The organism is Paenarthrobacter sp. YJN-5, assembly GCF_015040095.1.
Lineage (GTDB): Bacteria > Actinomycetota > Actinomycetes > Actinomycetales > Micrococcaceae > Arthrobacter > Arthrobacter ureafaciens.
The window spans coordinates 1-57671 of record NZ_CP053547.1 but is presented as its reverse complement, the minus strand read 5'-3'; the positions used below and the strand labels follow the sequence as shown (position 1 = coordinate 57671).

Annotated in this window: 47 protein-coding genes and 1 pseudogene; 21 read left to right on the top strand and 27 right to left on the bottom strand. The window is 59.6% G+C overall.

Features of this window, described 5'->3' with window-relative positions:
- Positions 1–1322 precede the first annotated feature (1322 nt).
- Both HMI59_RS25235 and HMI59_RS25230 read left to right on the top strand, forming a co-directional pair.
- Positions 1323–2672 (top strand): MFS transporter, encoded by a 1350-nt coding sequence (locus HMI59_RS25235; RefSeq protein ID WP_227471756.1) that lies wholly within the window; start codon positions 1323–1325, stop codon positions 2670–2672.
- A 17-nt stretch (positions 2673–2689) separates the two neighbouring features.
- Entirely contained in the window at positions 2690–3493 is an 804-nt protein-coding gene (locus HMI59_RS25230) for an aspartate/glutamate racemase family protein (protein WP_193594599.1), read from the top strand.
- Between the two features lie 191 nt (positions 3494–3684).
- Here the strand turns inward: HMI59_RS25230 and HMI59_RS25225 are convergent, their stop codons facing one another.
- From HMI59_RS25225 to HMI59_RS25215, 3 genes are read right to left on the bottom strand one after another with little or no spacing between them, the layout of a single operon-like run.
- A complete protein-coding gene (locus HMI59_RS25225; RefSeq protein ID WP_227471755.1) occupies positions 3685–5151 on the bottom strand; it encodes a CdaR family transcriptional regulator in 1467 nt (488 codons plus the stop codon).
- Positions 5152–5203: 52 nt separating this feature from the next.
- Positions 5204–6289 carry a DUF917 domain-containing protein gene (locus HMI59_RS25220; protein WP_193594597.1) on the bottom strand — a complete coding sequence of 362 codons (1086 nt, stop codon included), beginning with the start codon at positions 6287–6289 and terminating at the stop codon, positions 5204–5206.
- On the bottom strand, positions 6286–7602 hold the full coding sequence (locus HMI59_RS25215; RefSeq protein ID WP_193594596.1) for a hydantoinase/oxoprolinase N-terminal domain-containing protein: 1317 nt from the start codon (positions 7600–7602) through the stop codon (positions 6286–6288). The genes HMI59_RS25220 and HMI59_RS25215 overlap by 4 nt, the downstream gene beginning before the upstream one ends.
- Positions 7603–7951: 349 nt before the next feature.
- Here HMI59_RS25215 and HMI59_RS25210 point away from each other — a divergent pair, with 349 nt between their 5' ends.
- Positions 7952–8791 carry a polysaccharide deacetylase gene (locus tag HMI59_RS25210; RefSeq protein WP_193594614.1) on the top strand — a complete coding sequence of 280 codons (840 nt, stop codon included), beginning with the start codon at positions 7952–7954 and terminating at the stop codon, positions 8789–8791.
- Positions 8792–9092: 301 nt separating this feature from the next.
- Here HMI59_RS25210 and HMI59_RS25205 read toward each other — a convergent pair.
- Positions 9093–9527, bottom strand: a pseudogene (locus tag HMI59_RS25205) (solute carrier family 23 protein); the annotation flags it as partial.
- 294 nt (positions 9528–9821) lie between these two features.
- Here HMI59_RS25205 and HMI59_RS25200 point away from each other — a divergent pair.
- Positions 9822–9962, top strand: coding sequence for a hypothetical protein (locus HMI59_RS25200; RefSeq protein ID WP_193594595.1), 141 nt, complete (start codon positions 9822–9824; stop codon positions 9960–9962).
- 138 nt (positions 9963–10100) lie between these two features.
- Here HMI59_RS25200 and HMI59_RS25195 read toward each other — a convergent pair whose 3' ends face one another.
- The 7 genes from HMI59_RS25195 to HMI59_RS25165 all read right to left on the bottom strand — a co-directional run bounded on the left by HMI59_RS25195 (position 10101) and on the right by HMI59_RS25165 (position 17767).
- Entirely contained in the window at positions 10101–11780 is a 1680-nt protein-coding gene (locus HMI59_RS25195; RefSeq protein WP_193594594.1) for an amidohydrolase, read from the bottom strand.
- Positions 11777–13186: a cytosine permease gene (locus HMI59_RS25190; protein WP_193594593.1), complete on the bottom strand. Its 1410-nt coding sequence runs from the start codon at positions 13184–13186 to the stop codon at positions 11777–11779. Before HMI59_RS25190 ends, HMI59_RS25195 begins: the two co-directional genes overlap by 4 nt.
- Positions 13187–13578: 392 nt before the next feature.
- On the bottom strand, positions 13579–14196 hold the full coding sequence (locus HMI59_RS25185; protein WP_193594592.1) for a recombinase family protein: 618 nt from the start codon (positions 14194–14196) through the stop codon (positions 13579–13581).
- A 129-nt stretch (positions 14197–14325) separates the two neighbouring features.
- Positions 14326–15138, bottom strand: coding sequence for an AAA family ATPase (locus HMI59_RS25180; protein ID WP_193594591.1), 813 nt, complete (start codon positions 15136–15138; stop codon positions 14326–14328).
- The gene (locus HMI59_RS25175; RefSeq protein WP_193594590.1) at positions 15135–16562 is read right to left on the bottom strand and encodes a Mu transposase C-terminal domain-containing protein; all 1428 of its coding nucleotides are present in this window, start codon (positions 16560–16562) and stop codon (positions 15135–15137) included. Before HMI59_RS25175 ends, HMI59_RS25180 begins: the two co-directional genes overlap by 4 nt.
- 41 nt (positions 16563–16603) lie before the next feature.
- Positions 16604–17209, bottom strand: a complete 606-nt coding sequence (locus HMI59_RS25170) for a recombinase family protein (protein ID WP_193594589.1) — start codon at positions 17207–17209, stop codon at positions 16604–16606.
- Positions 17210–17413: 204 nt separating this feature from the next.
- A complete protein-coding gene (locus tag HMI59_RS25165) occupies positions 17414–17767 on the bottom strand; it encodes a hypothetical protein (protein WP_193594588.1) in 354 nt (117 codons plus the stop codon).
- Between the two features lie 317 nt (positions 17768–18084).
- Between HMI59_RS25165 and HMI59_RS25160 the strand changes: the two genes are divergently transcribed.
- Positions 18085–19167 carry a hypothetical protein gene (locus tag HMI59_RS25160; protein WP_227471754.1) on the top strand — a complete coding sequence of 361 codons (1083 nt, stop codon included), beginning with the start codon at positions 18085–18087 and terminating at the stop codon, positions 19165–19167.
- Positions 19168–19261: 94 nt separating this feature from the next.
- Here the strand turns inward: HMI59_RS25160 and HMI59_RS25155 are convergent, their stop codons facing one another.
- The 5 genes from HMI59_RS25155 to HMI59_RS25135 form a co-directional block, all read right to left on the bottom strand.
- Entirely contained in the window at positions 19262–24277 is a 5016-nt protein-coding gene (locus HMI59_RS25155; RefSeq protein ID WP_193594587.1) for a helicase-related protein, read from the bottom strand.
- Between the two features lie 41 nt (positions 24278–24318).
- Positions 24319–24663 (bottom strand): TnpV protein, encoded by a 345-nt coding sequence (locus HMI59_RS25150; RefSeq protein WP_193594586.1) that lies wholly within the window; start codon positions 24661–24663, stop codon positions 24319–24321.
- 573 nt (positions 24664–25236) lie between these two features.
- Positions 25237–26007 carry a ParA family protein gene (locus HMI59_RS25145; protein WP_193594585.1) on the bottom strand — a complete coding sequence of 257 codons (771 nt, stop codon included), beginning with the start codon at positions 26005–26007 and terminating at the stop codon, positions 25237–25239.
- A gap of 1174 nt (positions 26008–27181) precedes the next feature.
- Complete coding sequence (locus HMI59_RS25140; protein ID WP_370583607.1) at positions 27182–29089, bottom strand: MarR family transcriptional regulator; 1908 nt, start codon at positions 29087–29089, stop codon at positions 27182–27184.
- A gap of 128 nt (positions 29090–29217) precedes the next feature.
- Positions 29218–29451 (bottom strand): hypothetical protein, encoded by a 234-nt coding sequence (locus HMI59_RS25135; protein WP_018779737.1) that lies wholly within the window; start codon positions 29449–29451, stop codon positions 29218–29220.
- Between the two features lie 624 nt (positions 29452–30075).
- On the opposite strand from HMI59_RS25135, the gene HMI59_RS25130 reads away from it, so the two are divergent.
- From HMI59_RS25130 to HMI59_RS25120, 3 genes are read left to right on the top strand one after another with little or no spacing between them, the layout of a single operon-like run.
- Positions 30076–30525 (top strand): hypothetical protein, encoded by a 450-nt coding sequence (locus HMI59_RS25130; protein ID WP_193594584.1) that lies wholly within the window; start codon positions 30076–30078, stop codon positions 30523–30525.
- The gene (locus HMI59_RS25125) at positions 30522–30968 is read left to right on the top strand and encodes a hypothetical protein (RefSeq protein ID WP_193594583.1); all 447 of its coding nucleotides are present in this window, start codon (positions 30522–30524) and stop codon (positions 30966–30968) included. The genes HMI59_RS25130 and HMI59_RS25125 overlap by 4 nt, the downstream gene beginning before the upstream one ends.
- Before the next feature lie 6 nt (positions 30969–30974).
- Positions 30975–31889 (top strand): hypothetical protein, encoded by a 915-nt coding sequence (locus HMI59_RS25120; RefSeq protein WP_227471753.1) that lies wholly within the window; start codon positions 30975–30977, stop codon positions 31887–31889.
- On the opposite strand, the gene HMI59_RS25115 is transcribed toward HMI59_RS25120, so the two are convergent.
- Both HMI59_RS25115 and HMI59_RS25110 read right to left on the bottom strand, forming a co-directional pair.
- On the bottom strand, positions 31886–33037 hold the full coding sequence (locus HMI59_RS25115; RefSeq protein WP_193594582.1) for a S9 family peptidase: 1152 nt from the start codon (positions 33035–33037) through the stop codon (positions 31886–31888). The genes HMI59_RS25120 and HMI59_RS25115 overlap by 4 nt on opposite strands.
- A 350-nt stretch (positions 33038–33387) precedes the next feature.
- The gene (locus HMI59_RS25110; protein ID WP_193594581.1) at positions 33388–33711 is read right to left on the bottom strand and encodes a helix-turn-helix transcriptional regulator; all 324 of its coding nucleotides are present in this window, start codon (positions 33709–33711) and stop codon (positions 33388–33390) included.
- A 351-nt stretch (positions 33712–34062) separates the two neighbouring features.
- On the opposite strand from HMI59_RS25110, the gene HMI59_RS25105 reads away from it, so the two are divergent.
- The 12 genes from HMI59_RS25105 to HMI59_RS25050 all read left to right on the top strand — a co-directional run bounded on the left by HMI59_RS25105 (position 34063) and on the right by HMI59_RS25050 (position 46695).
- On the top strand, positions 34063–35136 hold the full coding sequence (locus tag HMI59_RS25105; RefSeq protein WP_193594610.1) for a CHAP domain-containing protein: 1074 nt from the start codon (positions 34063–34065) through the stop codon (positions 35134–35136).
- Positions 35133–35645, top strand: a complete 513-nt coding sequence (locus HMI59_RS25100) for a hypothetical protein (RefSeq protein ID WP_193594580.1) — start codon at positions 35133–35135, stop codon at positions 35643–35645. Before HMI59_RS25105 ends, HMI59_RS25100 begins: the two co-directional genes overlap by 4 nt.
- Positions 35646–35692: 47 nt before the next feature.
- Positions 35693–37216 carry a chromosome partitioning protein ParA gene (locus HMI59_RS25095; protein ID WP_193594579.1) on the top strand — a complete coding sequence of 508 codons (1524 nt, stop codon included), beginning with the start codon at positions 35693–35695 and terminating at the stop codon, positions 37214–37216.
- 33 nt (positions 37217–37249) lie between these two features.
- Positions 37250–37858, top strand: coding sequence for a DUF6668 family protein (locus HMI59_RS25090; protein WP_193594578.1), 609 nt, complete (start codon positions 37250–37252; stop codon positions 37856–37858).
- A gap of 13 nt (positions 37859–37871) precedes the next feature.
- Positions 37872–38141: a hypothetical protein gene (locus HMI59_RS25085; protein WP_011777317.1), complete on the top strand. Its 270-nt coding sequence runs from the start codon at positions 37872–37874 to the stop codon at positions 38139–38141.
- 27 nt (positions 38142–38168) lie between these two features.
- A complete protein-coding gene (locus HMI59_RS25080; protein WP_193594577.1) occupies positions 38169–38903 on the top strand; it encodes a hypothetical protein in 735 nt (244 codons plus the stop codon).
- The gene (locus HMI59_RS25075) at positions 38900–40198 is read left to right on the top strand and encodes a hypothetical protein (RefSeq protein ID WP_193594576.1); all 1299 of its coding nucleotides are present in this window, start codon (positions 38900–38902) and stop codon (positions 40196–40198) included. Before HMI59_RS25080 ends, HMI59_RS25075 begins: the two co-directional genes overlap by 4 nt.
- Positions 40185–41693, top strand: coding sequence for an SCO6880 family protein (locus tag HMI59_RS25070; protein WP_193594575.1), 1509 nt, complete (start codon positions 40185–40187; stop codon positions 41691–41693). The genes HMI59_RS25075 and HMI59_RS25070 overlap by 14 nt, the downstream gene beginning before the upstream one ends.
- Positions 41693–43288 carry an ATP-binding protein gene (locus tag HMI59_RS25065; RefSeq protein WP_227471752.1) on the top strand — a complete coding sequence of 532 codons (1596 nt, stop codon included), beginning with the start codon at positions 41693–41695 and terminating at the stop codon, positions 43286–43288. The genes HMI59_RS25070 and HMI59_RS25065 overlap by 1 nt, the downstream gene beginning before the upstream one ends.
- On the top strand, positions 43285–45054 hold the full coding sequence (locus HMI59_RS25060; RefSeq protein WP_193594574.1) for a type IV secretory system conjugative DNA transfer family protein: 1770 nt from the start codon (positions 43285–43287) through the stop codon (positions 45052–45054). The genes HMI59_RS25065 and HMI59_RS25060 overlap by 4 nt, the downstream gene beginning before the upstream one ends.
- Before the next feature lie 19 nt (positions 45055–45073).
- Positions 45074–45496, top strand: coding sequence for a DUF4913 domain-containing protein (locus HMI59_RS25055; protein WP_193594573.1), 423 nt, complete (start codon positions 45074–45076; stop codon positions 45494–45496).
- A 152-nt stretch (positions 45497–45648) separates the two neighbouring features.
- Positions 45649–46695 (top strand): YhcG family protein, encoded by a 1047-nt coding sequence (locus HMI59_RS25050; protein ID WP_193594572.1) that lies wholly within the window; start codon positions 45649–45651, stop codon positions 46693–46695.
- Positions 46696–46936: 241 nt separating this feature from the next.
- Here the strand turns inward: HMI59_RS25050 and HMI59_RS25045 are convergent, their stop codons facing one another.
- From HMI59_RS25045 to HMI59_RS25005, 9 genes are all read right to left on the bottom strand, one after another.
- The gene (locus tag HMI59_RS25045; protein WP_227471751.1) at positions 46937–47731 is read right to left on the bottom strand and encodes an aspartate/glutamate racemase family protein; all 795 of its coding nucleotides are present in this window, start codon (positions 47729–47731) and stop codon (positions 46937–46939) included.
- A 90-nt stretch (positions 47732–47821) separates the two neighbouring features.
- Positions 47822–48808, bottom strand: coding sequence for an ABC transporter permease (locus HMI59_RS25040; RefSeq protein ID WP_193594571.1), 987 nt, complete (start codon positions 48806–48808; stop codon positions 47822–47824).
- Entirely contained in the window at positions 48805–50337 is a 1533-nt protein-coding gene (locus tag HMI59_RS25035) for a sugar ABC transporter ATP-binding protein (protein WP_193594570.1), read from the bottom strand. Before HMI59_RS25035 ends, HMI59_RS25040 begins: the two co-directional genes overlap by 4 nt.
- Positions 50338–50343: 6 nt before the next feature.
- Positions 50344–51363, bottom strand: a complete 1020-nt coding sequence (locus tag HMI59_RS25030) for a sugar ABC transporter substrate-binding protein (protein WP_193594569.1) — start codon at positions 51361–51363, stop codon at positions 50344–50346.
- Between the two features lie 143 nt (positions 51364–51506).
- Complete coding sequence (locus HMI59_RS25025) at positions 51507–53090, bottom strand: CdaR family transcriptional regulator (protein WP_193594568.1); 1584 nt, start codon at positions 53088–53090, stop codon at positions 51507–51509.
- A 14-nt stretch (positions 53091–53104) separates the two neighbouring features.
- Complete coding sequence (locus tag HMI59_RS25020; RefSeq protein WP_193594567.1) at positions 53105–54100, bottom strand: dipeptidase; 996 nt, start codon at positions 54098–54100, stop codon at positions 53105–53107.
- Complete coding sequence (locus HMI59_RS25015; RefSeq protein WP_193594566.1) at positions 54100–54492, bottom strand: nuclear transport factor 2 family protein; 393 nt, start codon at positions 54490–54492, stop codon at positions 54100–54102. The genes HMI59_RS25020 and HMI59_RS25015 overlap by 1 nt, the downstream gene beginning before the upstream one ends.
- Complete coding sequence (locus HMI59_RS25010) at positions 54489–56042, bottom strand: hydantoinase/oxoprolinase N-terminal domain-containing protein (protein WP_193594565.1); 1554 nt, start codon at positions 56040–56042, stop codon at positions 54489–54491. The genes HMI59_RS25015 and HMI59_RS25010 overlap by 4 nt, the downstream gene beginning before the upstream one ends.
- Complete coding sequence (locus tag HMI59_RS25005; RefSeq protein ID WP_193594564.1) at positions 56039–57115, bottom strand: DUF917 domain-containing protein; 1077 nt, start codon at positions 57113–57115, stop codon at positions 56039–56041. Before HMI59_RS25005 ends, HMI59_RS25010 begins: the two co-directional genes overlap by 4 nt.
- A 90-nt stretch (positions 57116–57205) precedes the next feature.
- Between HMI59_RS25005 and HMI59_RS26180 the strand changes: the two genes are divergently transcribed.
- Positions 57206–57619 (top strand): FAD-dependent oxidoreductase, encoded by a 414-nt coding sequence (locus HMI59_RS26180; protein WP_370583606.1) that lies wholly within the window; start codon positions 57206–57208, stop codon positions 57617–57619.
- The last annotated feature ends 52 nt before the right edge of the window (positions 57620–57671 follow it).

Below are 57671 nucleotides of genomic sequence, written 5' to 3'. Positions count from 1 at the left end.
AGACCAAGTCCACCCACTTGGCCACTTCAAAGAGGGCGGAGAGTTAGAAGCGAAGGGGCCTGAACAGCAGCGACAGCCGAAGCTTCCCGGCGAAAGTGCATTCCATGAAAAATGACAGGTCCAAGATGTGCTGGATGAACAGCCCCTTGCCCGCCTGGTTTGTAGTCTGAGATCAATTCCCGCCGCGAAGCGTTCCTAACAACTCGGCCGCCTTGTCCAAAGAAGGGCGGCAAGCTTCAGAGGATTGAAGGGGGATGGGTGTCTCTCAAGGTTGGACGCCGAAGGAATAGGAAGGAGAGTCCAATGAAGGCAATATCATCCGTCCGAGCGACGCAACCCGGCTACGGCCTCAAGGAATTGGTGTCCGCAGCGGGAATCCGCGCCCGAACTGGCTGGCGGGTTCCAAACAACGATGCAGCGATTCCAATACAAGTCCTCAGTGAGAGCTTGATGGCTCGGATGAAGAATCACCAGATCGAGTGGAACGAAGCCGTCCAGCCGGAGCCCGTCTCGGAGCTTGGTCCACCACTGTCGATTAGATGAGTAGACCGTGTTGAGACTGCAGCCAGTGCAACTGCTGAGCGGCTTGAAATCTGACTCGAACGGTGAGTGCTTCCCGCAGAAAGTTCCATCCATAAGCCAGCGCGGTCATCAACCCCGATCAATCGGCAAAGACTTGCACTTGGGAGAAACGTGCTTGGCATTGTAGGCCGCGACTCCGGATCGATATGTCGTCACCCGATCAGCTTCTCAGGAGCGTTTAGGGCGGCATCGGAGTCTTCAATGCGGGTGGAACCTAGGCGCAGGGAAAAGGTACCGAGGCTCGGCCCTTTAGTGCTGCTGATACCCGCCAGCGCTGCAATTGCAGCTAATCCTGTGAGACCAACCTCTAACTTTCGGATCCTCCCGTGCCAGCAAGCACGGTTCCGGGGGATGCCGGGTGATCGAACTCGGGGGGCGGGGTAGGCGCTCCCCGCCCCTATCAGGGGTGAAACTTAGGTCTCAACAACCAGAGCTTGACTCTTCCGCAGCGCTGCAGCCTCATTACAGAAAGAAAGCGTGACAAGTTTTAAAAATGTCATCGAGGCTCTGAACAGCCGAAACTCTAGTACCGTCCGCATCAAAAGTGCATTTTGATGAAATTTGGGCGTGAAAACCGCCAATGTGAACAGCGACCAACTGCCCATGTTTGTATTGTGAAGTCAGTCACTCACAGAAGTGTTGTAAGCGCAGCTGCTAGCACTTGCCTTGAACGCCAACTTTTCTAGCTCTCAACAGCAATCGGGACTCCTTATCCTGTCCATAACATCGGAGGCCAAGACATGTCTAATATTGACCCTCAACTATCAAAATCAGCGGGAACCGCCAGCCCCCCTGGCCGTATGGCCGTCGGACATGCCTTCCGCGACATGCCCTTCGGGTCCATCCACGTCAAAATCGGAGCTATCCTCTTCATCGCCTGGGCTATCGAAGCTTGGGAAATGCTTATCCTCACGTACGTTGCCGGTGATCTCGCAACCAGTCTCCAGATCGGCCCAACACAGGTAGGCATTGCCATCTCGGCACTCTTCCTAGGCATGATTCCTGGATCCCTCTTATGGGGACCGATCGCCGACCGCATCGGCAGAAAAGCCACGTGCGCCTGGAGCTTCGCTGGCTACGGCGTCATCACCCTCCTCAGCAGCTTCGCCCCCAATTTCGAGACGCTCACCGTAGCGCGCTTCCTCTCAGGCCTCGTATTCTCAGGCCTATTCACCATCACGTTCCCGTACTTCGAAGAATTGCTCCCCGTCAAAAGCCGCGGAAAAGCATCCGTCTATCTCGCCGCCGGATGGCCGATCGGCATCTTGGCCGCCCTCGGTACCAGCGCGCTGGTCGGAGGGCACGGCTGGCGCTGGGTTATCGCTGCCAGTGCCCTCGCAAGCCTTTGGGGCATCGTCCTGTACAAAGTTGTTCCGGAATCCCCATACTGGCTTGCCCGGAAAGGCCGGAACGAGGCCGCACACCAGGTGCTCCAACGGCTGGGAGCCCGAGGGATCTCACGAGACACCATCTTTACATCTGCTGAGGGCAAGACGGGATCCATCTGGAGTCTTTTCAAGGGCAAGCTTGGCATCATTACTGTTATTCAGATTTTGATTAACTTCACCTTCTCCTGGGGCTATTGGGGCCTTCAAACCTGGATGCCGACATTGCTCCAGGATCGCGGACTGAGCGCCTCGTCGAGTCTCTCTTTCATCGCCCTGAGTGCAGTCATGATGATACCCGGATACATCACCGCCTCGTACCTGACCGGACGCTTCGGCCGCAAGTGGATCTTCAATATCTACGTCCTGGCAGCTGGTGGCGGCGGTGCCTACTTCGCGACGGCCTCAACAGAGACCGAAATGTACATCGGGATGTTTGTTTTGGCCTTCTTTAGCCTGGGGGCCTGGGGTGTCTGGGACACTTGGATGGGGGAGTTGTACCCCTCCGCCACCCGAGGCTCGGGCTTCGGGCTTGGCATCTTCGGCCAGCGGGTTGCAAACACAATAGCGCCCAGCCTCGTCGGCTTCCTCTTGGCCTCCACTACGGGAGCCACGTCGACGATTCTTTTTATCAATATGTTCTTGTTTATAACCGTCATCCTCGGCCTATTCCTGCCGGAAACAGAAGGACGTGAACTGGAGTGACAACTACACTCGCGAACATGGATGCAGTCTCGGAGAGTACCCGCATCCTATGGATCAACCCCCTCTACACTGATGCCTACAACCGTCCGATGGCGGATTCCTTCCGCCAGATAGTCCGTCCCGGGACCGAAGTTGACGTCGTCTCCCTTGTCGGAGAGGGTCCCTCCCATGTCGAATACAACGCTTTCGAGGCACTCATGCTTCCGCAACTGCTGCGCACGGTGCGGTGGGCCGAAGAAGAAGGCTACGATGCCACCGTCATCGGTTGTTTTTACGACCCCGCGCTGCGGGCGGCACGCGAAATCACCGAGCGCATGGTGGTTGTAGGCCCGGCGCAATCGGCATTGAGCATTGCCGGCAGTTTGGGAGAACGGTTCTCCATCCTTGTCGGACGGAAGAAGTGGATTCCCGAAATGGCCGAGAACGTCCACCGTTGCGGCGCATCTGAACGAGTGGTCTCCTGGCGGGTGCTCGAGATGGGCGTCGACGACTTTCAACAGGACACGGCTGTGACGGAAGATCGGATCATGGGCGAAGCCCGCAGAGCGGTGGAGCAGGACGGCGCAGATGTGATCATACTCGGCTGCACGGCAGAGTTCGGTTTTTTCCAAAACGTTCAAGACGAGCTGGGCGTACCTGTGATAGACGCGACGGTAGCGCCTCTCAAGCACGCCGAACATCTCGTTGACTCAGTCCGTCGATTCGGGTGGGCTCATAGCAAGCGGGTGGGATATGACGGACCCTCGGTCGAGGAACGGCAACGCTATTTCCCTGCGCTTGAGCCAAAAAACATAGTTTCGGCGAAATCGGTACTCGCTTAATAGCTGCCATGCTCTTTCGGCTTATGCTGAAACGCCCGTGAGGCCCTTTACCTTGCCAAGGAAAACGTTGAGGTGAAGGGCCTCAGTGCTATTAGCAGGATAATAGCTGAGATAGATCGCAACGCGGCCACCTGAACATCGAAGCATGATGCTGATTGCCGCATTGGCGAAGGTGACCCTGCTAACAGGGATCACATAGATTCTTCCTTCTCAAGAAGACTCTGACTACCCGGCAGATCCTGCCAAGACCGCCGAAGGACGTTAAGGATCAGGTGAACGGAAAGCAACTCGGAGGGCATGTCGAGCGGGACACCGAGTTCCCTAGCGCGGTGGAGCCTTGCCTGAAGGGTGTTCCGATGTACGTTCAAAGACTTAGCAGCGAGGCTGACGGAGCCATGATGGTCAAGGAACGCTGCCACAGCCGCAATAATCACGTCCCTTTCGTCGCAGGCCATCAGTCGCGGCAGAGTCAATTCTGCTACAAGGGCGATAGCTTTAGCATCAACGAAGGTTGCGGCGGCCGATACTCCCAGCCTGGCAAAGCCCAGCACTTTGCCAGGCGAAGCGGCTGCAGCAGCCAACCGTGCCTCATGCACGATCAAAGGCAATGACGTGGGCTCCTCCCGCCACCGCGAGAGCCCCGCGGTCAGATTCAGCGCAAACAACGCTGCGCCAAGCCGTACCTCAATTCTATTTTCAAGCTGGTCCCCAACCTCAAGACGGCCAGCAGGAACGATGGCCAGCCAGCCGTCCTGGACCTCGGCAAGCGGACTGCGGACAGCTACTTTGCGCCAAAGCAGACGCAGGACTGCTGTTAACTCAGGCCCGCATCCCTCAGCCCGACGGCTGGAAAAAAAGACAGCAACATAGGGTTCGTCCAAACGCCATCCCAGTTCCGCCAGCAGTCGGCCCTGGGTTTCCAACAGCTCTGCTCCAGATGCAACAAAATCTTGCGCCAGAAAACCAAACGCGGCAGTGGGAACAGCCCTGTCAGCGCTAACCAGATCCTCGAACAGTAGGGCAGCCTTCACCGCGGGGACTGCCACCTCCAAAATCGAGCGCACCATCAGGGGATTGCTGCGGCCGGAACTAGGCATGTGCGCCATTAGTGCGAAGTTAAAGGAGGAGCTACTAGCGGTACCTACTTCCACGCTGATAACGTCCACTGCTGTACGTTGGGACGTTCCCGCCGACGCTACGACTATATCCCCGTATTCAAGTGAAATTCCGATTCCGTCTAGTTCGCGGGAAACCGTCTTAACAACTTCCCCAACGCTCGTTTCCTTTGCCACTGCCTGGGCAACCCTGGCCAGTTTGGCATCAACCACGGAAAGAGCAGCGCCGATCTCAGCCGAAAGTGCCAGGGCAAGGCCCGCCGGATCACCATGCGTAGCTAGTAGGGTGATATCCAACCGCTCTGCCAGCACGACTACACCACTTGCATAAGTGCTGCCCGCCACGATGACAGCGCTAGCACGCCGCTCCCACGCATGTCGAAGGGCCGCAGAAGCCAGCCATCCCCCTGCTCCCATTTCTGCGGATAAAACGACAACTGTATTGGGCCGCACTCGCTGGATATCCTCAAGCTGCGAAACGAGAACCACGCTCTCAATCAAGGCGCGGGCGCCAGTGAGATAGAGCGGCGTGGTGCCGCTCAATGACCCGTGCGCTAAGAGACTGTCAACGTATAGTTGGGATTCGTTTTTAGATCTAGCCATGACGTCGCCTTGGGTGCTCGAGCGGGATCCCAAACGCCCTGGGCTCTGCTAAATCAAATCCCGCGGAGGTATACCACTGCGGCGCGGCCCTCAATTTAAGGATATCCAACACGTTCCCCACGCGGATGTCATCAACGTTAACGACTGTGCCCTGCTCGGAGTTGAGCAGTGTGATCATGTCAGGGACCGCGGCCGTTACAGCGCCATCCACAAGCACTAACAGGATCTCGTTTTGAATTTCAGCACGGATGATATGTCCTGTGCTTTCATCTTGGAGGGTTACACTGGACGGCTGCGCCGGCAGGCCTGGCCCCGTGGGCCGCGAAAGGCTCTCGATATGGCTCACTCGGGCACGGGCAATTCGTGTCGAGTCTAAGAGCTCTGAAAGCAAAAGGATCTTTTTCTCGACCGACGTCGTACGGGCGTTAAGGATCTGCCCGATTTGAATCATTCTTGTGACGGATCCGTGGACTCCATGCTCCTTTAATTGCTTCGCGGAGCACGGATACATAGCGGTGGCTGCCCATCCGCCGAGTTCTGTTACGAGAGCACGTACTAAAGTCTCCGCCCGCTGTGGGTCATCAGCTTCTACAAGAGCCCGCTCCCCGGTGACTCCCATAAGGGTGACGGGGCTGATCCCGACCCCGCCCATGGCAAGTGTAGTCTGGCTTATCAGAGGAAGAACGCGACCCATGGGATCGGAATCGATCACCGGAAGGGCGGACTGCAGGCCAACCATCAGAGGGATGATCCCATTGTAGTTAGCAGCAGCCAGTGAATAAACGGCCTTGACCTCTCGCCCGAGACGGACTTCCATGTCACTGATACAGGCCAAGAATTCATCGCCTACTGGGGGCATATCGGCTATGGAGAGGCCCTGCGTGACCATCCCGACTGCCACCACCAGATCATCCGCTGAAAGTTCGTCAACGGTGACAAGTTCCACGGGTTGGTCTTCCATGGCACGCGTGATCATTTGTTCGTAAAGGTAAATAGTGGTGGGATCTATGGTGCAAGCTAAAAAGTGGGCGCCGGTTCTAATGTTGCTGACATCATCAGCTGTAAGTAAAGTCCTCATGAGGCCTCTCTCCGCCGATGCAAGGGCAGTACCTTTTCGGTGTTAGTAGACCTGTCCCCTGCCGCTTGCACTCGGACTCGAACGATTCCCGGGTTGCCATAAGGCAAAGCAAAAACATTTGATTCAATGATTTGGGCTTGCTCGGGGCTTACGCCCAACTGCACCGCTGCCGATCGGGCATCCTCTTCAGCCTGGTTCTGCACGCGCTGAAGGTCAGCGGGTCCGTTGAAAGTTTCCAGCCTGTCGATCCAAGCAGTTAGCGGCGCCACCGCAGACCCCACCAGAGCTATGTGTTTCTCGCGTAGGGTTGCCACTAGGCCGAACGGCATCGGGTCTTGCTGTATCCCGCGGAGGTCGACAATCACGGAAGGTATACCAACAGGAATCGCATGCTGGACAGTGAAGGGTTCCAAAATGGCGGAGTTGCTCGCAAGACCGGCCTCGAAACCTTGGCTGATGAGGCTCCTAGTAACGGGTAGACCCTTTCGCGTCCGGCCCACGCCCACCCCCGCGTCAGTCGACAGAATCACTTCCCCTTCAGGGACTCCCGCCAAAGTGGCAGCACCGAGAAGTCCCATCGCTGTCTCGGCACGCAGTCCGTGTACTGGCACGGCGGTCAGCCAGGGGAGGGGGGATCGGCCACCGTCGTTCTTTGCAAAAGACAGGAGAGCTTGCGGAAAATACCGGCGACTCGCAGTTTCAAGCATAGCCACCAGCTCTTCTCCGCTCTCCATCAAAGAACTATTGAGGATGGCCGTATAGTCGCGGTCCCTAAAAACGCTGGAAAAGAAGTCACTGGAAATACTGATGCGCATCTCACTGTCGAGGCTTAAAATAGCGTCGGCGATACGGGTTTCATGGTCCTTTGAAGCAGTTGAACCTACTGATGTAATGGCGACATTTCGCACATCCGAGGCGAGCAAGGCTGGGAGGTCGGCCAAGAACCCCTCCAAGTCCAACCGAGCGAGGGGCCGTCCACGCAGATCATGTCCACCGGTGACGTGCACAACCTGGGTTAGGGCAGGTTCTACTTGAGCCGGCAGTACGGTCGCATGGAAAGCATCAGCGGGGGGACGGGGTGAGATACGGACCGCGAGGACCTTCCCTAACTGCCGCTGCTCTAGAACTCGTCCAACATCAGCAGTGATCTCCTCAATATCTGATCCAAACTCCCGGCGAAGCGCGGAAAAGGACGAATCCAGAGCATCCGAAAGGCGGGCAGCTTCCACCTCCCTAGCGGCAGCCAGCACAGTCCTTCCTTCTAGCACAACCGTCCGGCAGCCAGTTTCCCGTAGTTGCAACCCGACTCTCATTGATCAGCTTCTTGCTGTCTGGGCCAATTGTTGCTTACCACCAACGCCTCCAGACGTTTCCGTGAACGCGCCTCACTATCCGTCAACCCTCTACTAGCCGGTTCCAAGTGGCCGATGACTGGCATCACCGACCGGTTCAACATTCTGAGAAATCATTCGTCTACGCTATAGCCCCTATACGCTCGGGCTTGAAGCTACACCTAGGCAACGCTCCGGGTTTGACTATAACCTAAGGCAGAACCGGAAGACGGGCGCAGCGACAACCTTTATGGACCGCAGGCGCCGGGCCGACCGGTACGCCGCATGGCCGTCGCACATCCTGATTAACAGTTAAGGAGAATTGAACATCATGGCAACTATCTGCCTCACTTTCGATTTCGACGCTATCTCCGCGTGGGCGGGCACCTTCGGCCTTACCACGCCGCAATATGTGTCTCGTGGCGAATACGGCGCGAACGTCGCAACGCCTCGCATCCTCGACCTTCTTGAAAGAGAAGGTGTGAAGAGTACTTGGTATATCCCTGGCATGGACGTGGATACCTATCCTGAGGTGTGTCGACGTATCCGGGACGCCGGTCACGAGATCGGGCATCATGGCTACGCTCATGAAGGCCCGACCGCCCTTTCGGAGCAGGCCGAACGCGATGTGCTGGAACGGGGGCTCGATGCGCTGGACCGGGTCCTCGGCGTGAAGCCCTACGGCTACCGCTCACCAGCGTTTGACCTCTCACCCAATTCCACGCGGCTTCTCCATGAATACGGTTTCGCTTATGACTCAAGCATGATGGCCAATGATTTCGAGCTGTACAAGTGCCGCACCGGTGACATTATCCACACTGACAAAGCCGTCGAATTCGGACCGACGCTAGACCTCGTGGAGGTCCCCGTAACGTGGACCCTGGCCGACTTCCCATTCACGGAGTTCGTTCTGGCTCCCGGGATGCTCGTGCCCGGATCGACCGACGTCGAAGCAATGGCCCAGCGCTGGATGGCGGACCTGGACTTCATGATCGAGGAACACCCCACCGGCGTCTTCACACAGACATTCCACCCCCAGTCAATCGGCAGGGGAAGCCGTCTGCGTATCCTCGAGAGAATTATCCGAAGGGCAAAGGAACACGGAGCCGAATTCTCAACGGTGAACGACGCCGTGGTGAAGTGGGGAGCCCGGCAGGGCACGCTGCGCTGACCCAAAATGGTCCTAGTCAGTTGGTTGGACGGATGACTGCATTCCGCTAAACTCGCAGCAGCAACGCATGAAGGACCTCCGGCAACGGACCGTATGAACTGCCCCCCGAGAGTCGGCTTTTGAACGTCACTCCGTCTCTCGGGGAGCAGTCGGCGAAGAAACGGCGGACGTTAGGACCGTGTCCTCACATCTGTTCTACTACCACCGAGGGCCATAACCGAAGCGATAACCAAGGAAGGGCCGGCGACGGACCGACGGGTGCCGAACCAAGTGCATCCTTTAGGTGCGGTGATACTCCCCGCTAGGAGTGCTCCACTTGGGAAGTGTTGGTCAATGCGTGGCTGCGCTTCGTGCCGACGACGTTGAACTGCAGATTCAACACGATGGCACCGACACATGCTAGAACGATGCTGTTGTCGACGACGATTTGCAGCCCTGAAGGAAATTCTCCGAAGATGCCGGGCTTGCTGACAGGGATCATGGCCAAGCCCAGGCTGACACTGACGATGAGAAGATTTCCTGACTTGTGTAGATCGGCTTGACCCAAGATTCCAATCCCCACTGCGGCGACGCGGCCGAAGAGAACCATGGCGGCTCCGCCAAGGACAGGCATGGGAATGACCGCCTCAACTGCCGGCACCTTTGGAAATAGCAGAACGCCAGCTGCGGCGATGGCCCATCGGCTTTTTACACCTGAGAGGCAAGCCGTGCCGGCGGAAGTCCTTGATGCTGCTCTGGGGTTGGCGCCGGCGGAAAGCTATGGGGATAAGCCGCTGTCCTTTTGGCGTCTCGGCGATCTTGCCTTTGCGAGCGTTGTCGCGAGCACACATCCGTTGGCTTCCAAACCGGCCCGATCGAACTTTCGCTCCTGAATCAGTACCGGCAACTGGTGTTTGGACCACATCGCAGTCATCTCCCCACCAATGAATACCGGCTGACGCCCTCGAGCTGGATCATGCATAGCTACGCCCAGGTTCTCCCGCCATTGCGAAAGGGGCTTGGGCTGGGCAATCATGCCGAAACACCTCTGGTGCAGGAAGGGATTGACTCGGGTGAGCTGGTTGAACTCGTGCTGGCCCCTTACCCGATGACCGATTGGACAGTTGGCGTTGACCTCATCTGGTCGGCCGAAGACATTCACGGCGCAGGAAGCCTGTGGCTGCGCGGCTAACTTTCAAGTCATCCCTCAAACGTGCTAACGAATACCGAAGTTGGTCGCCGGCGGTTGGCTGCATCACAGAAGAGTTCCCATCCGCCGGCATAACCCTCCCCGCGCGGGCCGTTGGCACCAGAACGAGGGGGGTCGCTGTCATCGCCCGCTGCGGCCGGGTACCTCGGCTCTGTGTGCTGTCTGGGATCTCTGGTATGCCGTCTCCCCTCCGAGTATGGTCCGTGCCACCCTCACCTGATCGAAGCTTTCGGAATTCGCGATCGGCCCTGTGAGAACCACCAGATCCGCCAGCTTCCCAACCTGAAGACTGCCGGTCTCCTTGGCGATGCCCGAGGCCTCGGCCGACCCGAGCGTGTACGCACGGATCGCGTCGTCGATGCTCAGCCGCTCCTCCGGCTGCGCGGGTGTGCGCGATTCAGCGTTGAAGGCGTGATGGTCCGCAGCTGGGGCTGTGCGGGTACACGCGGTGTGCAGTCCCCACAAGGGGTCCGGGCTGGTTACGGGCCAATCGCTGCCCATCGCGAGGTGCGCTCCGGCGTTTCGGAGGGCGCCGAAAGGAAAGTGATGGCGCGCCCGGCTGTCCCCGATAAGCGGGAACTTCCGCTCGAGAACTTCCTGGTCATTCCTCGCCCATAGCGGTTGCAAATTGGCCGTAACCTCCAACTCGGCAAATCTACCGATGTCGGCGGGATCGACGACGTCGAGGTGAGCTATCTGGTGTCGTTGCCCCGGGCCGTTGCGGCGCCGGGCGTGGGCGACCGCATCCAGGCACTCTCGGACAGCACGATCTCCAACGCCATGGAAGTGGATGCTCAGTCCCGCCGCATCAAGTTCCGCAGTGATGTCCGCGAGATGCCGGGGGCTGATGACTGAATCACCCCGGACTTCGGGGTGCACTCCTGTGTAGGGCTCGATGAGTGCGGCGGTGCAGTTCTCGCAGATGCCGTCCTGCATGATCTTCACGCTGCGAATCTTGAAGCCCGCCTCAGCGGCGGCCTGAATCTTTTCGAGTATCTCCGGGACACAGTCGGGTCCGGCCGCCGGCGGCCACCACATGGAACCCGTCACCCGGGCCCGCAGCGAACCCTCTGTGATTGTCTCGATATACGCCGGAAGGGAGTCCGGCAGAGTTAAGTAGGCGCCGAGGAGCGCATCATGCCACGCCGTGATGCCAAGGGAGAGCAGGTGCTGCTGGGCCGTCAGCAGCCCCCGGCGGAGATCCTCGGGTCGATGCGGAGGGATGAGCCGGGAAACCAGCTCGCCGGCGGCGTCCATGAGGACGCCAGTCGGCTCTCCCTGCTCGCCACGGACGATCCGGCCTGCCGCCGGATCAGCTGTTTCCCGGGTGATGCCAGCTCGGCGGAGAGCCTCCGTATTGGCCCAAACTCCGTGCGCGTCATGGCTCGTGAAGACAGCAGGCCGATCCGGCACGAGTTCATCGAGTAACTGCCGCGTGGGCAGCCCGCCTGTAAATACGTCGCCGAACCAACCGGACCCCACAACCCATTCTGAGTCATTCGTCAGGGCGAAATTTCGAATGATCCCGGCATATCCCTCGAGTGAATGTGCAGCGTCCAGATTGCAACCGAGAAGCGCCAGACCACCGGCTGTGGCGTGAATGTGTCCGTCGTGGAAACCAGGCAATACAGCAGCCCCCGCCGCTTGTATGTGTTCGGTCTCCGCAACTGCAAGCGCGAGGATCTCCTCATCGCTGCCGACGGCGGTGACAACCCCGTTCGTGACGGCCAACGCTGTGGCGCAGCTGCGCTCAGGAGACCACAGCTGAGCACCCGTGATGAGCAGGTTTGGAGCGCTCATGCCACCAGGACCTTGGCGATCGCAAAGCGCTTCCACAAGCCGTAAGTTATCGCCGGCACCACGAACCCAACCATCCAAGCAACGTCGACGAAACCAAGTGGCTCCGCCAAAGGACCGGTGTACATTGTGGTCACCATAAACGGGACCTGCGCGAGGATACCTACGAGGTAGCTCACCAACCCGATCCGGTCCCAACGACCGTACATTCCGCCGTCGCGGCGGAACATGTCATCCACTTCGTAGTGGCCTCTGCGCAGGATGAAATAGTCGACCAGGTTGATCGCCGACCAGGGAATAAGAACGTACAGCAAGATGGTGACGAAGTTGCCGAAGATGACGAGGAAGTCGTCCTTGCCTAACAACGCTCCGAGCATGGCGAGAAGAGCGTATATGACTGTCATGACGACCCTTTTGACTGTGTCAACACGAATCTTCGACGAGAGGGTCTCGAAAACGGTGAGAGAGCACATGACGCCGGAGTAGATGTTGGACGAGTTCATCACTGCTGAGGCGATTCCAAATGCGAAGAGCACGACTGGACCAAATCCGCCCAGTAGTCCTCCGAGCGCAGCCATGGCGTCACCGTCAGTGGTGGTGAGGCCTACAAAGGCTCCCAGGATCATGACGAGTACGGTCCCGGCGACTAGGCCGAGGTAGGTTGCCCAGAACGCCTGCTTCGCGCCGCCCTCGCGCGGCAGGTACCGCGAGTAGTCGGAGACGTACGGTGCGTAGGCTAGCTGCCAGGTGACGCCGATGGCGAGCATGCCGAAGAAGCCCGCCACGCTGAAGCCGAGGTCACTATGTCCTTCGAACGTCGAAGGGTTTGACGCTGCGATGAAGATGGAGATCACGACGAGTACCCCGATAACGATCGAGAACACACCCATGAGTTTGCGCACGAGGTCGTATCCAAAGATCGCCACCCCGAGCGCGATTACCGCACAGACGATGATGCCCGGGTTGATCAAGTCACTCTGAAACGCGGCTGAAAAGCTCTGGGCGGCAACGACGAGGTTCGAAGCGAAGAAGCCGAGGAACATAATGAGTGCTATGAGCGCCAGTATGCTCCCGCCGAAATAGCCAAACTGCCCGCGGGCTTGCAGCATCTGAGGAATTCCGAGCTGTGGTCCCTGGGCAGCGTGCAAAGCGGCGCCGAATCCACCGATGACATTACCGATCACTACTGCAGCAATCGTCCAGCCGAGTGACAGGCCAAACAGTGTAGGTCCGAGCGCGCCGGTGACAACCGTAAGCGGGAGCATATTGATTCCGAGCCATACGAAGAAGAGCCCACGACTGGTTCCGTGGCGTTCGTTGAGCGGAATTGGGCGGATATGGCGGCGTTCGAACCTAACAAGCTTCGTGCTTCCGTTCGAATCTCTAACGATATCGGTTTTCTCTGGCATGGGCACTCCTAAGTGCGGGGTAGCGGACACTGAAGTTGTCCGATTCGCCAGGATCTGCGAACGGATGGGCGTTCGCAGACTCCTCTATTCTTGTGGGTACTGACTTCACCCGAAAGCTTAAGCCCGTGAGTTGCATCACATAAACCATTGAATTGCGATTCGAGTCATCTGCAAATCAGATGACCATGACGCTTTGCTCTCGACTGCTACATCGGGGAACCGACAGCCTTCGGGTGAGAGGGCCTAGTTCTGTTGTTTCGTGGTGCTTGCCGGTCGAGCGGGTATTCCGGGGGAGCCACTACGCGCCCGGAACCACCCAGATCCAAGTCCTTGGCAGACGGAGCGTTCCACCACAGTGCGGGGCAGTACCCCATGTCCAGCGGTGGCGGAGCTCAGTTCCCGTGGGTTAGGAGTTTCTGGCCGTCGGTGCGCAGCTCTCCGGTCGGTGATACATGGCGGTAGAGAGTTTGGCGGGTGATGCCGAGTTCAGTGCAAAGGTCGCTGACTTTTGTTTCTGGTTTGCCCATGGATGCCATGGCGAGGCGAAGTTTTGCGGGAGTCATTTTGTACGGACGTCCGCCGTTGCGGCCGCGGGCGCGGGCGGCGGCGAGGCCGGCGAGGGTGCGTTCGGAGATCAGTTCGCGTTCGAATTCGGCGAGGGCGGCGAAGATTCCAAAGACCAGTTTGCCGGAGGCGGTGGTGGTGTCGATGGCCGCGCCTTGGCCGGTGAGGACTTTGAGTCCGATGCCGCGTTCAGTGAGGGTGTGGACGATGTTGACCAGGTGGCGCAGGTCCCGGCCCAGTCGGTCGAGTTTCCAGACGACCAGGGTATCCCCGTGGCGTAGCGCTTTGAGGCAGGAGGCCAGCTGGGGACGGTCGTCTTTCTTGCCGGACGCACGGTCTTCGTAGAGTGAGTCTGCGCCGATGCCGGCGGCAAGGAGTGTGTCGCGCTGCAGGTCGGTTGTTTGGGAGCCGTCGGCTTTCGAGACGCGCATGTAGCCGACGAACACGATTGACTCCTGTCATTTATACGTTCGTTAAAGTGACAATCGGATCGCGAATCTCGGCGAATCCAGAGTTCGTCACATATGTGACTGTTAGTTCGGAATGGCGGCTTTTCTGCAGGTCGGTTTGGCGGTTTAGGTGATTCCGATGACGAGTGTTGAGCGTGCAGCTTCGATGACGTCGTCGGTGATGGTGTTGAGCTCGTTGATTTTCATGACGCGCTCGACCTGTATGAAGAGCCGGTCGATGAGGCGGAAGTTTCCCCTGGTTATGCGGGCGACGGCGGCAATGGCCTGGGCGTCAGTGAAGTCGTCAGGGTCCAAGGCTTGCCCTAGCTTGTGCCAGCGGCGCTGCAGGACGAAATGCAGTTCTTCCTGTTCGAGGGGCCGGTATTCGTGGGCGAATCCGACACGGCTGTAGAGCTGGGGGTAGCGGCTGAACCATTTTTCGATCCCGGGCATGCCGATGAGGATCAGGGCTACGTTGTCGCGGTCGTAGCGGTCGCGCAACAGTTCAAGGGCTGTGGCGTTGAGGCGTTCTGATTCGTCAATAATGAGCAGCTCGACATATTTATTGACGCGGGTGTGGGGCCCTGTCCCCTTGCCGATGTCTGACAGGTGTTGGTCCACGCAGATCGACACGCGTGTGCTGGTGTGCTCGATGTCCGCGTGTATCTGTTTGGGGGTGGTGAGCACGGCGGGGGTGTAGAAGACGGTGCGGGAGCGGGAGAGTGCGGCGTAGACCTGGTGATCGGATTCTTCCCGGGGTCCCCACTCCTCCAGTAGCTTCTGTGCCTTGTGCCAGTTGGCATAGCGTCTGGCGGAGAGGGTCTTTCCGATTCCGGCCTGCCCGTAGCAGATGCCGATCGTGTGCTGGCGGCGCACCGCGTCCGCGAACTCCACAAACCGGCGGTGCTCTTTGGTGGCGATGAAGCTTTGCGTGGTCACAGGTCATCCTCCAGGTATGTGCGTAGCTTTGGGCGCTTCGTGGGTTGCTCGACAGAGGGCGGCGCCGAAGCTGGCTTCGGTGACGCTAAATCCGGTAAGTGCCGGGCCACGACGGCGATGCGCTGGTTTATTTGTCCGCGCAGTTCGCGGCGTCTGGCCGAGCGTGCGGCCTGGATGTCCTTGAGGGTGAGGGTTGAGGTTTCGTGGTCGGGGTCTACGGCTTTGCAAATGAACTGGTTCTTGTGGAAGATGCGGATCTCTGTGATGTCCCGGGGGTCGTAGCGGACAATGACGGGTTCGCGGACGTAGGCGGCCAGCAGTGGGGAGACGTACCTGAGTCCTTGGAAGTGCACGCCGTCGCGGTGGACGATCCGCGGTTTGGCAACGGTCAACAGGAGCAGGTTCAGTTCGTCCATGGTTGCCGGGAGCCGGGGCAGCCAGCCGTCCCCTACCCAGGCTTGGTGCGGGGTCGCCTTGATCTCTGGATGCTTCCGCTGGTGATAGTCCTCGATGATGAAGCGGCCGATGGCGGCATCCAGCTCTTTGAGGGTCAGCACCGGCGCGGGCGGCGTGTAGCCGCGGGTCAGGTGTCCGGGCAGTTCGGCCAGCAGCTCCGTATTGACGGTGCCGAAGAAGCGTTCAATTTTTCCGCGTCCCTGGGGTCTGGCGACTGTTGAGTAGGTGATTTCGAAGTGGAGGTCCTTCGCCGTCTGGGTGAGGTGGTTGCTGGTGAAGTCTGAGCCGTGGTCAACGTAGAGAACGTCGGGGATCCCGCACATCGGCCACCCTGTGCCGGCTTTGGGCCAGATGGCCTGCCGCAGTGCCAATGCGGTGTTCAGGGCCGATGGCGCCCCGAGGAAGATGGTGTAGCCGCAAATCGCTCGGGAGTAATCGTCCACGATGGTGGTGAGCCAAGGGCGCGCCGGTTTCATGTTCGCGTTCAGCACGAGGATGTCCAGTTCGGTGTGGTCGGCCTGCCAGATCGCGTTCGGCCCCTCGGCCCGGTGCCGCCATGCCAATTCATAGGTGTCACGGTAAGCGGCCGTTCCCAGCTGGGCGAGTGTCTTCATGCCGGGGTCAACGCCCGCAATGATGGAGCGGACGGTGCTGTAGGAGAGGGGTGGCCAGCCGTGGTCGGCGGCGACGCGGTTGGCTTTGCGGGCGATGGCAGCCACAGATAGGGGCGGGTTCACCAAAGCCAGCCCTTCGACGAGTGCGACCAGCTCGGAGGTGCTCCTGCGTCGGGTGGTCCCTCGGTTTGCACTAGCCAGTCCGGCGATGCCGTTGCGTTTGTGGGCCGCGTGCCAGCGCTGCAGTGTCCGAAGTCCGATGCCTTCGTGCTCAGCAAGGGCAGTAAGGGGCACGCCGTCTTCGATATGCCGGCGAAGGATTCGCCAGCGCACCAACGCTGTCTGGTCAGGCATGGAGGCAGTGTTACCGGTGAGGGTACCGCTGCCTCCGGCCGTCACCGGACTGTTTTCTGCCCTGAACGGCGCCGCGGCACGGCAGGGGCCGGTTCGCGCCGGAGTGCCCGGTAGACGGTGGTCCGGCTGACGCCCAGAACCTCGCCGATCTTCTCGACCGTCATGTCCTTTTGCTCATACATCCGGCGGGCGGTCCGGAGCTTGTCCTTGGTCAGCAACGGGGGCCGGCCGCCAACGCGCCCGCGCGCCCGTGCCGCCTGAAGCCCTGCGCTAGTCCGCTCACGGATCAGGTCCCGTTCGAACTCCGCCAGCGCCGCGAACACATGGAAGACGAGACGTCCGCCCGAGGAAGTTGTATCGATCGCCTCCTGCAGGGACCGGAACCCGATGCCACGCTCCTGGAGATCGGCGAGCTGGTCAATCAGATGTCGGATAGACCGGCCAAGCCGGTCCAGCCGCCACACAACCAAAGTGTCCCCGGGCCGCAGCTGATCCAGAACCTTGGTCAGTTCCGGCCGGGACTCCAGAGACCCGGAAGCCGTGTCCGTGAAGATGCGGTAGCAGCCGGCCGCCTTCAACGCGTCCTGCTGCAGAGCCGCGTCTTGGTCCCCGGTCGATACCCGGGCGTAGCCCAACAGATGTCCCATGCGCCCAAATGTACCAATACCCGTCAACCAGCAGAAGAACCGGCACATAGAATTCGGCACTAAGTTCCGCTACAAAATTCGGGGGTGCATTGAACCTCTTCAATGAGTCGGCTGGGTTGTAGCAAATACGGTCGTTTTTGACCTGTCAGCTGGTCCGCGGGCGAGTGGGCGACACGAGAACATGAGAACCCGGGTTCGGCGGCGTCACCGAACGTCCCCGCCGGGAAGTTCACCTGCTTGCAACAGCTGGTCCGCTACAGCCCGCGCATTCTCTTGACTGCCCCAGATCCACTCATTTGCGAACGCGTAGACGCGGGCATCGGTCTGCAGACCGACAACTACTCCGAGTGGCGGCCGAGACTTGGCCATACGCGCCACGCTGGACTTACTGACGCCTGTCATCTGGGCGACCGCTCGTTGGGTCATGCCCGAGTCAAGCAAGAGCGTTACCGCTTGCTGGATGGCCGTGTCGGCTGCCAGGTTGGCTTGATGGGCGAGCAGCCGGGCCTGGCTGATTGCTGCGGCGGCCGCTTGTTCAATACTCATTTCCGTAGTCATGAATCGACCGTACCAGAATTGCCCCATCGCTGGGGCAATATCGGGGCGAGTCTTTCTAGAAGATGAGTTCCCGGATGAACAGGGCGGCCACCACTCTGGTTCACCGCTCGTACCCTGCCCGTTGCTGGTGCTGCTGGTTCAGGCTCGCCGCCTGGGCTTTCGTTGCGCCAGTCCCTGGGGCTGCGGAGCGTATCTGCCACACATGACCCCATTCTGCCCTGTGGCAATCTCTTCGGGACGGTGCCGTGGTGGTCGCGTCCAGGCGGTCAGGTGAATGCCGTCAGTGGCGTCTACAGAACCCGCATAAACTCAATCCCATGAGTACAACGACGGCACCTCCAGAAAGCAAAACGGAGGCACCGCCCCGCAAGGGATGGGTATCAAGAACAGTGAGTCACCCGGTGACCCGCCGAGTCGCCGCCATAGCCTTGTTCACCTATCTCACGGTCTTCCTGCTGACCATCGCTGTTCATGCCGTCGCTCTGTTTGCCTTATGGAAATGGCCATGGCCGTCATATGACTGGGGCCCACTTGCCGATCGGTTCGTTACGAGTCCTGCAATGGCAGGTCTATTTGCTGTCTTTGCAGCAGTGATCGGGGCATGGTCCTTGAATCGACAGCTCAAACACACCAAACAGAAGGCCGAAGATGAGGCATGGTGGGAACAGTTCGAGTGGGTGACTGACCGCATCGTCTCCCCTAATCTGGATGCAAGCGAGAAGGCGAGCAAGACAAAGGACCCCCTGCCATTTTCAATGGCAATCAGCCTCATAAGGTCTCTGAAGAGCACCGCCAGGGCTCCCTTTCAGAAGGATGCTGTCGACGGAATTCTTAACCACTACCTAAAAGGCTCTCCGCAGAAAGACACACCCCTACCCGAACAGGACGAAACTGCCCCCGTGGATGAATCTTCCATGGACGCCGCAGGAGTGGAATCCCTTCGCGCTTTATTTGCCGAGTTCCCGTCAGACGAAAAATCGAGCCAGGTAGTCCGCGCCTGGGACCGACACTTCGAGTATGAGAATGACGTCTTGGCGGCACTTCGCCATAGGTTCGGACCGCTGGCTTCGAAACCGGGTTCTGACTTCGGGGCAGATGCAGTTATGACAATTGGTTCCCACAAACTGGTAGTAGAGGTCAAACAACTCGTCCCCAACCAGCACATCCTTGACAGGCAGGCCAAACGGCTTCGAATGGTCATGGATCGCGAGGGGGCTCACAGTGCAGTTATCATCACGCCTTCGCCATCGCTGGGTTCTCTTGCGAACCCAGTCGTTTCCGCGCATCTCGACAAGCTGAGTAAAGAGGGGATTCATCTCGTCGAGTGGTCACCATCTGAGAAATCTGGGGCCTTGCGCGACAGGATTCTGGCCACCCTTCCCGAAGCCAACAACCGCTAAATAGCTCACATAGAGTCCCCATACCCCTCCACGGATGGATAAGGATGAAGCCCTGCACAGCTTGTTGCTGTGCAGGGCTTTTGCGTGGCCGGTTTTAGCGTACGTAGTCGGAGTCTTGTCGGCGGTGTTGTTCCGGCGTTCTTGGTGTGGCCGCTGTGGTCGTGGATGCCGTGGCCGCGGCTCCCGGCGGAGTCGGGAATGATGCGTTCATGAGGCGCTGCATCTTCTCCATGCGCGGGTCAACTTCGGCAGCGGCTTCGGGCTGTGGCTGTTCGTCCGGTTTTGAAGCATCGGCCATGAGCTGGTCGATACGTGCCGAGTTGGTTTGAGCAGCCTTGAGTGCGTCGGCGTGCTTGAACGGTTCCGCCAGCGCCTTGTCTGCTTGCTCGATACGGGTGAGGGCTTCCTGGCGTCGTGTCTCGACGTCGGCTGCGAGCCGTGGCAGGGAGGAGACTCTGTTTTCGAGCTGGCGGATGGTTCCCACGTCTGCCGAGAGGAGGCCTTTGCGGGATATTTGGGTGGTTGCCCTGGGTACGCCCTCGACGCGGACTTCGACGGTGGCGTGGTCCAGTTCCCGTCCGGGGACGAGTTTGGCGCGGAGTTCGTGGCCTCCGAGCGTGGCGATGGTGCCCAGCTCGTCGTATCCGTAGAGGTTCATGAGCCGGTGTCCTTGGCGTCCGGCCCATGCCCGGAGGGCTTCTGCGGCGTCGGTCCTGTTGTCGAGGATTCTGCTGTCGATGCGGGCTTTGAAGGCATCCGCGGTGGTGTCCACGGTCCGCGCCACAGCGGCGTGAATCAGTGGCAGGTCCTGGGCTGCTGCGTCAGCTGCTGCTTGTTCACCGCGTTTGGTGTGGTTCACGGCGACCAGGTTGCGGTTGTAGGCCCGGTCCAGGCGGGACAGGCGGGCCAGTTCCTGGTCCGCGACGGCCTTTTCCAGTACCAGCGGGTTGCCGCTGGTGATGGCTTTGGCTTGGGCGAAGTTCAGGGTGTTGTCCCCGATGTCTTCGATTTCCCGGACGTCGAGACGGCCGCGCATGATTTGGTTGATGAACCGGGATTTGCGTTCCAGTCCTTGCCACATGAAGGAATCGAAGGATTCCTTGGTGACGACCTGGGAGATGCGCACTTCGGGGTTTTGGTTGCCTTGGCGCAGGATGCGGCCGTGGCGTTGTTCGACGTCGGCCGGCCGCCATGGGGCGTCCATGTCAACGAGGTGCACGGCGCGTTTTTGGATGTTCGTGCCGACACCCATTTTCGATGTTGAGCCAACGAGCACTGCGATCTGTCCGGAGCGGGCGGCTGCGAACAGCCGGGCTTTCTCGTTGTCGTTTTTGGCTTCGTGGATGAACCTGACCATGTGTTCGGGCACGCCACGGCGGCGTAGCTGGTCTTTGAGTTCGCCGTAGACGTTCCACTTTTCCGAGGGTGTGCCGAAGTCGCAGAAGACCAGCTGCAGGGCACCACGGGCTGGTTCCGGTTCCCCGGTGGAGGGGTCGGTGTAGATGCGGTCTTTGTGTTCTTCGTAGACGCTGGCCAGCAGGTCGGCTGCGGCGCTGATCTTGGTGGGTCCGTGCTGGAACAGTGCGGGATCCACGAGTCTCATGTCCAGGGCGGCTTTGCGGCCGTCTGAAGAGACTTTGAGCATGTTGTCTTCCTCAGAGGCGACAAGGCGTTGCTGGATGGCATCGACGCGGTTGCCGATGTCCTGGATGTAGTCACGCAGTTCGGGGCTTGGTTCGACGGCGAGCATGTTGGGCTGGCGGAGCCCGTCCCCGTTCCGTGGGGCGAGGGCCGGGATGGGCAGTTTGAGGTCTTCGGCGGTTTTGACGTCGGCGAAGGTGTGGAACATTTTCAGCAGTTCGGGGACGTTTTGGAACTTCGCGAACCGGCTCTTGAGTTTGAACCGGTCACCGCCGGCGACGGAGAGTTCCATTTCTTCAACAACCTGCCCGAAGGTCGCGGCCCAGGTGTTGAAGTCTTTGATCCCGGCTGCTTGGAGCAGGTCCGGGCGCAGGTAGCGCTGCATGACGTACATTTCCGTGACGGAGTTCGCGATTGGTGTTGCCGTGGCACCGGTGATCACGCGCCGTCCTTCGCGTTCGCGCAGGAACTCGGTCTTCATATGAAGATCCGATGCGCGCTGCGAACCTTGGATTGCGGCGCCCGGGATGTTGGACGGTGTCCGGAGGTTTTTGTAGTCGTGCAGCTCGTCCACGACGAGGTAGTCGATGCCGGTTTCCTCGAAGCTGATCCCGGGGTCGGCGGGAGTGTCGAGCTTGGCCTTGAGCGTTTCTTCCTGGGCCAGCACTGCCTTTTCCAGCCGTTTGATGATGCTGGCGTTGGCTCGGCCGTTGTCCTGGCCGTTGCTCTTCGCTGCTTCAAGGTCCGCCCGTAATTGGGCGATTTCCGAGGACTTGTAGGCAGCTTCAGCTTCGGGGCTGAGCGTCACGCGCTGGAACGCTGTGCGGGTCATAATCACGGCGTCCCATTGGTTCGCTGCCGCACGGGCAACAAACTGGCGCCGCTTGTCGCCGGCCAGATCAGCCGATGAAGCGGCGAGGATCCTCGCCTGCGGGTAGATCTGCAGCCATTCACGGGCGAATTGCTCAAGCATGTGGTTCGGGACGATGACGGCAGGCTTGTTGACCATGCCCAAGCGGCGAAGCTCCATCACACCCATGACCATCTCTGCTGTCTTTCCAGCACCGACCTGGTGGAACAGGCCAACGGCTGGTTCAGAGAGCATCCGCGCCACAGCGGCACGCTGGTGCGGGCGTGGCGAGAAGTCTTTGGCCATGCCGGGCAGGGTCAGCCTCTCCCCTTCGGTGCTGTAGTCCCGGAGCACGATGGAGTTGAAGCGACGGTTGTATTCGTCGATGAGGCGGTTGGCCCGTTCGGGTTCCTCCCATACCCATTCGCTGAACCGTTCCTGCAGCAGCTGCGCTTTTTCCTGTGCGGCTGCGGTTTCTGTGGGGTTCAGGATCCGGCGCTTGTCTTCATTTTCGTCGGTGACCCGGACTGGCCTTTGTTCGAGGACCTGCTTGAGGATGTCGGAGGCTGGCATCCGCTGAGTGCCCCAGTTACTCGTGGCCGCAAGGGTGTGGCGGTTGGCTTTGACGTCCCACATGGACCCTGCTGCGTTCGAGACGGTGGCGTAGGGGTCGTTAAGGATTTCGCGGACGAACTCCTGGTGGGTGTCGGCGTCGATCCAGACAGCGCCGAGGCGTCCTTCCACTTCGTCCATGCGCAGCGGTTCTGGAATGGCCTGGGTGAGGGCATGAACGTTGGCGTTGAACCGTTCGTCGCTGAGCGCGGCGGCTTGGGCGATTTCCAGCTTTTCGCGGACGTTCCCGGAGAGATATTCGGCGCGGGTTTGGAAGGTTTCGTCCGGGCCAGGGACTTGGTAGATGTTCTCTCCCATGGCCGCGCGCGCTTCCTCGCGGCTGATACCCAACAAAGATGCGGCGTAGTCCAGATCGACCTCGCCCACGGTATCTAGGGTGACGGTGAGGGCTTCTTCAGCAGTATCGACGCCAAGGACGGGGCGTCGGGGCTGGACCTGGCGGCTGGAGAGCAGAGCAGCCGGGGTAGCGGTCTGGGTGGCTTCATCGAAGTTCTCCAGTGCCTTGACCAAGGGCCCGAAAGGGTCACGGCCGAGGATGGACACGGCCCTAGGGGTGGTGCGGGCCTGGATGGGCTCCTGCGTCTCTTCGTCCACTCGTCCGGTGTCCCGGAGTGTGAAGCGGTTGATCGGCCCGTAGCTGTCGACGTACTGGGTGTACGCGGCCTTCAGCTCGTCGCGGAGCGTGTCGATGTCGGCGGTGTCGTCGCGGCTGTCGGCTTCTGCGGTGAGGAGCTTCCGGCCGGCATCCCTAAGCCCGAGCAGGGCGCGAAGTTCAGCGGCTTGGGTTTTGGGGACAGCGAGGTCAGTGTGGGAGCCGTTTTCGACCATGGTGAAGCCGTTGTCGGAGGCGCTGATGTGGCCTTCCCATTCCGTGGCTGCCGCCGGGACGTAGGCGGCGCGCTGGCGTTCCTGCTCTTCAGTGCGTTCGGTGATCACCAGCCCTGCGGACTTGGCCTCAGCCACGACATCGGCCAGCACAGTTTCCAGGCGGTCCGGGACGGCGGTGAGGTCATCGGTGGTCAGTTGCAAGGTTTCGGCCCCGTACATGCCGTGGGCCACGTGCAGCTCCCCCAGCAAACGCTCGGGATACTCATCGAAGTAGGAGTTCAGGCGGGTGATGGTCCCATCGATCCTGCGGGCGCTCACGGTCTCCCAGAGCGTCGAAGCTGGTTCCTGCCCGGGTTCCCTGCGGCGGAAGATCAGCAAGTCAGTCATGGCATCGGTGCCGGCTGCTCTGCGGTGCGAACCGGTGGGAAGACGGACAGCACCCACGAGGTCGGCCAGCTGGTTCATTTCCCTGCGTGCTGCCGGGTTGGTGGCGTCCAGAGTGAAGCTGGACGTCAGCACAGCCACCATGCCACCCGGGCGGGTCAGTTCCAGGGACTTGAGGATGAAGTGGTTATGGATCGAGTGCCCCCCGGGGTTGTGGCGGGGATCGTGCAAGGTGACGTTGGCGAAGGGCACGTTGCCAATGGCCAGGTCAAAATGACCGGGGGGCAGTTTGGTGTCCGCGAAGGACTCCGCCCGGACAGTGGCCTCTGGGTAGAGGGCTTGGGAGATAGCAGCCGTAGTGGGGTCCAGCTCAACTCCGGTCATCTCTGCGTTCTCGGGGGCGAAGCCGATGAAGGTTCCAACGCCGGATCCCGGTTCCAGGACCGTGCCCCCGTCGAATCCGAGGTCCTGCACCGCTGACCACATAGCCTTCACGTAGGCGGCATCGGTGTAGTGGGCGTTGATGGTCGTGCGGCGCGCTGCGTCGTACTGTGCCTCGGTCAGGAGGCCGCGCAAGTGCTCGCGGTCCCCTGCATATTCCTCGCGGGCTTCATCGAAGATTTGGAAGACGCCCTGCGCTCCCCAACTCCCCCACCGTGCAAGCGAAGTCTTTTCGGCGGCCGTAGCGGGACGATCCTCGGTCTGCAGCGTTTGAAGTACCTCAAGGGCTTCAAGGTTCGCCCGTATACGACTCCGTGCACCGGACGGCGCCAAGTCCTCCTGAGAAGTGGGCCTGAAACGGTCCTGCTTGCCAGCTACAGTTGCTGGCGCAGCTCTTCCGCTTCCGCCATTGAGTTCAGGTACCGCTGCAGTTCCGGATTGACGTTCTCGTCCTCGTCCTCCGTCTCCGGCGGCGACAGCAGGTCGTACCGAACGATCTCCTCGGCCTGGTTCCGCGCCGCGTTCAACCGGCCGACCTTCTCCAGATACCCCTCCCCTTTCGGGTCCGGTCCCGCGATCTTGACCTGCAGCTCGTCCACCTGTTCCTGGGCCTGTTCCCCCAGGTTCGTGAAGAACTCGTCCGGGTTCTGAATCTTGCTGTAGCGAGTTGGGCTCGCTGTCTTCCAGGCTTCCTGTGCCTGCCTGCCGTACTTGTTCATCACGGTCCTCCTCCGGTGCCGCCCACAGAGCCTCAAAGCTCAGCTGGCCATCAATCTGCTTCTTGCGTCCCGCCATGGACTACTCCCCCTGGTGCCTCTTCTGCATCGAAGCTCACGCTAGCGGGGATTCCCATACATTGCCTGTCACAGGGAACCTTTGCTCGGTTGCGCTCAGATTGCCAGCGGAAGACTTCAACTCAGCCCTAGCAAGAATAATTATGTCCAGATAGATTTATTAGCGACGAAGCCTCTCTCGCAAGGCCTCGTCAAGTAGATCCGTAATAGTGATTCCGTACTTCGTCGAATAGGCGTCCAATTCGTCTCGAAGACTAATCTCTATCTTCGATGAGAAGGGTTCCATCCGGCGCTTACCTCTCGGCCGTCCAGGGCCAGGACGCCTTGGTTCGAGATCAGTGTGGGCCGACTCCGTCTGGATGTTTCCTTGCCCAACGGTGGCCTGAGAAGCCTCCCCCTGTTCCACTGTTTCGGTTCGTTTCTCCGCAGAAGTCAGGACATCCACAACGTCGGCGACTGGTGCTTTGCGAATCGACGATTTGCGCTCCAAGGCCATAATTAGTTCACCCCATCCAAGTAGCGCGCATGCGCAACAAATTTTTCAGTCATGATTGCTGCGCCTCGACCGGCGAGCTTCGTGAGCGGCGAGCGTGTACTGACGGAGTCCTGCATCGCCGTTCGGAGAGGAAGATGAGGCTCTCTTACGTCGGTGCCGTAGGTGCTCTCTAGCTCTCCGATTTGGAAGGAGTGTTCGGACGTGAGGGGTGAACTCGTCTTATTGATGATGATGCCCAGGAATTCCAGCTGGGGATTCAAGTGCGGAAGCGACCTGACCTTCTTCACCGTGTCGAGGAACTCCGTCACGCCCTTCACAGAGAAGGCCGCTGGTTCAGTGACGGCAAGTACACGGTCAGCCCAAATGAGTCCGTTCAACGTCAGTCGCCCAAGGGCTGGTGGAAGATCTATGAGGATGTGGTCGTATTGTTGAAGCTCGTCAGCTCCGTACGCTGCAGTCTTGAGTCGCATCTCGGGCGTTAGCAGAGCTTCCGACTCAAGTCTCGCCAGGGACTCAGAACTCGGGATCAGATCAATGCCCGGCCATGTGCTTTGAGTGATGGCCTGCCCGAGGGTCCCAGCCTCTCCCCCGTACAGCACATCGAAGACGTCAAACTCCCCAGCCCCTTCAAGGGCTTCCGTTACATTGGATTGAGGGTCGAGATCGATGACCAACACGCGCTTTCCAATTAGACGCAGGCCGGTAGCCAAGCCGAGTGTCACAGACGTCTTGCCCACACCGCCCTTGCGGTTACCTATAGCCGTAACTTTCATACCGGTCCTCCGAGACGCGCCGGGTATTGATGGAGATCCATCAATACATCAGTCATTCAATCCAGCCATCAATCTATCAAGCAATCAATACATCCCGCAATCCATCAATACATCCAACAATCTTTCTGTCATGACATAATTATTTAATGCTTGTCATGGGTTGGCCCGCCGGCCCAAGACCCGAGAGTCGTGAGGCTGGAGTCAGTCTGCGGCCGCTTCTTGGGCGAGTGAGCAGTTCAACTCATCAAGACAACAGAAAGTCCCGGAACTGCTGACCCCCCATGCCCGACTCCTGCGGGCCGAGAACAGGGGGAGTCAATGACGATTGACAGAGAATCTCATATATCAATCAATCTTTCTGTCATGACATAATTATTTAGTTGTAGCCCGGAACTACTTGTGGGTTCCTAGGTGCCATCTCAAGGTCACGAGGCCTCAGTCCCCCAGATCCTGAGTGAGCGAATAGCAGCACTACATATCCAGCACAGGCCACTAGCGCCTGCAACCCGTAGAGTGGGGGATCGTCAACAAAACCTGACAGATAGGACGCCGCATGGAATGGGATCTAGGAGACGGATTCCACTGCGGACGACTTGGGATCCTTTTGAATGATGGTCGGCTGGGATCCAGCCACCAACATGACGGGACGATCAGCGTCCAAGGAATCACTGGCCAACACAAACGAGACCCGCTCAGGCCAGGCTATGAGCTGGTGATGGAAAGTGCAGCTGCAGGTTGGCAAGGTAGCTGCGAATGCGGCTGGACTGGTAGACGGTGGCAGCGCGTCCTTGGGGCAGGCAGTGCCGACATGGCGAGATACCGAGCAAAAGCACTGATTGGATCACCAGCTATACCGCCCCTGTCGGTAGAAGAATCGATCTTGAGCGAATGGCAGAAACATGTACAGGCTTGGGCACTGCAAATGGCGGCTCGCAGTTATGACCGGGCAGCTGCCCGTCTGGACGAGGCTGTCAACGCTGCACGAGACTCTGGTCTGACATGGGCCGATATAGGCGCAGAAACCGGAATGTCACGCCAAGCAGCGCATCAACGATGGAATCGATCTAGCTAATTCTCCTCAGATGGAGCTACACGACCTTTACAAACCAATGGCGTTCTGCCTGCGCTTGCTAACGATCTCGTAGTCTGAGGCCTGTGATCGCCCCGCTCCGGGTCACATCGCTGTGGTGAACGCCATATCAGCGAGGGTCCATTCGTCAGGTGGTCCTTCATAGGCTTCCCAGGGGTAATCTTCAGTGGGGGAGAGGAGTTCCGCTACCGTATTCACATTTCTCGAAAGCCACTCCCGCCATATGACCCGCTCGATGCGGTACCTCTGTAGCTGGCCGGCCACAGACTCGAGCACTCCAAAGTATTCAGCAAGTTCGTGGAGGGACGTCGAAGCGATGACTGTCCAGGATCTTCCGCCATTCCTTGAAACCATGTTCCATGCAGCCAGGGTCTCAAGACTTTCGCTCACGGCGGTCCTGGACAGCTTTGTCTGACCCACCAACTCCGTGGTGGTCAAACCGGGGCTGCGTTCCAGTGCTTCGTAAACAAACGCTGCAGGCAGGCCCAGTTCCCTGAAGACGGGTCTGAGCGCATGGATCTTTCCCTTTCGCCAGGGAAGATCTTCGGCGCCAGGCCGAAGATCTTCAGGAATCGTCAACATGTATAGATCGCCCTTTGTCCCTCGCCCTCGCTCAACCAAGGTCACCAAAGGATCCTTTTCAGAGCGCAACGCTCTCAGATGGGAGCCTACGGTTGTGTGGTCCAGACCTGTCGCGACGGCGATTGACCGATCACCGAACTCAACGAAGCGAGAAGCGGTCATGTGAGCGGCTGTTCCAAGAGCTCTTAGAACCACGCGCCGGGCCAAGCCCGTGCGCGAGCTAGCGTAAGCAGGCTCTCTTAGACGGAGTGCGTTTTCCCAAGTCCGCAGGTAGCGGTGCTCGCTGGTGGCATCTGGGGTTGGTGCGGTTCCTAGTAGGGGCTGTGTATTTGGCTGGCTTGTGGGGGATCTACGTGCATTGTTATTCCTTGTCTCGTTAATCTGGTTTTTTTGTAGGTAAGTGATCGCGTTTTTCCAGTCTCGCTTCAGGGAGGAAAGCCTGTGGCTGGATCGGTAGCGGGCATAGAAGGATGCGAGTCCGGGCCAAACGCCCTGGAGGACTCGCCGTTCTACATCGATGAGTTTCATGCCTGCTGCGGCCGCCGCAGTCAGGACTGCCTGACGTGCTTCTGAATCTGAGGCGTACCGGTTCGCGTCGTAGAGACCTGATAGCGCCATCTGCTGCATCGGCCTGGACATCCGACCGGCCATTTGTGGTAATTCATAAACTTCGTTGTCTGCGGACAGTGGCTGCTCGAGTCTCAGCCTTCGTACGCCGGCGACTTCGTCCTTTAGCTCTGCGCGAATTGTTGCCCATACTTGTTCCTTGTTTGGGCGTCTCGCAATGTCGTAGGCCGTGCTGAGGCTCATGGCGAGTTCCTGGTAGCCGCCACGCTTGTGCGGTGACCCTGGGGTCCTCATGCAACCGTGAAGCATGTTCTGGTGCGGGGTCTTGTCCAATGTGCGGTATCGGGTACCTAATGCCTCGACAACATCGCGTGCTTCAGAAAAGGCAATCCGTTTTTCCAGTGGGATGTATACGTGCCGTCCTCCATTGGGCGAGCGATCTTCAATCCACCGAGCCCCACAGCTGTGCAGCCACGTTTGAAGTGATTTCACATCGGCTTCGACCCAGTCGATGCCTGCAATCGACGAGTCGAAGTCAAGGAAGATAGCCGAGCAGCTGCCGTCTTTGCCGAAGATCCGGACGGCGGCAGGAAAAGTGGGGAGGGTCTCAGTCAGAGCGCGTTCATGCTTCTGGGGATAGGTCTTTCCCCCGTCCCGGGAGAGGCGGATGCGGGGTTGACCTGCGAGAAGAGGCGTCAACGCAGCCCACGCCTGAGCGGCGTTGGAGGTCTGGGATGGCTCCTGAGACACGCCAGTAGCGTCGGCTGCTGGCAGCACGGGAGCGTGCTGTTGTACGATGATTTTGTTCCTGTTCAGGGAATGACGAAGGGCCGATCCTGCCAGATCGGTTTGTTACACAAATGAAGGCCTGTTAAGGACTTCCATACGATTTACGATCTGTCTGCCGGCAAGCTATCCGGATCGTGATTCTTCAGCTTCGAAGGCCCGCTAATGGCGGGCCTTCCTTGTATCTACGAGGCCATACGGATCGGGAGTTCATCCTGCTGAGTGAACTGACCCAGCAAAGCCAAATCTTCGCGCAAGGACCGGTCGACTGCAGAGGCAACATAGTCGGTGACAGTCATGCCTTTAGCGGCGGCGATCATGTGAACGTCCTCCGCGGTCTTGGCCGGCGTGCGGAAGCCAATGTATTTGCGGAGGCCCTTGCTGGGCCGACCGCCTCCACGATTGATTACTGCGCTCATTGTCAGGTCCTTTGAATCTCGCACAACCAGGGGTTGTAGCTGGTTCATCGTTGGTGCCACGTGCAGTCGATTGAACTTCTGTTTACAGCTATCGACTGAAACGAACCTAGCACCGCGCCGAGTCTGATCGGGGGATTTGTTTACAGAAAACGGCCCTGCGTGTCGCCGCCCACTGCTTATGAAGCTGATTGGCCGGCTTCAGCCTTGCTGCGCGTGAAGGTGCGGTCCGTCTATTCACGCACATAGGCTCGGCGGCCAGCCAGTCGGGGCGGGCAAGAAAACATGTCTGGGTTGGGCTCCATGAAAACAATGTTGAGGTGCCCGCGGCGGCCGTCTCTTGAATTCAAGCCACGCCATCCTTTCGTTCCAACGACAAGCGTCCGCCGAAACCCGGTTTTCAGTGAACCTGTAGGTTCCCGTACGGGTTCCGGCGGCATCAACTTGAATCCCCCAAGAAATCAAGTATGAGACAGCCTACAGACGTGCTTCGCACATGCACAACTCAGTTATTACTCGTGGCCTATACGCTATGAATGACATCAGGTAAAGTTTTGTGTCGGCTGTCCGCCTGCTCTACAGCGGTCGCATCATAAGCAGCTGACCTTTGGCTGAAGGAGCTTAGAGATGGCAAATAGGGGTCGTAGCGTGTTCCTTACGCAACAGCAGAAGAAGGAGCGCCTGGCAGATCGCATGGGCATCCTGGTGGATATCTGGGAGTCCGACAACAACGCGGCGCTTACGTACAATCACGTGGAGGAAGCACTTTCTGCCAACGGGATCCATCTGTCGCGGACACGGTGGTCATATTTGATCAATGGCAGTGGCAGCCTGGTGACCGATCAGGAACTTCTGAAGGGAATCGCAGAGTTAGTTTTTGCCGTTCCGGCCAGCTACCTCGTTGATCTCAACAGTGAGACTCCTCCCGAGGTGGAAGCGCGGATGGAGTTCCTTGTGCAGATGCGCAAGCTCAAGGTGAAGAACTTTGCCGCGAGAAACTTGGGCGCGACGTCGCCGGAAACCCTGCGGATGATCACCAGGATTATCGACTCGTCGATGAACGGTGAGGATGAATGAATCTCCCACCTGTACAGGACAAGGTTCGGGAGCTGTGCGGTGACGGCGCGACGTCGATGAAGGAAGTCGTCGAACGCCTGACCATGATCTGCAAGAAGCCGATCAACCTGATCGAGTACAACGAGTCCTGGGGTTCCCTGACGGCATTCAAGGCCGAATTTGAAGATCGCATCAACGTCTATTTCCCCCCGCAGAAGTCCCAGCAGTACAAGGTCCACTGCATCTATCACGAGCTCGGACACATCTACCTGGAGAGCCTTCAGATAGCCCTTGCCCTGCCGGATCTTTCCGGAGAGATGCTGAGGGAAACCGCGGACGCCATTAGCATCACCTGCCGGTCCGTTCCGAATCACCCCGTCGAGCGGTGGGTGGAGGACTTCGCATTCGAAATGTCGAAGAAGACGCGTTCACGCAGCTCGTCCGATCTTGATCCTTTCCTCTGATAAACCATGAAACTGTTGCTCTTTGCGCTCCTGAGCGCCCTGTGCCTCCTTCGGATCCCCTCGGTGGTCAAAGTCCCGGAGTCCAGGGCATCGTGGGTGGCATCGATCTTCGGGCTCGCGGCACTCTATGTCTTGGGAACGGTCACACCGCTCGAGGATATTGACCGCTACCTCGGTGGCATCAACGTGACGAACCTGCTCCAGGCCGTCTTCGCGCTCCTGGCAATCTTCTTCTTCAACGACAGCGTGCGGCGCCTGGCGAACGTACCCATAGTCAGATGGACCTACTACGCGCCGCTGCTGAGCATTCCCATCATGATCGCCAGCTTCACCCTGATTCAGGACAAAACTCCAACGGCCGCTGACTTCATCGATACCCGCATGGACCAGCTCGCTACCGCCGTGTACAGCGGCATATACATGCTCGCGCTGTTATTCACCGTCCTCAGGATCATCTACATGCTTCGGCACAAAGCCAGGGGACTCTATGCCACATTCTCAGCGGGCCTGCTGGTGGTTGCGATCGCCGTTTCGTGCCACATCACCTACGTGGTGCTGTTCTACTTCTCGCCCTGGGACGCCCTCGCCCGGGACATCGGTGCCTGGTTTGACCGCCTTTTCTATGTAGGCCTTTCAGTGACCGCCGCGGGATGGCTGATTCTCTTCCTGTCGAAGCAGCTGCCCAGATTGCGTCTCTGGATGATCGATGCCCTGTGGCTGACCGCGTTGAGGATGCGGATCCATGCCGATCGGTCAAGAGTCAGTCCGGCCTGGGACCTCTTCAACGAAACGCTCGAAAACGGCGTCTATAAAAGCCTCATAGTTCTGCACAACTACGAGCGGGTGAACTTGATGGACTTCCCGGACTCTGTCCAAGGCAGGATCAGCCAAATCGAAGCCAAGCTGGACGCTCGGACCTAGCTCTGTTCGGTCAAGATCGTCTTGCTGACCCAACTGGTCAGTTCGTTGGTGAAGGTAGAAGGCGAGGCGTTCCACTCCTGGGTGTGGTGGGCCTCAGGTAGTGCTATCAAAGTGACGGTGGCCGGATTCGCGCGTTGGAACGCGGCCGAGATCTCCCAAGGAACCTCTTGATCAGCGGTCGAGTGCAAGACCAAGGTCGGGACATCCACCCTGTTGGCTACCTCTACCCAGTCGAGGGCATCGAAATCAATCGGTTCCTCCAGCCCGAGCATTCTCGCGAACACACGGGTACCCAACAGGCGCATAACAAGGTCTGCCCCAACCGCCGGCACCCGGGCCTGCACGGCTCCTGCTGAAATGGCTTTCCGCCAGCTGGTGACGGGACCTACCAGGACCAGCCCGATGATCCTGTCCCGGTGGGCGCTGCGCTCGGCTGTGAGCAGGGCCATGGTCCCGCCCATTGACCAGCCGGAGAGGATGATGCGCTTGGCTCCGTGAGCGACGGCATAGGACACGGCGCTGTCCACGTCACGCCATTCTGTTTGCCCCAGGTGACTCGAGTCTGCCTGTTGCGGGCTGACCTCGGCGTCGCTGCGAAATGTGGGAACCAGAGATGTGAATCCTAAGGAGCTGAACGCGTGGACGTCTCGGAACATGATCGAGCGGTCCGTCCAGCTGCCATGGATATGGATCACCCATACGTCCGTATTTGTGGCTTCGAATAGCCATGCCGGCGCCGCACCGTACTCGGTGGGGATATACACCTCTTGAAAGTGTTCGCGGACAGCAGCGGGTTCGAAGAACACGTCCGGGGTCCAATCGACGATTGGGCCCAGACCGCCAGGCGTAGAGCTTGACTGGTGGAGCAGTCTTTCTACGAATTTTTGTTCCTCGTCGATCAGGGTGACCTGACCGACTCGCGCGTATTTAGCTGTCGTGGGGTCGAACACGCCGAAGTCGCCCGGCGCCTTGGTGTAGTCGTCCAAGGCAATTCGGATGCGACGTCCGCCGTCCTCCATCTCTGCCCGGCGGTAATCCTTTGGGCCTCGCTTGACGATTTTCCGCGCCATGACGACAGCGAATCCGGATAGCCCTGCAGCCGGCACAAGGAGCGCCGCACAGGTCAGGAAGCGCCGTTTCGTCAGCATCAGGTCTTCGTCCTCCAGGGCCGATCGAGGGGGAAATGGAACCCAGACATCGTAACGCCCCTCTCTGGCCGATGAAGGCCTAGATCATGCTCACTACAGGCGTTGCACATGTTCACTACAGGCATGTAACGTGCTTAGTGAAACTAGGAGGTATTGCTTTTTGACAAGGCTTGTTATGAACTGCGGGCGCTCATCTATCGCGAAAATCGTTGACATAGGCAGGAAGCATCTTGAACTCCACAGCATCAATGTCAGCCTCGCGTACCCCCGGAGACGCCGTTGACCCGTAGGAGAGCCGGCCGTAACGGCACCGGCATCTTCGATGGCTTCCGGATCTCGAAGCGCAGGCCCTATTTGCCGTCCAGGTACTCCGCGTAGTCGGCCAAAGCCTTGTCGCGAGCGGCCTTGTTCAAGGTGTAGATGACTCGCTGTCCATGCCGGTGTTCCCCGGCGTCCGAGGCGACGATCCCCTGCTCTTCCAAGTCTTGGAGGTGCCGAAAGATGGTTTGGTATGTCGCGGAAAGCTCACGCGTGATTTGCCCTGACGTCACTCCGTCCGGGTTCAGAGCAAGGTGTCGAACAATGGCGGCACGCACCTGGTTCATCCCGAAAGCCTTCATGGCCGCTTCAGCCTGAGGCTGGACGGAGGTGACGGGCTTTGCGTATCGGGGCACTTGATTATCTTGCCGTATCTCATCACAACTGGATAATACACTAACATTTAATGTTAGACTTGCGAGAGAAGGTCACGCGTCTCACTTGAGAACGTATGACAAGCAATGTTGCGGGGTTCCGTGGACAATAGGGGTTAGTAAATCGTCTGGATTATCTAGGCGGAAGTTCTATTCCTGTCAGGCGGATCTGGTAGCTGTAGAAATGATTGCCCATTGGGGAGGGACAGTTTTGAAGAACATGCTGCCGTTTGGCACGAAGGGGCCGAGGAACGCATATTTGCGTACCAGCGTCACGGTCGGACGTGAGAGCGTCCGTTCTTGGTTGTTCGAAGCTGCTGGTGCCACCTCATGATGCAGCGTAAGTCTCTGGGCCTCGTGGCCCTTGTCGCCATCCCCAGCCTGTTCTTTGGGCTGATCTTCTCATTCGTCCTGCTGCTGGCACCGGCGAAACCCGCTGCAGCTGACTGCGGCCCGGTATCCGTTGTCGTGGACGGAAACACGAAAGTCGATGGGTACTCCGCAGAGCAGATGAAGAACGCCGCTGCCGTCATGGGAGCAGGTAAAGCGTTGAACCTCTCCGTGAAGGGCCAGACCATCAGCATCATGGTGGCCCTGGGGGAGTCAGGTCTGCGCGTGCTGGACTACGGTGACGGTCCAGGCCCGGATTCCCGTGGTTTGTTCCAGCAGCGCGACAACGGCGCTTGGGGCTCCTACACGGACCGCATGGACCCGACCATCAGTGCCACGAACTTCATCAAGGCACTGCAGGCCGTCCCGGGCTGGGAGCAGTTGGAACCGACCATCGCCGGGAACAAGGTCCAGCGCAACGCCGACCCGTACCACTACCAGAAGTACTGGCCCGAGGCCGTGAAGATCGTCCAGACGCTCTCGGACGGCAAGTTCTCGGTCGAAGGCGGCGACTGCGGGATCCCGGGCAAGTCCGGCGCCGGGGATGACTACCCCTGGAAAGACTCTCCAACCTGGATGCAGGTCGGGACAGGCTCCGCTGCATCACCTTTGGGCATGTTCTACCGCGAATGCGTCGACTTCGTCCTCTGGCGGGTCAACCAGCAGATGGGTTCGACCAGCGCACCGTTCAAGTTCCTCAACGGCAACTTCCGCCCGGACGGGCAGGGCCTCGGCTCGGCCCTGACGTGGAAGGCCGGCTGGGACGCCAAGGGCTGGCCCTCCGGCAAGACGCCCCGCGTCGGTGCAGTGGTCTGGTACTCACCGGGCACCGGGGGAGCGGACCCACAATACGGCCACGTGGCCGTGGTCAAGGAAGTCAAAGACGACGGGACCTACCTCGAAGAGGGCTACAACGGCAACCCGCCCCCGGATGACCACAACTACTACACCCGGACCGTCAAAAGCAGCGTTCCCTCCGCGTTCCTGTACCTGCCCAACCAAGAGGAGAAGAAGTGAAAAAGCCCCTGGCCCTCATTGCAGCGGTAGCTCTGCTGTGCGCCGGATGCGCACCGGCGTCGAACACCACACCGGCACCAACGGAGACAACGGCCACGCCCTCAGCTCCGGTCTCGCTGAGCGTCGACAGCGGCCCACAGGCACCGGGCGGGACCGTCCCTCCCACTATTGGCATCTCTTGGGATCAGGCCAGCAAGGATCAGGCCGTGGACGTCGCACAGAAGACCATGGCCGACTTCGCCCGCCCGAAGGCCGAGGAACAACAGTGGGCCAATGATCTTGCCCGCTGGCTCACCCCGCAGGCCACCGCCGACTACTCAGCGGTGGACCCGGCGAACATCCCAGCCAGCCGCGTCACCGGCCCGGCCAAACTGACCGTCGATGAATCCAACGGCTATGGCGTCATCGCCACTGTCCCGACCAACGCCGGGACCTACACATTGCAGCTGCTCCGCACGGGCAAGGACGCGCCGTGGAAGGTCAACCGGCTGACACCACCAGCGTCCTAAACGCCTAACCCCTCTTCACCTCACCCACACGTAAAGGAAGAAAGTTCATGAGTACTGCATCAACTGAGGTCCTGGCCTTTCCCCACATCAAGGCCATCGTCCGCGACAACGGAACCGCCGAAGTCGTCGTTGCCGGTAACTCCCGCGTCGTCCCCGACGGGGATTCCCTCCAGGACCTCCGGAACAACGCCCTCGCCCTCGTCGTGGGCGAAGCACAGACGCTGCGGCGCCCGGTACGGGTCCAGATCGAGGACCCCGAAGGACACGGCGAACTGATCGTGCACCCGGACAACAAGATCGAATCCGTCTCCTATGAGCCCCGCCCGGCACGCCGCCGTGCGCAGGCCCCGGCGACCACGCCCGAGACCGTAGCACCGGCCGTCATTGAAACAGTCCCCGTAACGGCCCCGGAACCGATGCCTGCTCCCGCGCAGCCCGCCACCGTCGAAGCTACGGCAGCGGCAGTGGACCGCCGGCCGTGGCCGCCCACGCCCGTAGAAGCCGATGTAACGACGGATGTCCCGGTCAGCTCTGGGCATGGCAGCTCAACCACGCAGCGGACTATCGATGCAGAAGAACCGCAGGCCGCTGTGACCGGTCCTGAAGAACCGGCAACACGGCGCAGCTTGAAGGAAACCTCGTTCCTGGTCAGCGCTCCGGTCCTGGAGCCAGCCACACAGGGCTGGCGGGGGACACTGACCCGCCTCGGGTTCCGCATGAACCCCTCGCCCGAGGAACTGGCCGAACGCGAAGATATCCGCACCGTGAGCCAGCACTGGCCCGGGCCCCGGACCATCGCCGTGGTCAACCGCAAGGGCGGGGCAAACAAGACACCCACTGTCGTGATGCTCTCTGCCATCCTTGCCCGCTACAGCGGCGCGGCCACCGTCGCCTGGGACAACAACGAATCCCAAGGCACCCTGGGCTGGCGCACGGAAAAGGGCGCGCACAACCGCAGCGTCCTGGACCTGATCGATTCCTCCACGGAACTTCTCTCCCCATCCACCAACGCAGCGGAAATCGCTAAGTTCGTGCACCACCAGACCGCTGACAAGTTCGACGTGCTGCGCTCGGATGAGAACGAAGAAGGCGACCACGAAGTAACCGCCGAGGAAGTCGACATCGCCCACCAGGTCCTGACCCGCTACTACCGGCTGGTCGTCATGGACTCCGGTAACACCGCCCGGGCTGCCAACTGGCGTCGGATGATCGACCACACCAACCAGCTCGTCGTTCCCGTCACCGCCATAGAAGACCGGGCCGAGGCCGCCAGACTGACACTGCAGACTCTGGAATCCCGTGGCGGCCACGACGCTGAGCTGGCCCGGAACGCCGTCGTCATCGTCTCTGAATCGACCGATGCCAAGCGCAGCATGACCGGAGACGCCCTCAAGCGGGCAAAGGCCGAAGCCCAACGGATCGCTGACGGATTTGAGCCGTTCGTCCGGACAGTCGTCCGAGTTCCCTACGATCCGGCCCTGGTCAACGGCCCCATCCGCTACGAAGCCCTCCAGCCCGCAACCCAACGGGCATGGCTGACCGCAGCGGCCGCCGTCGCCAAAGGCTTCTAAACAGTCACTACCGAACGGCAGGAAGGAGGAACCATGCAACTGTCCCTGAACCCCTGGGTCACCAGCCCGGCCGAGCGCATCGAAGAAGAAACACCTGACGTGCACATCCCGCCGGCTGCCGTGATCAGCACACCGCTCAAGGGCATGGTCGAACCCGACACCGCAGATCGTCTGGCAAACCGCACCATCACCGGCACCGCCGCCCTTTGGGTCGTCGGCAGCCATGGCGGAGCCGGTGAGAGCCGCACAGCGGACCTATTCAACGGTGCACGCCCCGCCGGGCACTGCTGGCCTGTCCTGCAGAACGGCAGCAAGCCCCGCGTGCTGCTGGTCTGCCGCGCCGACATGCGCGGCCTCACCACAGCTCAAAGCGCCCTTACTCAATGGGCATCAGGAGCCGCACCTGCTGTGGAGCTGCTCGGTCTCGCCGTCCTCGCGGACGCACCTGGAAAGACACCCAAAGCGCTCCGCGACTTCGCGGCCATCGTCGGCGGGGGAGCGCCCCGTCTCTGGACCCTTCCCTGGGTCGAGGCATGGCGGCACGGAGACTCCACCACCACACCAACGGCCCGCGAATACCAACGCTTCATCACCGACGTAACCGCCCTGGTTACCGAAACCAACCCAAGCACCAACCACTGAAAGGTCACTCATCATGAACTCGATCACCGCAATAACCACCAGCACCATCCCGAACCCCACGCCGGTCGTACCCGCAGAAGCCGGCGGACTGCTCACCGTCCTGAACTGGGCCTCCGGTATCGGCCTCGTCCTAGGTGTTCTCGGCGTCATCATCGTCGGAATCACCATGGTCATCCAGCTCCAGCGCGGCGAAGGCGGCCAGTCCCTGGCCAAGCTTGGCTGGGTCCTGCTCGGCTGCATCATCATCACCGGTGCCGCAGGCATCGTCCGCGCCTTCGTCTAAGCCAGCACCAACAACGGGAGGTTCACCTTGAGCCAGTCAACAGAGAGCACCACCGAAAGCAATCCGTTCACCAAACCCGGTTTCATCATTGCTGCCGCGCTGGTGGTCGCGCTGATCGCAGCAGCCGTCGTCATCTTCTTGCTCCCCAAAGGACAAGGAAACGCCCAACCAGCCCCGGCAGAATCCAGCAGTGCCGCCACAGCTGAACCCAGCGCATCCGCCGTGTCCGGCAAGAGTGTCTGCGGACTGCCAGCGTCCGCCGAAACGGCATTGGGGAAGGCTCCGGCGAGCAAGTGGGAACTCGTTGGAACTATGGCGGCCCCGACAGATCCCAAAGTCGGCCCGGGCAAGACCGATGACCAAGGCATAAGGTCTTGCTTCGCCCACTCTCCGCAAGGGGCGCTATACGCCGCAGTGAACCTCTGGGCCCTTGGCAGCGATCCCTCAAAAGAACGTGCCATTGCTTACCAGCTCGCAGCTAAAGGTCCTGGCCGAGACGCAGGCATGAAGGCTTCGCAAACGGCCGCGCCGCCGACAAACGTAAAGGTTCAGATTGCGGGGTTCAACGTTTCATACACAGCGAACCAAGCGGTGGTAGAGCTCGCTTTCAAAGCTGACACCGGCGCTCTTGCATCCGTCCGTACAACCCTTCTCTGGCAGGACGGGGACTGGAAGGGCGTCGTCGCTGACAACGGTGCACCCCTGGAAGAACCGCGCCAGATCCGCGATCTTTCAGGATTCATCCCTTGGAGCGGCGCATGAGGCCGGTATGGAACCCGGTTGGAGATTGGATCTCCGGTCTCACTGATGACGCCATGGGCAACATGGCCAAAGCCATCCTTGAGGGCATGAGCCAGATGGTCACAACTCTGTCCACCTTCTGGGTTTCAACTCCAACGGTGAACCTGACCAGCCAAGATGGCTCTACAGCCAGTCCTGTTGTTTCAATGGTCAACAGCGAGTTGATGCCATGGACGTTGGCTCTGGCAGTCCTGGCCGTCATCCTCGGCGGTATCAGGCTGATTTGGGAGCAGCGCGGAGCACCCCTAAAGGACCTGCTCCGTTCCTTGGTCACGCTCACCTTGGTATCCGGCCTGGGCCTAGGAGTGATTTCGATCCTGGTGATCGCGGCGGATGCCTTTTCTGCCGCGATCATCAACCGTTCCACGGACGGCAAGGGCTTTGCCGAGTCGATGCAGCTGTTGATCTTGACGAATCAGACAGGTGTCGGGGTTTTCATCCTGATCGTTCTGGGTCTCATCGGCCTGCTCGCGTCTCTCGTGCAGATCGTGCTGATGGTCGTTCGCAGTGGCATGTTGGTGATTCTGGCGGGCATTCTTCCGACCACAGCCGCGTTCACGAATACGGAGATGGGAAGGCAGTGGTTCCAGAAAGCAGTGGGCTGGACCATCGCTTTCATCCTCTACAAACCAGCCGCAGCCATCGTCTACTCCGTCGCATTCCTGCTCATGGGCGGCAAGGGCCAGGACGCCTTGATCGGCTCCATCACTGGTTTCACGTTGATGGTCGTGGCGTTGTTCGCGCTGCCTGCTTTGATGCGATTCGTTACTCCCATGGTCGGGGCCGTAGCCTCCGGCGGAGGTGCCGGTGCGGGAGCAGCCGTCGGTGCCATTGCCACAGGGGCCGTCTCCCTTGGACGCGGGGGCAGTGGCAGGGGCAACGCGTCCCCAACCCCTTCATCGTCAACAAGCACATCGAACACCCAGAGCACGCAAACCGGCAGCTCGCCCAAGGGCAGCGATGGAACATCCGGCCCACGAGGAGGGGGAGGGCAACCTACCCCGGGTGCTACGGGACCGGGCGGAGCTGCTGGAACTGCTGGAGCAGCCAAGGCAGGCACGGCAGGAACCGCTGGATCCGCAGGAGCGGCAACTGGTGCCAGTGCAGGGACGGCCGCAGCCAGTGGGGGAGCAGCGGCAGCTGGCCCGGCTGGTGTGGCTGTAGCTACAGGAGCAAAGGTGGCGTCCGCGACGTCACAGGCAATCGAAAAGACCGCGCAGGATTCAACCGGGGAGGGCCCCAGTGGCAGCAATTAACACCGAATACAAAGAACCGTCCTACGGCAACTGGCGCGTACCGCGCTCAGCCGGGCTGGCCAACCTCAGCGCGCTCAGTACAGTCATCTTCTTTGGCGGGTTGTTGGCGGGCATTATCAGCTTCGCTATTTGGGGCCTGTTCGTCGGCCTGGGCGTTCTTGCCTTTGCCGGTCTCAGCTTGCTGTTGCTGACAGTCAAGGACAAGCATGGCCAGTCCGTTGTTGACCGTGCCGGCACTCGTTTGGCTTTCAAGATCTCCCGTTCCTCGGGGACGAATCTCTACCGTTCGGGTCCGCTCGGCGTAACGCCGTGGGGCATGTACCAGCTCCCCGGGTTGGCCGCGAAGTCGACTCTGTACGAGTTCACTGATTCCTATAAGCGCCCGTTCGCACTGCTGCACGTGCCCACCACGAACCACTTCACCGTGATCTTCTCCACCGAACCTGACGGGGCCTCCCTGGTTGACCCTGAGCAAGTCGATGCGTGGGTCGCTAACTGGGGCGGCTGGCTCGCCGGACTGGCCGACGAGGCCGGGCTGGACGCCGCAGCTGTCACGATCGAGACCGCCCCGGACTCGGGGTACCGGCTGCGCAACGAAGTACTGATGAACATCGACCCGGAAGCACCCGCGTTCGCCCAGGAAATGCTCAACGAGGTTGTGGCCACCTACCCGGAAGGATCGGCCACGGTCCGCGCCTGGGTGTCGTTGACCTTCAACGCCGCGATCCGAACAGGTGCGAAGAAGCGGACGCCGGAAGAAGTCGCCCGTGACCTGGCCTCCCGGATCCCTGGCCTTTCGGCACGGCTGCAGTCCACCGGCGCCGGCATCGCCCGTCCGACGACAGCGCAGGAGCTCTGCGAGGTCGTAAGGATCGCCTACGATCCTCCCGCAGCGCTGATCATTGATGAAGCCCATGCGGCCGGTTCCCCTGTCTCGCTGACCTGGGGCGAGGTTGGCCCTACCGCGCACCAGTCCAACTGGGAGAACTACCGGCACGACAGCGCCTTCTCAGTCTCTTGGACCATGACCGGTGCCCCGCGTGGATCGGTGAATTCTTCGGTCCTGGCCCGGTTGCTGGCCCCGCACGGGGACGTTGACCGCAAACGTGTCTCGGTGCTGTACCGTCCGATGGATTCGGCCCGCGCCGCTGCCGTGGTTGAGCAGGATCAGAACAACGCCAACGTCCGTATCACTTCCGGAAACCGGCCATCAGCCCGTGCCTTGGTGGATGCCCGGTCAGCGCAACAGACCGCGCAGGAAGAAGCCCAAGGTGCCGGGTTGGTGAACTTCGGCGTGGTCGTCACGGCCACCGTGACCGACCGGGAACGCCTTCCCGACGCTGTGGCTGCTGTGGAACAGAGTTCCGGTAGCGCCAGGCTGTTGCTGCGTCCCGCTTACGGGTCACAAGACACGGTGTTTGCCGCGTCCCTGCCTCTGGGCCTGGTGCTGCCCGAGCACAGCATGGTCCCGTCCGAGATTAAGGATGCACTGTAATGGCCCTCCCGAAACTCTTCACCCGTTCCTCAAAGCACAGCACTACTCAGGCCAAGGCCACGCCGAAGAAGGCTGAAAAGCAGCCCCGCCCTACCGGTCCTGGTGCCCGTGGCTGGCCGGGTCGTGGCGGGGGCATGGCCCAGCTCGTCCCTACCGTGAAGCAGTACCGGGGAACGACGGTTCAGGTCTGCGGACTATGGCCGTTCTCCTCCGGAGCGTCCTCACCCATGATCGGCGTCCCGCTGGGGCGCCACGAAGAAACACAGGCCACGGTCTGCTGCGACCCGATCAGCTGGTTCCAGCGCGCACGGCTGATTTCCAACCCCTCGGCCTTCATCCTGGGCAAGCCCGGGTTGGGGAAGTCCACCGTGGTGCGTCGGATGTTCATCGGGCTATCCGCACAAGGTGTTCACCCTCTGATCCTCGGTGATCTCAAGGGCGAGCACGTCAAAGCCGTCCGGGCCCTCGGCGGGCAGGTCATCCGGCTCGGTCGCGGTGTCGGGTACCTGAACATCCTCGACCCGGGCCAGGCTGTTGAAGCCGCCCAGCTCCTTGAAGACAACGGCCACCCTGAAGACGCAGCACGCGTCCGTGCCGACGCACACGGCCGCCGCCTGACCATGGTCGTTTCACTGATCACGATCAGCCGCAGCAACCCGCCCACCGACCAGGAACAAACGATCCTGGACCGCGCACTGCGGGTCCTCGATGACCGCTTTGACGGTATCCCGGTACTGAAGGACCTTTTGGAGGTGATTGTCTCCGCTCCTGACGAGCTGCGACAGGTCGCCCTGGACCGTGGCGACATGAACATCTACCTGCAGGAAACACGGGCACTTGAGGCAACCCTGCTCGGGTTGACCGGTGGCGGGAAGCTGGGGGAAATCTTCTCCCGCCAGACCAGCCAGCCAATGAAGCGAGACCGTGCCGTGGTCTTCGACGTCTCCAGCATTGACGAGACCGAAACAGACCTGCAGGCCGCCATCCTGCTTGCCTGCTGGTCCTACGGTTTTGGCACGGTCAACGTTGCCAACGCTCTCGCGGACGCCGGTCTGGAACCCCGACGGAACTACGTCGTGGTCCTGGACGAGCTGTGGCGGGCGCTTCGTGCCGGCAAGGGCATGGTCGACCGAGTGGACGCTCTGACCCGGCTGAACCGCTCCGTAGGTGTCGGGCAGATCATGATTTCCCACACCATGTCCGACCTGCTGGCCCTGCCGGCAGAAGAGGACCGGATGAAAGCCCGCGGCTTCGTCGAACGCTCCGGCATGGTCATCTGCGGCGGCCTCCCTGCCTCTGAGATGCCGCTGCTGACCTCGGCCATTCCGCTATCCCGGCAGGAGCAGCAGAAGCTCATCGGCTGGCAGGACCCGCCCGCGTGGGACTCACGCGGCGTCGACGTCGAACCCCCGGGACGGGGAAAGTTCCTCATCAAGGTCGGCGGTCGTCCCGGGATCCCCGTCCAAGTCGGACTCACGTCCCTGGAGAAGGGTCCCGAAGGCGTCAACGACACCGACGGCAAATGGCATGCAGCTCCGGAAACCCTGCTGGAGACGGCAGCCCCCATTCTGCCCAGTGAAGGAGGCACACAGTGAGTGCACCAAACCGCAAAGGAATGGGCCTCGGTGATGCCCTGCTGGTCTGGCTGGCCATCGGCTTCATCGTCGTCTTCGGCGGCGGAACCTACGCCGCCCTGCACCTCGGATCATGGATGGCAGGCATCGCCGCACCACCAGCCCACCCCATCGATCTGATCGCCGGCCTCGCCAAAGGCCGTGTGCCATGGCCTACCGAAGCCACCGTCGTCGCCTGCCTCATGGCCGGGGTGCTGCTGGCCCTGACCATTGTTGTTCTCGTTGCCTGGCGGAAGGGTGCGTCCAAGCGCGCCCGTGTCGACAAGGCCGCCCGATACCTGGGTCGCGGTAAGGCGCTGGCCGCGTTCTCGGAAAAGGGAGCGAAAGCGACCGCCGAGCGTCTGGGTGTCACGGACACACCCGGCATCGTGGTCGGCAAAGTCGTCTCCACCGGGCAGAAGTTCATCCAGTCCTGGGAAGACCTGTCCCTCGACATCTGGGGACCCCGAACCGGTAAGTCCACCTCACGTGTCATACCCGCCATCCTGGACGCACCCGGCGCCGTGGTCTCAACATCGAACAAGCGCGACGTCGTGGACGGCACCCGAGGCGTCCGCGAGGCCGTCGCCCCGGTGTGGGTGTTCGATCCGCAGAAGATCGCCCAGGAAGAACCGGACTGGTGGTGGAACCCGCTCTCCTATGTCACCGACGAAGAGAAGGCCTACAAACTCACCCAGCACTTCTCGGTCGGCTCCCGCGTGCCCGGATCCAAGCCCGACGCCTACTTCGATCCCAAGGCCGAAGACATTCTGTCCTCGTACTTCCTCGCCGCCGCGCTCGGAGAGCTGCCTATCACGCAGGTCTATATCTGGGTCACCGAACAGGTAAACCGGGAACCGATCAACATCCTGAAACAGCACGATTACGAGCTGCAGTACAAGGGCCTTGAATCCACGCTCGAACTCGCTGATAAGCAGCGAGACGGTATCTTCGGTACGGCCGAAAAAATGATCCAATGCCTCAAGAGCAGGAACACGCTGCGGTGGGTCGCGCCGACCGGTGGGGCGACGGTGGCCACGGATGCCCGCCGGCAGTTCAACCCGCATGCTTTCGCTGCGTCTCAGGAGACGATCTACATCCTCTCCAAAGAAGGTGCTGGCTCCGCCGCCCCGCTCACCACAGCCCTGACAGTAGCCATCGCAGAGGCCATGGAAGAGCGTGCCGAGCGCAGCGGCGGCCGGCTCCCGAAGCCTGCCCTGTTTGCGCTCGATGAGCTGGCTAACGTCGTCCGCTGGGCATCCCTGCCGGACCAGTTCAGCCACTACGGCTCCAAGGGCCTGATTGTCATGGGGGTCTTGCAGTCCTGGTCACAAGGGGTCGAGCTGTGGGGAGAAGCGAACATGCGGAAAATCTGGTCAGCGGCGAACGTGAAGGTCTACGGCGGCGGCGTGGCAGAAGAAGGATTCCTCCGCGCTCTCTCGGACCTGATCGGAGACTACAGCTACATCAACGTCTCCACCTCATCAGGCAAGTCCGGTTCCAGCCGCTCCCGACAGGAGGGCAAGGAACGCATCTTCGACGTTTCCAACCTCGCCGAACTGGACCGCGGCCGCGCGGTCGTCCTCGCCTCCGGCGCACCGGCCACGCTCGTCCGCACGATGCCCTGGTACACCGGACGCCACAAGGAAACGGTGGAGGCATCCATAAAGAAGTACAGCCCACGACCAGAAGAACCCGCCGTCCCGCTTCCAGCTGCACCGGTAGCCAATCCCTGGGTCACGAAGTAGGGAGGGTAGGTCTGCACTCATGGCGAATGACTTTGACCTCTACGACACAGACACACCAGCCCCAACTCAAGCTGACCAGAGTGCAGAGAAAGAACCAGCGCTCGTCTACGGCTCGGCCGAAGAATTCCTGCATGAGCAGCTGCTGCCCACGTACGTTCGCAGCGTCACGGGAAAGTCCGCGAAGTGGTGCATCGAGTGGTATTTCCATCCCGAGGCCGTCTCACGTGTGGCGGCTCTGTGGCGTTCATGGGAGCACCTGCGTCTGGATCCAGCGACCGGCATGAGTGTCTGGTGGAAGGACCACGCAGACCACCACATGCGCGTCCTACTGGACCCCCAGGGACCCTTCTACAACTGCGACATGAAAGAACACCGCGACCCCGAACACCTGGAACCCAAGAAAGCTCCGCCGGGCTGGTTCCCCGACGTTCGAAACCTGTAACCGCAGCGCGGACGCCAAGGACTGAGAACAACAAGGTGAAGGTGCCACAACTTATGGCACATTTGACGGGCCCAACGACCGGAAGGCAATTGTCCAGACGCTGTCTGGACAATTGAAATGTAAGCGTCAGTGGTGGCCATTAGGGTTGATTCATGACCCACCTCGAGCCCGACCTCCCCGAAGATTACGCAGCCGCACTCTCTACCCTCAAGGGGCTGGTGCGGGAGGCTCAACTCAGGGCTCAGCGCGTGGTCAACAGCGCGATGATCGAACTGTACTGGAAGATCGGACGGACGATCTTGGAACGGCAAGCGAACGAATCTTGGGGCAGTAAGGTCCTGGACAGGCTGGCACGTGACCTGAGGGCGGAGTTTCCGCACATGAGGGGATTTTCACGGACAAACGTCTACACCATGCGCGCGTTCGCGGCCGCGTGGAGTGGCCCGGAACCAATTGTCCAGACACCGTCTGGACAATTGAGCTGGAGCCACAACGTCACGCTCCTGAACAAACTCAGCGACCACGAACTACGCCGCTGGTACGCCTCCAGAGCTGTCCAGAACGGCTGGTCGGTCGCCGCCCTTGAACACCAGATCCTCACGGGCCTGCACACCCGCACCGGAGCAGCACCGAACAACCTGGAAGCGCGCCTCCCGGGCGAAGGAACCGATCTGGCACGGGCCGTGGCCAAGGACCCTCTGGTATTGGACTTCCTGGGCCTTACCGAAGAAGCCCAGGAACACGCCATTGAAGAAGCCATGACCCTCCGGATGGCTCAAACGCTGGCCGAGTTTGGCCCAGGCTTCGCTTTCGTCGGTCGGCAGTATCACCTCGACGTGGATGGAGACGACTTCTTCATCGACCTCCTGCTGTATCACGTACCTTCAGACCGATACGTTGTGGTCGAACTTAAGGCAGGAAAATTCAAGCCTGAGCATCTTGGGCAGCTGAACTTCTACGTCGCAGCGGTCAATGACATGCTGCGCCTTCCGCGGCAGGCACCCACTGTTGGCATCCTTGTCTGCGGCTCTCGGAACGAACGCACCGTCCGGTACGCGCTCGATGGATCGGCCCAGCCGCTCACGGTCACGTCGTACACGTACGAAGCGCTCCCTGCCGACGAAAGAGAAACGCTGCCCTCCCCAGCCGCAATCACCGCCGCGCTCGAAAATGACCCCGCCGAGGCCGTCGAAGGCTAAGTACGCACAGGGACAGCAGCTGGAACGAACTCGATGAAGGAAATCCCTCCGTCGAACAAGCGAGAGAACCAGTTTCAGTCGGTCTACACAAGCCATCGAGGGTTGTCAGTCTAAGCACCCGTATGTCTGCTGCACGATAGTTTGGGGTCGCCATACATGGGATGGAAAGTGCTTGGGCCTACCAACCACCGACCCCCGAGCTTCGAGAAGCGGAGGCCGGTGGTTGGGGTTGAGCGGGTGCTCAGACGGTGGTGCTCGCATTGGCCGGCGCTGGTGTCAGTTTGGGTTTGCGGGGTGCCAGGAGGCTGGCTCGTTCGTCGGTATCGGGGGTCCCATAACCAAGTCGTGGAGAGTGATACCAGTTCTGTCCGGCCCCTATGTCTGCCAGCATTTCGGCGTAGCGCAGTGGCGCTACGGTGGCGTCCACGACGGGTACACCCAGATGTTCCTGGAGGTTGCGGTAGAACCCAAACTCAATGGTGCATCCTAGGATGACCACGTCAGCACGGTCCCTTTCGACGGCCATTTCAGCTTCCTGCCTGATTCGCGCCTCCGTTATGTGGGGATCGACTTGGAATTCGACAACGCCCATGTTTAGAGAACGGAAGGATGCGAGGTTGTCCTCGGCTCCGTATTTCCTGATGTTTTCATGCATCTCGGGGATCCACTTCTCGCGGCCGACGAGAATCGAGAAACGCTCACCCAGCGATTGGGAAATCCTGATACAGGCTTCGGCAGGTGCAGTGACGGCCATGTTGGTGGTGAGCTCTTTCGCCGCGCGGATGAATGGATCGTAAAAGCAACCGATCACGGCAGCATCGTATCCTTCTTGTTCCGCCCACAGCACTGTCTGCAGGGTAGGAACGGCGACCGCCATTTCGTAGGCGCTGTACTCCAAATGGACCGGGCCCTCCCCTGGAAGGGAAGCGATATCGAGGATGGTGTCCGTGCGGGCCTCGGACCTTAGCGATGCTCCGATGGGATCGTCGAAGGCGTCGGTCATGACGGGGTTGATCCACAGTATTCTTCGTGACATTCGTTCTTCCTTCACTATTTCACGCGAGGGCACACAACCTGTGTGCGCTCAGTTGAATGACTGGTTGTTGTCATGGGACTGTGTCAGGTACTACGTGTGGCGTCGGGAGCGGCTAAAAGCATCGATGCCAACTGCCACCAGAATGACGAGGCCCAGGATGATTCGCTGATAGACCGGGTCTATCTGGTTTAGGTTGAAGCCGTTATTCATTATTGCGATAAAGAGGGTTCCTGTGAGTGTTCTCCAGATGGCACCTGACCCGCCTGCAATGGATGTACCTCCTACGACGACTGCGGCTAAGGCAGAAAAGACAAAGCTGAAGTCGTCTGATGGTTGTGCGCTCAGGCTTTGGGAGGAATTGATCAAGCCGGCAAGAGCTGCAGCAGCCCCCGTCAAGACGAAGGTTGAGGTCACTATCCTGCCTGTTCGTATGCCGGATAGTTTGGCAGCTTCGGAGTTGGCACCAGTTGCGTACACGTACCGGCCGTATCGGGTGCTGCTCAGCAGAACCCAGAAGATGACGACGACTGCTACGGCCATCCAGATTGCAGTGGTGACCCCCAGAACCTTAGTCGTCGCGAATTCCCGGAATTCGTCATCTTGGGGAGAGAGAATCGATCTATCGCTCACGATGTAGCCGATGCCCAAGATGATGTATGAGGAAGCCAGTGTACTGATGAATGAGTTGATTCGGATCTTGGCAACGAGGAACGCATTGAAAAGCCCGAAGACAATTCCGGCAGCAAGCCCACCCGCAATAGCGAGTGGGAGGGAACCGCTCGCGTTCTCAAGTTGAATGCCGACAAGTGGGGCTGTGATGAAAACTCCGGACACACTGATGTCGAAGTGTCCAGCGATTAAGGTCAGCGTCAAAGGTGCGGCTGCGATCAAAACTACCGATTGCTGGTCCAAGACGTTCAATAGGTTGTCGCTGCTGACGAACCCTGGTGTTGTACCTGCTAGAACCAAGAACATCGCAACAGTGGCCCAAACGATGCCGTATCTTGAGAGGACTGATTTGGGGAGCTTGCTCCTGGTCCGCGTCAGCTCCGCTTCCTTGACTTCAATGATGGTCATGACTGGTTTGCCTCCGTGTTTGAGCCGCTACGGGACTCGGATTGCCCGAACGCGAGTTGGGCTATGTTGATTCCACTGATTTCTGCGTCAGTGAGCTGCCCTGCAATGCGCCCCTTACGCATCACAATGACCCGATGGGCCAGACCGATGACTTCTTCCATCTCCGAGGACACGACAAGGATGCCCAACCCGCGCGATGCGTGTTCGACTAGGAGGTCGTAGATTTGCCGTTTGGCTGCAACGTCCACGCCACGGGTTGGCTCATCCGCTATGAGAAGCTTTGTCTTACCAAGCAGGGCGCGTGCAAATAGCACTTTCTGTTGATTTCCACCCGAAAGAAGTCCAACGGGTAGTTCTGGTGAGGCGGGCTTGGCGCCGACTTCCACGAGAGCTTGGGAAACCCTTTGGTTCACTCTCCTGGCGAGAAGGAGACCTCGCTGGGTGAGCGACTGCAGATGCGGTAGTCCCACGTTGTCTGCGATGCTGAACCCTAGAAAAAGGCCCTCGGTTTTCCGCGATTCAGGGATGAAGGACATGCCGTCTGCGACCGCTTCTTTAGGGTGTCGGTACCGGATATTTTTCCCGTTGAAGCGCGCAGAGCCAGTGGATGGAGGTTCGGCACCGTAAATAGCACGCACTACCTCGCTGCGGCCCGAACCGACCAACCCAGTAATGACTACGATCTCGCCGGGGTGGACGTCGAAAGTGATGTCGGCGAACATTCCGGGGGTCCCGATTTTCTCGACGCTGAGTACTGGTGAAGTCCCTGGAGTGCGGGCACGAACGTCGGGGAATGCTGCATCAACTGACCTTCCAACCATCTGAGTTACCAGCAAGTCGGCGTCGTATGTCGCCGCAGGAGCGGTTGAAACGACGGTTCCGTCACGCAGCACGGTAATTGTGTCGGCAATGCTGAGGACCTCGTCAAGGAAGTGTGAGACGTAGACGATCGTTTTTCCCTGTGCCCGAAGGTCACGAACTATGTCGGCCAGCTTGGCCGCCTCGTGTGTTGCCAAGCGAGCGGTAGGCTCATCCATGACTATGATGTCGGAGTTCCTCGCCAGAGCGCGGAGGATTTCAACCTTTTGCTGATCGGCAATGGAAAGCTCGTCTACGAGTGCATCTGCTGGGACATCGATGCCTGTGCTGCGCACGAGTTCAGCAAATCTTGCGTTCAGGGAACGGGCACGAACGAACGGCCCCAGCCGGTCTTCCAGACCGAGATATACGTTCTCAACTACCGTGCGGGGACCGACCAGCGCGATTTCCTGTGCCACGATGGTGATACCGGCCTTCATGGCCGCTCGGGGGCTGTCGAACTGGACGGCAACGCCGTCCAGTTCGAGCGTTCCTGCATCGAACGCGTGAACTCCGGCGAGAATCTTGCCAAGCGTGGACTTGCCCGCACCGTTTTCACCCACCAACGCATGCACAGAACCGGGCTCGATTTCCACGTCAACTCCAACGAGCGCCCGAGTTGCCTCGAAAGATTTTGTGATTCCTCTGAAGGCAATCAGCGGTGCGGGCATGTCAGATCAGCCTGCCCACTGCGCCGTGAACTTGGCGACGTTTTCCTTGGTGATGAGGCCACCGTCGGGAAGGTCATCGACAACGTCGATTCCGCCAGAATCCTTGTTCTCCTTGATGGCCTTCACCATCGCATTGAGTGCGGCACGTCCTTCGTCGGCAGGTACGCCAGCGACATCCCCAAACCATGTCCCCTCGGAAATGCCCTTCAGCGCAGGTTCTGAAGCGCCGACGCCGATTGTTTTAACGGCGGGTTTCCCAGCGTCGCCGAGCGCTAGTTGGGCGCCACGAACCTGCTGGTCGCCGGCTGCGACGAACACGTCGAAGTTGGGATTGGACTGCAGAACGTCTTGAACAGCCTTTCGAGGCTCGGCAGTGCCGAGGAAGCCGCCCTCAGTGTCTGCTACAACCTTGATCTTGGAGTTGCCCGTGATAGTTGAATCAAAGCCGTCCCGGACCGCAGTGTCGAAGGGAGTGCCCTTCAGCCCATACATGTACACGACCTTGCATTCTTCTAGGCCGTCACAAGCTTTTAGCGCGAGCTTTCCAAGGCGTTCACCCGTGCCCTTAGGGGGAGCCAAAACGGATGCGGAGAATCCAGGAACCTGTGGGTCGGCCGTGTCCAATTTCTCGCCCACTACCTGATTAAGAATGACAACCTTGATGCCTGCGTCCATGGCCTTCTGCAGGGCTGGGATGGCTCCCGGCCCGTCACTTGTGGCGATGATGATGCCCTTGTACTTTTTGGATGCGACTACATCCTGGATTTGTTTCACGGACTTGCCCGGCTCGAACTTGGCATCAAACTCCGTGATCTTGATACCAGCCTTTTTGGCTTCCTCCTGCATGGCCTTTCCCGATGCTGAAAGCCAGGTATTCGCTGAGCTGGATGAGAGATAGGCGACTTCTGTTTCGCCCTCACTGCTGCTGGCCGATGGGCTGCCAGCGCATCCGCTGAGGAGCGCTATACCAGACAGTGCGGTGACGGCCGTGATAGCTAGGGCGCGGCGTCGAGTACTCGTTTTCATAAGTAGTCCTGTCAGAGATGGAATCAATTTCCCCCGTTGCTATGAGAGTAGAATCACAACGCAGGGGTTGACAGGTGCATATCGCCCAATGAATTCACGGCGGTGTGACGGTTTGCCCAAGTATGGTTGCGGGGACCCTGATGTTAGGTGTTGTTCAGATTAACTACCCGGCATGCCAACTGCACGGCCAGCCTTTGATCAGGATCATCAAGATCAACTGATAGGAGCTGCCGCAGGCGGGAAATGCGGTTGACAACCGTGTTGCGATGCAGGCCCAGAACGCCGGCGGTAACCGTCGGCGATGACTCGTTGTCGAGGTAGACCTCGAGGGTCCTCATAAGGTCTTCATCCTTGTCGACCTGGGTGACCGGCTTCAGGAGCGTCCGGGCGAAGTCGCCGAACTCGTTCGACGTATACCAGCCGAAGAGAATGCGCTCGACACCGAGTTCGTCTATATGCTGGACGCCCGTTCGTCCACCACCTGCCTGCGCGATGGTAGCTGCTTCCTGCCCCTCTGCAAGGCTCTTCTTGAGCCCAACGACACCGGTGTAGGGGTGACCTATGCCTGCGTAGACCCGTAGACCGGATCGTCCTTCAATAAAACGCTGAAGGGCCATTCTTATTTGGACAACTGACTCCCCATAGGAAGTTGGAGGGGGCTCTGCGTGAGATACGGTCCAGGTCGTCCACCCGTCCGATCTCTCAATCAATGGGCCGCTGAATCCGGCGTCGGCGAATTGACGCGACAGTTCGTCTGTGAGTGACAGCACCCGAAGAGAGTCACCCCCGGCGACCCGGATGTGTATGGCAGTGCACCACCCGACGGTTTTCCATCCGAGTGTCCCAATATCCTGAATTACTGAGGCCGAAGGCTTGTCTTGGACTGCAATAATCTCGTTTAGCATTCCCAGTCTGAAGCGTGCGTCTCGTTCCCGCTCCAAACGGTCTGACACGAGCCGGGCTACTATGTGGCTGCTGGCAATCTTTACGACGGTTGTGGCGGTCTGCTCCCATGCGGGCGTGGGCGACTGTGATTCGACAACTAGCCAGAAGGTGGGAGCCTCGCCTAGTGCTAGCGCAATTGGCTGGATGAGGCGGGTGTTCTGCTCACCCCGTATCCAGACCGCCGCACCCACACGGTCCTTCTCATCAACGAACGGTTTTGAGAGCTCACCAAATACAGTTTCGCCTTCGAGGCCCAACAATGCTGAGGAGCTCTCAAGAGCGGTATCAAGTGCATTCAAGAACCCTCGTACGCCATTTTGCGGGGAAACCCTTGATAGCCCTTCGACGGCGTTGACTATCCCGCGGGCTATGCCTCTAATGGGAGCTTCGACTACCTCGCGAATAGAATCAGTGAGGTGCAGAACGGTGGCTTGGACCTCGATCACAGTAATCGAAAGCTTGTTTGCCAACCGCCGAGTCGCCAGCCCTATGTATCCTTGCGGCGAGACGATAATCAGCAGTGGCGCCTTGCAATCATCCATCCACCTCAGGACGAAATCTACGAGGTAGTTATCCTCGGCTAAGCGGCGGCCGTCCATCAGAACTGCAGCGTTCTCGAAATCCCCTTCAGGGTGGCGGCCTTCGGGGGCAATCCGTACTTGATTGACAAGTCGGTCTTGCCCCCCGAGCCCGCCGAGTATCCTGGCCTCAGCCATTTCGGCCAAGGCCAGGATTTGGCGTACCGTTACGGCGTAATCACCGCTCCACGCGCTGTTCGTCACTTCTCAAGTATCGTTCAGCCGAGTTGCGATGTGAGGAACGTCCGAAGGTTGGATCCCATCACGTCAGCCGTCTTCTCTGTCCCAATCCGCCTGCTCATTGCTCTCGCCAGGCCTTGGAAATCTGAAGGACGCCGCAGCCCTTGAGTTGTTGGAATGTCGGAGGAGTTAACGAGCAAACCGGTGAAAATGGGATCCACGACCTCTGCTACATCCTCTATGAAATCCGTACCCAGCCCAACGGATTCCGGTCCCACAACACTGAGGGCATGCTCGACATGGTCAATGTACGCATCCAGTGATGGTTCGCCTTCTGCTATGAAAGGCCCGAATGCATTGATCCCAACAAAACTGTGGCTGTCCCTGATGAGTCGTAATTGTTCGTCGGAGAGGTTTCGAGGATGATCCGTGACCGAACGACAGGATGAATGCGATGCGATGAATGGTCTGGTTGCAAGTTCTGCCAAGTGAAAGAACCCCGCCTCGGAAAGATGCGAAACATCCACGATGATGCCGAGCTCTTCCATTCTGCTAACAGCGTCAACGCCCAGTTGAGTCAACCGTCCACCGGTGTCCCGTTCGGCGATGCCGTCAGCCATCATCGTGCGCCGATTCCACGAAAGCGAGCACATTCGCACACCGGATCTTCTTAGGACGTCCAGAATCTCCAGGCTGTTCCCGATCGGTTCGGCACCTTCGATAGCGAGAATAAGGGCGATCCGACCGGAGGAGGAGGCAGCTTCCAGCCCTGCACTGTTTTCGACGATCACCACGTCGTCAGCGTGGATGTCTGCGAGATGTCGAGCTTCTTCTAACATCAGAAGGCATCGGCGCAGGGCACCTTCCCCGACGAACTGTTCTTCTGTGCACACCGGAAGAACTTGCAGATCAACTCCGCCCGCCTTCAACTGAGGCAACCAAAAATCCCCGAACGGGTCCTGGTGGCCGCGCTCTCTCAGATGGCGAACGGCGAGCAGGAGATCATTATGAGAGTCAGCCACCGAAACGGTCATCAGATATCTCCAATGGCCGCGCTTAGCACCGCGTCTAGGGCCGCGCTGTAGTAGTAGAGGTGCGCCTCGGTGATGCACCCCTCCTCGACCGTCACGATCGAGCAACCCGGCACGTCGAGATGCGGCCCGTTCACGGGCGTTCCCAACATACGCCACCGGGCTACCGCTCGGTCCCCGGATCTGAGTACTTCAACCAGATCCCGCCGATAGTCCGGATAGGCGCCTATGAGATGGCGCATTGCCCGATCATCGTCTTCAGCTGAAGACACTGCTGGCTCGCCGTTGACCGTCACCACCAGATCCCGTGCCACCAACTGTGCCATGGTCTGGAAGTCCCTGGCATTTTCGGCGTCATTGTATGCCTGCCAAACTTGGTCTGGTCCGAGCGTCATGGGCTTACCAACGGTCCCGCCGCTTTGACCTGCACGCGGCAAGCGTTTCCCGGTACATAGGAAAGCGGCACCTCCGATAGTGAAGTAATCCGGATCCTGTTGGGGTCAGCCCCTGACCGGATGGCAGAGTCCACTGCGAGGTTGCGTGCCTCGTCGAGGCACGCTTCGCGGCCGCGTCCTTCGTAGCTGAAAACCCGATCAATTGTTCCCGACGCCTCTGCGATGGCTGCGCCGTAAGCATTGGCTACAGCGTAGTTCTCAGGACGGACAACTTCGCTAACCCCGGGGACGGAATCGGGCACCAGATGAGATCCGCCGCCAACTGCAATGAGGGGAAGGGTGTGCCGGCTCGCCTTCATGCGATCGGCCATGATCCTGATTTGCTCATCGACCCAGGCCAGGGCCGCGTCGACAGTCGATCCGTCGACGTTCTGGGCGAGAGACGGATCTCCGAAGCCCTTAAGCCGGCCACCTCGGACCGAAATGTCAGACAACGTCAGAGTCGACCCGCCACTAACCAGTGACTCCTTGACGACGCGATAGCCTACGGAATCCGGTCCGACGCTCACACCTCCCGCGTGAGATCGCACGACGCTGCCGCCTCCCAGCCCGATCGAGATCAAGTCTGGCATCCGGAAGTTAGTCCGGACACCACCAACCTCTATCGCGGCTGTGGACTCACGCGGGAACCCGTCCACAAGGATGCCTACGTCTGCCGAAGTTCCGCCGACATCTACGACAATTGCATTTGCGAGATCGGACAAAGAACAAGCCCCCCGCATGGAGTTGGTTGGGCCAGAGCCGAGTGTCAGGACGGGGAAACGCACAGCGTCTTCATCCGACATAAGAGTTCCGTCGTTCTGCGTCAGGTATGAGTCCACTTCAAGTCCGTTGTCCTGAAGCGCGGCGTGGAAGCCCTGGACTACGTGACGGGCCACCCCCAGCAGTGACGAATTGAGAATGGTCGCATTTTCGCGTTCGAGGAGACCAAGAGCCCCGACCTCATGGCTTAGGGAAACCGGGAAGTCTGAGCCGAGTTCCTCGGCTAGTATTTGGGCGGCACGCTTTTCGTGTTCAAAGTTAGCCGGGGCGAAGGCGCCGGCCACTGAGATGGCAGCTACGTTTCCAGCACAGCTGGCAGCAAACCTGCGGATTGCATCTTCATCTAGCGGGGCGATTTCAGAGCCGTCAAACTCATTCCCGCCGTGGACAATTTCTGACGGGCCAATAATCTTATCGATTAGGTCTGATGGCCACGCGGCCCCAGGCCGGATCCCCAGAGACGCCGGAGCCGCCAACCGAAGCACACCGACTCGCTCTAGCCCACGTCGCTCGATGATCGCATTTGCGGGGTGAGTGGTGCCCAGCATGGCCTGTGTAATCTGCCGCTTATCGACGGTCGCTATGACCTTGGACAAGGACTCTCGAATGCCGTCAAAAGGGTCAGGCGTGGTGGCTGATTTTGTGGATGCCAGTACTTTTCCTGCATCATCCACGACGACGGCATCGGTGTTCGTTCCACCGACGTCGATTCCAATTTTGTAGCTCACTGCTCTGCACCTTTCAGGGACACGTAGTCGACGTCATAGCCGAATGCTGCTGGACCGACGACTTCCAGCCAATTGTTTTGCTTCCATTCCTCCGCGCAAGGCAGCCCCAGAACGGTGACTCGCTGGCCGTATGCCAAGCCCTCGGTAGTGATCGGCTCCGCAGTCTCGTGGTCGAGCATGCAAATGAGATCTGGCGGGGTAACGACAGCGCGGCCGTCCTCGATGGCCAAGAGGAGCTCATTTTGGATCTCTATGCGCATGGTGTTTTCCGGATTCGCGAAGCTCTCAATGGTCACTGTTCCGCGGGCGAAGCCGGTAGTGGTGTGACGGTCTAGGTCAATGACCTTGCCGGTGAACACTATTTGCCCTTCCGTGAAGGACAGGAACTTGTCCCAAGCCCCGTCTTCCTTGCGTTGGATAGCGGTAAGGAGCGTTCCGACCTCGCTGCAGTACGTTAAGGAGCCGCGGATGGCCGCATGCTTGGCCTCTGCAACTGTCATGGGATAGGCAGCGAGGGCATTGGCCAAGCCGAGCATCATCGCTGAACCACGAACCAGGCGTTCGCCCACTTGGTTCGTGGTCGTCTCAAACGCGACCCTATTGCCCTTCTCGTCGGCGAGGCTCATGGGAGAAGCTTGCCGGCCGGCGAGAGTAAACACAGTCATTTCGATCTGGGGAAAGGCCCGCCGCATTCCATCTGCATCAACACAGGGCACACCGAGTTCGGCGGCGACTGCCAACGGAATGAGTGTATTCATGCCGCCTACTTCGACAGGCATGATGGCGTCGATGTCCTTGCCCATATATGAAGCAAGTGCCCGAACTGCATTGGTAAATTCTGCACCGGAGGGAACCTTTTCAATGATGACCGTTGGTGCTCCGACTACTGCAACGGTAGTCAGTTGCGCGTCGTCATCGAGTTCGTCGAGGGTTGCGATCGTTATGGGTCCGAAGTCTTTGATCGCTTGGAGGACTGACAGCTTGGCGATGAAAGGATCACCTCCACCGCCCGTTCCAAGCAGAGTTGCGCCGAGTGTGAGTGCATCCAGCGAGTCTGCATCAAGTTTCCACATGACCGTTCCTTCCAAAAAAGTAAGCCTATGGATCACACCGTATGGCGGAAATCACAGTTTGAGCGATGAGCGTTTAGCACTAGATGCTCCATGCGATTGGGCGCATTGCACATTCCGATTCAGTGGTCGCACGGCCATTCTGTTCCCTATGACGTTTTCAAAAGAACTGGTCCGGGCCTGCTGATGGTTTCGAGCGATGTGATAGTCGTTGGTTCGGGGGCGGTGGGTCTGTCGTGTTCCTATGCGCTGGCTCGTAAGGGCGCGGTCGTGCACCTGATTGATGCCGGTGGTGTTGCTGGGGGAGCGTCACGTTCGAATGCTGGCTGGGTAGTTCCATCCATGAGCGAACCTGTGCCTTCTCCGGGAGCGCTAAGGACGGCCGCAAAATATGCATTCAAATCTGACGGACCGCTGAAAATCGGTTTGCGGGGTGTTTCGCCGAGTTACATCGCTTTTCTCGCGCGGATGCTTTCCAACTGGGTCAAGTCCCGTGGAGTGGTGTAACCGTTTCGTGATCCTTCAAGGATGTGGGGGCTAGTTTTCGTTGTGATTGCAG

What these genes read in the sequence shown, in the direction of transcription:
- HMI59_RS25235 (WP_227471756.1), top strand. Translation starts at nt 1,323, where the DNA reads ATGTCTAATATTGACCCTCAACTATCAAAATCAGCGGGAACCGCCAGC.
- HMI59_RS25230 (WP_193594599.1), top strand. Translation starts at nt 2,690, where the DNA reads ATGGATGCAGTCTCGGAGAGTACCCGCATCCTATGGATCAACCCCCTC.
- HMI59_RS25220 (WP_193594597.1), bottom strand. Translation starts at nt 6,289, where the DNA reads ATGAGGACTTTACTTACAGCTGATGATGTCAGCAACATTAGAACCGGC.
- HMI59_RS25215 (WP_193594596.1), bottom strand. Translation starts at nt 7,602, where the DNA reads ATGAGAGTCGGGTTGCAACTACGGGAAACTGGCTGCCGGACGGTTGTG.
- HMI59_RS25210 (WP_193594614.1), top strand. Translation starts at nt 7,952, where the DNA reads ATGGCAACTATCTGCCTCACTTTCGATTTCGACGCTATCTCCGCGTGG.
- HMI59_RS25195 (WP_193594594.1), bottom strand. Translation starts at nt 11,780, where the DNA reads ATGAGCGCTCCAAACCTGCTCATCACGGGTGCTCAGCTGTGGTCTCCT.
- HMI59_RS25190 (WP_193594593.1), bottom strand. Translation starts at nt 13,186, where the DNA reads ATGCCAGAGAAAACCGATATCGTTAGAGATTCGAACGGAAGCACGAAG.
- HMI59_RS25175 (WP_193594590.1), bottom strand. Translation starts at nt 16,562, where the DNA reads ATGCCTGACCAGACAGCGTTGGTGCGCTGGCGAATCCTTCGCCGGCAT.
- HMI59_RS25170 (WP_193594589.1), bottom strand. Translation starts at nt 17,209, where the DNA reads ATGGGACATCTGTTGGGCTACGCCCGGGTATCGACCGGGGACCAAGAC.
- HMI59_RS25165 (WP_193594588.1), bottom strand. Translation starts at nt 17,767, where the DNA reads ATGACTACGGAAATGAGTATTGAACAAGCGGCCGCCGCAGCAATCAGC.
- HMI59_RS25160 (WP_227471754.1), top strand. Translation starts at nt 18,085, where the DNA reads ATGAGTACAACGACGGCACCTCCAGAAAGCAAAACGGAGGCACCGCCC.
- HMI59_RS25150 (WP_193594586.1), bottom strand. Translation starts at nt 24,663, where the DNA reads ATGAACAAGTACGGCAGGCAGGCACAGGAAGCCTGGAAGACAGCGAGC.
- HMI59_RS25145 (WP_193594585.1), bottom strand. Translation starts at nt 26,007, where the DNA reads ATGAAAGTTACGGCTATAGGTAACCGCAAGGGCGGTGTGGGCAAGACG.
- HMI59_RS25135 (WP_018779737.1), bottom strand. Translation starts at nt 29,451, where the DNA reads ATGAGCGCAGTAATCAATCGTGGAGGCGGTCGGCCCAGCAAGGGCCTC.
- HMI59_RS25130 (WP_193594584.1), top strand. Translation starts at nt 30,076, where the DNA reads ATGGCAAATAGGGGTCGTAGCGTGTTCCTTACGCAACAGCAGAAGAAG.
- HMI59_RS25125 (WP_193594583.1), top strand. Translation starts at nt 30,522, where the DNA reads ATGAATCTCCCACCTGTACAGGACAAGGTTCGGGAGCTGTGCGGTGAC.
- HMI59_RS25120 (WP_227471753.1), top strand. Translation starts at nt 30,975, where the DNA reads ATGAAACTGTTGCTCTTTGCGCTCCTGAGCGCCCTGTGCCTCCTTCGG.
- HMI59_RS25115 (WP_193594582.1), bottom strand. Translation starts at nt 33,037, where the DNA reads ATGCTGACGAAACGGCGCTTCCTGACCTGTGCGGCGCTCCTTGTGCCG.
- HMI59_RS25105 (WP_193594610.1), top strand. Translation starts at nt 34,063, where the DNA reads ATGCAGCGTAAGTCTCTGGGCCTCGTGGCCCTTGTCGCCATCCCCAGC.
- HMI59_RS25095 (WP_193594579.1), top strand. Translation starts at nt 35,693, where the DNA reads ATGAGTACTGCATCAACTGAGGTCCTGGCCTTTCCCCACATCAAGGCC.
- HMI59_RS25090 (WP_193594578.1), top strand. Translation starts at nt 37,250, where the DNA reads ATGCAACTGTCCCTGAACCCCTGGGTCACCAGCCCGGCCGAGCGCATC.
- HMI59_RS25085 (WP_011777317.1), top strand. Translation starts at nt 37,872, where the DNA reads ATGAACTCGATCACCGCAATAACCACCAGCACCATCCCGAACCCCACG.
- HMI59_RS25075 (WP_193594576.1), top strand. Translation starts at nt 38,900, where the DNA reads ATGAGGCCGGTATGGAACCCGGTTGGAGATTGGATCTCCGGTCTCACT.
- HMI59_RS25065 (WP_227471752.1), top strand. Translation starts at nt 41,693, where the DNA reads ATGGCCCTCCCGAAACTCTTCACCCGTTCCTCAAAGCACAGCACTACT.
- HMI59_RS25055 (WP_193594573.1), top strand. Translation starts at nt 45,074, where the DNA reads ATGGCGAATGACTTTGACCTCTACGACACAGACACACCAGCCCCAACT.
- HMI59_RS25050 (WP_193594572.1), top strand. Translation starts at nt 45,649, where the DNA reads ATGACCCACCTCGAGCCCGACCTCCCCGAAGATTACGCAGCCGCACTC.
- HMI59_RS25045 (WP_227471751.1), bottom strand. Translation starts at nt 47,731, where the DNA reads ATGTCACGAAGAATACTGTGGATCAACCCCGTCATGACCGACGCCTTC.
- HMI59_RS25040 (WP_193594571.1), bottom strand. Translation starts at nt 48,808, where the DNA reads ATGACCATCATTGAAGTCAAGGAAGCGGAGCTGACGCGGACCAGGAGC.
- HMI59_RS25035 (WP_193594570.1), bottom strand. Translation starts at nt 50,337, where the DNA reads ATGCCCGCACCGCTGATTGCCTTCAGAGGAATCACAAAATCTTTCGAG.
- HMI59_RS25030 (WP_193594569.1), bottom strand. Translation starts at nt 51,363, where the DNA reads ATGAAAACGAGTACTCGACGCCGCGCCCTAGCTATCACGGCCGTCACC.
- HMI59_RS25020 (WP_193594567.1), bottom strand. Translation starts at nt 54,100, where the DNA reads ATGACCGTTTCGGTGGCTGACTCTCATAATGATCTCCTGCTCGCCGTT.
- HMI59_RS25015 (WP_193594566.1), bottom strand. Translation starts at nt 54,492, where the DNA reads ATGACGCTCGGACCAGACCAAGTTTGGCAGGCATACAATGACGCCGAA.
- HMI59_RS25005 (WP_193594564.1), bottom strand. Translation starts at nt 57,115, where the DNA reads ATGTGGAAACTTGATGCAGACTCGCTGGATGCACTCACACTCGGCGCA.
- HMI59_RS26180 (WP_370583606.1), top strand. Translation starts at nt 57,206, where the DNA reads ATGCGATTGGGCGCATTGCACATTCCGATTCAGTGGTCGCACGGCCAT.